This is a genomic window from Nonomuraea sp. PA05 (assembly GCF_008086045.1).
Taxonomy (GTDB): domain Bacteria; phylum Actinomycetota; class Actinomycetes; order Streptosporangiales; family Streptosporangiaceae; genus Nonomuraea; species Nonomuraea monospora.
Window position 1 is genome coordinate 1 of the sequence record NZ_VSEY01000070.1, and the last position, 49,291, is coordinate 49,291.

Consider the following 49,291-nt stretch of genomic DNA (forward strand, 5'->3'; position numbering starts at 1 on the left):
GGCCGGGTCCCCGCTGCGGGGCACGTTGTTGGTGGCCCTCTGCCTGCCCGGGGGCTTGGTCGCTTTGGGGGCGCCCGGGCCCCCCGGCGGGGGGGGGGGGGGCGGGGGGGGGGGGGTGGGGGGGGGGGGGGGGCGGGGCCCCCCCCGCCGCTCCGCCGTGGCGCTGGGCCTGGCCGCCGTGTCGTTCGCGAGCACGACGCTGGCCGGGGCGTCGGCGTGGGAGCTGCTGCTCGTGTCGGCGATCCTGCTGCCCTGCTGGTCGGTGGGCGTGCTGGCGCGGCGCAGCGGCGAGCTGGCGGCGCGGCACGCTGAGCTGACGGCGCGGCACGCCGAGCTGACGGCGCACTTCGCGGAGCTCGCGGCGGCGCTCGACGCCGAACGTGAGGTCAACGCCCAGGCGGCGGTCGCGCGGGAGCGCACCCGCATCGCCGGGGAGGTGCACGACGCGGTCGCGCACTCGGTGAGCGTGATGACCCTGCAACTGGGTGCGCTGCGCCGGCTGCTCGGCGACCGGCCGGCGGAGCAGGAGGTCGTGGCGGGGCTGGAGCGGCTGGGACGGGAGACCGTGGAGGAGATGCGCGGCCTCGTCGGGCTGCTGCGCGAGCGCGGTGGCGACGGGGATCAGGTGGCGCCGATGCCGTCGCTGGTGCGGCTGGACGAGCTGATCGCGGACGTGCGGGCGGCCGGTCTGGCCGTGACGCTGGACGCGCCCGCCGACCTGCCCCGGCTGCCTCCGGTGCTGGACGTCACGGCGTACCGGGTGTTGCAGGAGGCGCTGACGAACGTGCTCCGGCACGCCGGCGCCGCCCCGACGGCGGTCGCCATCGGCTACAACGAGCAGGCGCTCACCCTGGAGGTACGCAACGCGCCGTCACCTGCGCACACCGCCGCGAGCGCGGGCGAGGGCGCGGCTGGGGGCACGGGCGGAGGCCCGGCGGGAGGCGTGCGTGCGGGCGCGGGCGGAGGCCCGGCGGGAGGTTCGGCGGGAGGCGTGTGTGCGGGCGCGGGCGGAGGTTCGGCGGGAGGTTCGGCGGGAGGCGTGCGTGCGGGCGTGGCCGGGACGAGGGGCGGGCGGGTCGGTCAGGGGCTGGTGGGCATGCGGGAGCGGCTGACCATGGTGCAGGGCAGCCTGCACACCGGCCCCGAGCCGGACGGCGGCTACGCGGTACGCGCCCGTTTCCCCCTCCCGCGCACCTGGTGAGCACGACCGTCCTGCCGCGACCTCCGTTGCCCTCGTGGACGACGAGACCACGGCCCGCGCAGGGCGGCCGGGCGGCCGCGCTGACCGGACGCGAGACGGGTGCGGGCTAGAGCCACCCGCTCCTGCGCAGCAGCCGGAAGACGACGACCACCGCGACCCCCATCATCCCCAGCGCGAGAGGGTAGCCGAACACCCAGTGCAACTCGGGCATGTAGTCGAAGTTCATGCCGTACACGCCGGCGATCATCGTGGGCACGGCGATGAGGGCCGCCCACGAGGAGATCTTGCGCATGTCGGCGTTCTGCTGCATGGCGACCTTGTTCTGCTCACGCCCCGTCAGGGCCAGGTGGGCGGTCAGGGCGCTGGTCAGCAGCTCGTTGTGCTCGTCCACCTGGGCGTCCACCCGCAGCAGGTGGTCGAGCACGTCGCGGTACTGCTCCCGGGTGTCCGAGCACAGCTCCACCCGGCCCTTGACGATCTCCTCCAGCACGGGGATCAGCGGGTCCTGGGCGGTGCGGAACTCCAGGACCTCGCGCTTGAGCGAGTAGATGTCCTCGGTGGCGTCGGCGTACTCGCCGCTGAACACCCGGCGCTCCAGCGCGATGAGGTCGCCCTCGATCTCGTGCGTGATGCGCGAGTAGTCGTCGACGACCTGGTCGCAGATCGCGTACAGCACCCCGGAGGGACCCGAGGCGAGCAGCCCCGGGTCGGCCTCGATGCGGCGGCGCACCGCCTTGAGCGGCGCCGCCTGCCCGTGCCGGACGCTGATGACGAAGTCCTTGCTCAGGAACAGGTTGATCTCGCCGACCTCGATGTCGGAGGTCTCGTCCGTGTACAGCAGCGGCTTCAGCACCACGAACAGGGTGTCGTCGTAGCGTTCGAGCTTGGCCCGCTGGTGGGCGTGGATGGCGTCCTCGACCGCCAGCGGATGCAGCTTCACCTCGTGGGTGATCAGGTCGAACTCCTCCTGCGAGGGGTCGTGCAGCCCGATCCACAGGAAGGAGTCGCCCCTGGCCCGCGCGGCGTTGAAAGCGTCGCTGATGTCCCCGGTGATGGTCTCACGCACACCGCCGCAGTAGATCGCCTGGTCCACAATCACAACCGGTATTCTCGCGTACCCGGACAAGCCCCCCGTCCCGCCTCTGCACAATGAGGGGAGGAGGTACACGATGGCCGACGGAGTGTTGTTCGAGCGGGTGGCGCCGGTGGTGCCGGTGCGGGACCTGGACGCGGCGATGGAGCGGTACCGGCGGCTCGGCTTCGCCGTCCGCGCCTATGAAGGCGGCGCGCGGTACGCCTTCGTCGAGCGCGGCGAGGTGTCGCTGCACCTGAACGAATGGGCCGAGCACGACCCCGGCGTCACCGGCGCGGTCGTTTACCTGTACGTCTCCGATGCCGACGCGCTGCACGGCGAGTGGGCGGCGGCCGGTGTCCCCGGGCGGCTCGTGCCTCCCCGGGACACCGAGTACGGGCTACGCGAGTTCGCCTACGTGGACCTCGACGGGACCCTGCATCGCGTCGGATCACGGCTCGGCTGAGCCCGGCCCCGGTCGGCGGCCGGGCACCCCGGTGGCGGGGCGCCCGTCCGTCAGAGGTCGGCCAGCAGGGTCGCCGGGCGTTCCACGCAGTCGGCGACGTACCGCAGGAAGCCTCCGGCGACGCCGCCGTCGCACACCCGGTGGTCGAACGTGAACGAAAGCTGGGTGATCTTGCGGATGGCCAGCGTGCCGTCCACCGCCCACGGCCTGTCGATGACGCGGCCGACGCCGAGCAGCGCGGCCTCCGGGTGGTTGATGATCGGGGTGGAGCCGTCCACGCCGAACACGCCGTAGTTGTTGAGCGTGAACGTGCCTCCCGTCAGGGACTGCGGGGGAAGGGTGCCCTCGCGGGCCAGGGCCGTCAGGCGGGCCAGCTCCGCCGCCAGCTCCGACAGCGTCAGGAGGTGGGCGTCGCGGACCACCGGGACGACCAGGCCGCGGCCCGTCTGGGCGGCGAAGCCCAGGTGGATCTGCGGGTAGCGGACGATCTCCGCGTGGTCGAGGTCCACCGTCGAGTTCAGCTCCGGGTAGCGGCGCAGGCCCGCCACGCAGATGCGGGCCAGGAGGGCGAGCAGGCCGATGCGTCTGTCGGGGACGGCCGCGCGCAGGGCGTCCCTGGTCTCCAGGAGGGCGGTGGCGTCGGCGTCCACCCAGGTGGTGGCGTCGGGGATCTCGCTCCTGCTCCGGGACAGCTTCTCGGCCACGGCGCGGCGCAGGCCGCGCAGGGGGATGCGCTCCGCCTCCTGCGGTGCGGAGGGTGCGGCCTGCTGCGGGGCCGATGCGGCGGGCTGCTGTGGTGCGGACGCGGCGGTCTGCCGTGGGGCCGATGCGGCGGGCTGCTGTGGTGCGGACGCGGTGGTTTGCCGTGGGGCCGATGCGGCGGGCTGCTGTGGTGCGGACGCGGCGGTCTGCCGCGGGGCCGACGCGGCGGGGACGTTCTGGTGCTCGGCGATGGCGCGTTCGACGTCCCTGCGCAGGATGACGCGGTTGGGGCCGCTGGGGGTGACGCCCGCCAGGTCGACGCCGTTCTCCTGCGCCAGCCTGCGCACCAGCGGGGAGATCACCCGCGGCGCCTCCTCGCGCGGCGCGACCGCGGCCAGGCCGGCCGACGGGCTGGCCGACGGGCCCGAGCCGGTGCGATCCCGGCGCCGCCGCCGCTGCCCGGAAAGGTGCCCGGTGCCGTAGCCGATCAGCACGTTGCCGGACCCGGCCCGCTCCTCCTCCCGGTAACGCTCCGCCGCCCCATCCGGCGCGCCGCCCGTCCTGACGCCAGACGCACCGCCCGTCCTGACGCCAGACGCGCCGCCCGTCCTGACGCCAGACGCGCCGCCCGTCCTGACGCCAGACGCGCCGCCCGTCCTGACGCCAGACGCGCCGCCCGGACCGCCGGAGCCGCCCGCCCCACCGACCGAGATGAGCGGATCCCCCACCGAAAGCGTCGTCCCCGCCGCCGCATGCAGCCCCACGACCACCCCCGCGAAGGGAACAGGCACCTCCACGGCAGCCTTGGCGGTCTCCACCTCCACCACGATCTGATCGACCTCGACCCGATCCCCGACGGCGACCTTCCAGACCACCACCTCGGCCTCCGCCAGCCCTTCGCCCAGGTCAGGCAGCCGGAACAGCTGCGCCTCGAGCGTGTTCACGCCGCCCCCCGGGTCAGGTGCCGCACGTCCACCCGGTCACCGAACTGCAGCCGGTCAACGGCATCCAGCACCCGGTCCACCCCGGGCAGGTGCGCGTGCTCCAGCTTCGGCGGCGGGTAGGGGATGTCGAACCCGGCCACCCGCAGCACGGGCGCGGCCAGCGAGTGGAAGCACCGCTCCTGCACCCGCGCCGCGATCTCGGCCCCCACCCCCGCGAACCCCTGCGCCTCCTGCACCACCACGCACCGCCCGGTCCGCCGCACCGACGCGACGACCGTCTCGTCGTCGAACGGCACGATGCTGCGCAGGTCCACGACCTCCAGGTCGAGCCCGTCCTCGGCGGCGGCGGAGGCGGCCTCCATGGCGACGGGCACGGAGGGCCCGTAGGCGACGAGGGTGGCGTCCCGGCCGGGCCGCCGGACGGCCGCGCGCCCGAACGGCGCGGCTGCCCGCTGTTCCAGCGCGGCCTCGGCCTTGGACCAGTAGAGCTTCTTCGGCTCCAGGAACACGACCGGGTCGGGGTCGGCGATGGCGTCGCGCAGCAGCCAGTAGGCGTCCTCGACGGTGGCCGGGGTGACGACCTTCAGCCCGGGGGTGTGGGCGTAGTACGCCTCGCTGGAGTCGCAGTGGTGCTCGACCCCGCCGATGCCGCCCGCGTACGGGACGCGGATCACCATCGGCAGCGTCAGCTTGCCCCGGGTGCGGTTGCGTAGTTTGGCCACGTGTGAGGCGATCTGCTCGAACGCCGGGTAGGCGAAGGCGTCGAACTGCATCTCGACGACGGGCCGGTAGCCGCCCATGGCCATGCCGACGGCGAGGCCGACGATGCCGGATTCGGCCAGCGGCGTGTCGAAGCACCGGTCCTCGCCGAAGTCCCTGGTCAGCCCGTCGGTGATGCGGAAGACGCCACCGAGCGGCCCGACGTCCTCGCCGAAGACCAGCACGCGCTCGTCGTCGCGCAGCGCGTCGCGCAGGGCCGTGTTCAGGGCCTGCGCCATCGAGACGGTGGGCATGTCAGCTCTCCTGTGCGTTCAGCTCGGCCCGCAGTTGCTCGCGCTGTTCGAGGAGCTGCGGGGTGGGCTCGGCGTAGACGTGGTCGAAGATCTCGAGGAGGTCGGGTTCGGCGTCGGCGTTCATGCGCGCCCGCAGGTCAGCGGCGAGCGACTCGCCGTCCGTCCGCGCGGACTCGGCGTCCTGGTCGGTGAGCAGGCCGCGCCCGCGCAGGTACGTCTCCAGCCGGGGCAGCGGGTCGGCGGCGCTCCAGCGCCGCACCTCGTCGTCGTCGCGGTAGCGGGTGGCGTCGTCGGCGTTGGTGTGCGCGTCCATCCGGTACGTGTGCGCCTCGACGAGGAACGGCCCCCGCCCGTCGCGCGCGTGCCCGACGGCCGCGGACAGCACGGACAGCACGGCCACGAGGTCGTTGCCGTCGACCTGCTCGGCGGGCACGCCGTAACCGACGCCCTTGTAGGCCAGCGCGGGCGCGGCGCTCTGCTTGGCCAGCGGCACGGAGATGGCGTACTTGTTGTTCTGCACGAAGAACACCACGGGCGCCTTGAGCACGGCGGCGAAGTTGAGCGCCTCGTGGAAGTCGCCCTCGCTGGTCCCGCCGTCGCCGATGAAGGCCATCACGACGCCGTCCTCGCCCTTGCGGCGCAGCGCCTCGGCCATGCCGGTGGCATGCAGCACCTGGGTGGCCAGCGGCGTGCACTGGGGTGCGACGCGGGTGGCGACGGGATCGTAGCCGCAGTGCCAGTCGCCGCGCAGCAGCGTCAGCACCTCGACGGGGTCGAGCCCGCGCGCCACCAGCGCCACCGAGTCGCGGTAGGTGGGGAACAGCCAGTCGTGCTCGCGCAGCGCGAGCACGCCCGCGACCTGGCAGGCCTCCTGCCCGCGGCTGGAGGGGTAGACGGCGAGCCGCCCCTGCTTGGTCAGCGCCGTCGCCTGGGTGTCGAAGCGCCGCCCCACGACCATCCAGCGGTACGCCGCGCGCAGCAGCTCGTCCGGCGGCACTGCGTACCCGGCGGGCTCCTTCACGGGGGAGCCGCCCTCATCGACGAACCGGATGGGCGCCTGCGAGGGCAGCAGCTCCCGCACGGCTTTCGCCGACGTCTTCGTGGACATGACGGCACTCACTTTCTGCTGATCAGAGCGCTCGCCCAGGCGCCGGCCAGGGCGGACATTTGTCACAGAAAGCGTCCGTCCACCTGGCCATCCGTTCAAGAGACGATGGATAATGAGCGACAAATGGTTCAAGGTGGGCTTATGGAGGGCCAATTGTCGTCAGAAGGGACACCTGGGAACGGCTGGCCGGGACGTTCGGCCACTGGGCTGGACGCGGTGGACCGGGCGATCATCGCCGAACTCCTGCGTGACGGCCGCATTTCGGTCCGCACACTGGCGGAACGCGTGCACATCTCGCGCGCCAACGCCTACGCCCGCCTCACCCGTCTCGTGGACGACGGCGTGATCACGGGCTTCACCGTCGAGCTGGCCCCGCACAAGGCGGGCCTGGGCACCAGCGCGTACGTGTCGGTGACCATCGAGCAGAACTCCTGGCGCGCGGTGCTGGCCCAGCTCAAGGAGATCCCCTTCGTCGAGCACTTCGCCATGGTCGGCGGCGACTACGACATTCTCGTCCTGGTCAGGACCCCGGACAACGAGACGCTGCGGCACGTGGTGCTGGAGCGAATCCAGGACGTGCAGGGGGTGCTGTCCACGCGGACGTGGCTGGTGTTCGACGAGGCGCGGGGGAGCGGCGCGCACTGGCGGGCGGCGGACTAGGACTTCAAGGCGGACTAGGACTTCAAGCCGGACTAGGACTTCAAGGTCCTGTACTCCTGGAGGATCTCCTCCATCTGCCGCACCATGAACGTGTAGTACTCGTGCATCTCGCGCAGCCGCCCGCGCTGCGGCTCCGGCAGTTCGTCGCCGCGGGCCCGCGCGTGCTCGGCCAGGGTCAGCAGTTCCCGCGTCTGCCCCAGCATGTGCTGCAGGCAGCCGATCCAGGCGTCGTGGCGCCACTCGTAGACGTACTGGCGGGAGCCGGGCTCCTTGAAGCGCCGCACGGTGCCGCTGTCGACCAGCAGCCGGGTCATCTCCGAGACCGAGCCCTTGCTCGCCTCCAGCGTGCTCTGCAGCTCCGCCGTGGACAGGGGCGCGGAGCTGAGCATCAGCACTCCCGCGGCGCGTCCCGCCATCGGAGGCCAGCCCATGGCCCGGCCGATGCGCAGGCCGAAGTCGTCGAGCAGGGGGCTCAGGTCGCCGGCCAGGCTGGACACCACCCGTCTCCCAACGGTCAGAAAAAAAATGAACTTTCACCCTTGACTGAACTTTTCGCTGACGGCAGTCTACCGGCTAGCCGCGGTCCGGTTTTTCCGGCCGCTTTGAGCAGGAGGTTCGCCGTGACAGACACGGGCTGGGACATCATCGTCGTGGGCGCGGGCTCCGCCGGCGCGGCGCTCGCCGCCCGCTCCGCCGAGCGAGGCGGACGCGTCCTCCTCCTGGAGGCGGGCCCCGACTACCGGTCGGCGCAGATGCACGAGGCGTGGCGGTCGCCGAACCCGGTCCGCGCCCTGCTCGACCCCACCGCCGTCGAGGGCCTGGTCTGGCCGGGGGTCGACTCCTCCCGCACCGACGCGCAGCCGCCGGCGCCGTACTGGCGCGGCAGGGGCGTCGGCGGCAGCTCCGCCATCAACGGGCAGATCGCGATCCGCCCGCCCGCCGAGGACTTCGACGACTGGGCCGCCGCGGGCTGCGCGGGCTGGTCGTGGCGGGACGTGCTGCCCTACTTCAGCAAGCTGGAGGACGACGAGGAATTCGGCGACGAGCCCTACCACGGCCGCGGCGGCCCCACCCCGATCTTCCGCATGCCCCGCGAGCAGTGGGGATCGGTGGACACCGCCCTGTGCGACGCCGCGCTGGCCGCCGGGCACCCGTGGGCGCCCGACGTCAACGCGCCCGGCGCGGCCGGCGTCTCGCCGTACCCGATCAACTCCCGCGACGGGCGCAGGGTGACGGTCAACGACGGCTACCTGGAGCCGGCCCGGTCCCTGCCCGGCCTCACCGTACGCGGCGGCGCCCTGGTCGACCGGGTGCTGTTCGCCGGGAACCGGGCCGTCGGCGTCCAGATCGTCCAGGACGGCACGGTCACCACCGAGTACGCCGGCGAGATCGTGATCAGCGCGGGCGTCGTCCACTCCCCGGCCATCCTGCTGCGCTCCGGCGTCGGCCCCGCGGCCGACCTCGGCCGGCTCGGCATCGAGGTCAGGCAGGACCTGCCCGTCGGCCTCGGCATACAGGACCACCCGATGATCGTCGTCAACCTGCTCCTGGCGGAGCGGGCCGCCATCCAGAGCGCCGACGACCGCCACACCAACGTCTGCGTCCGCTACACCAGCGGGCCCGCCGGCCTGCCGCTCGACATGATGTTCGTCTCCCTGAACCAGAACGTGCTGTCCATGGAGGCCGCCGACAAGCGGCTGCCCGCCGGCGGCGTGGGCGTGTGGCTCAACCAGAACCACTCGCGCGGCGTCCTGACCCTGAAGTCCGCCGACCCCGGCGCGCAGCCCGAGGTGCGCGAGCGCATGCTCTCGGACGCGCGCGACCTGGAACGCCTGCGCCACGGCGTGCGCGCGCTGGTCGAGCTGGCCAGGGGGCCCGAGGTCGCCGGCATCCTGGCCGGCTCCGTCGAGTCCGCCAACGCCCGCCTGTTCGAGGTGCTGGACGACGACGCCGCGCTCGGCGAGCACCTCCTGGCCACCGCCATGGACGCCCAGCACGGCACCAGCACCTGCCGCATGGGCGACCCCGCCGACGCCGCCACCGTGGTCGACCCGTCGTGCCGCGTGCTGGGCCTCGACGGGCTGCGCGTGGTGGACGCCTCGATCTTCCCGTCCGTGCCGCGCGCCAACACCAACCTGACAGCGATCATGGCCGGCGAGCTCATGGCCGACCGCCTCTAGGAGCACCCACATGAAGACCCTGCGGAACCTGATCGGCGGCGTGTGGCAGGACGCGCGCGGCCACGACTTCCACGACGTGATCGACCCGGCGACGGAGGAGGCCGTCGCCCGCTGCCCCAGCGGCTCGCCCGAGGACGTGCGCCTCGCCGTGGACGCCGCCGTCGCGGCACAACCGGCCTGGGCCGCGACGCCCGTGGCCGACCGCGTCGCCCTCCTGACCCGCTGGGCCGACACGGTCGCCGCGCACGCCGCCGAACTGGCCGAGGCCGAACGCCGCGAGATGGGCAAACCGGTCGCCCTCGGCACCGCCTTCATCGGCGGCGCCGCCCAGGCGTTCAAGGTCGCCGTCACCGAGGCGCTGGACTACGCGTTCGAGGAGACGGTCGCGGGCCCCGGCGGCGGCAGCACCACGATCGTGCGCCACCCGCTCGGCGCCACCGCCGTCATCGTGCCGTGGAACTTCCCGGTGCCCATGGCCCTCGGCGCGCTCGGCCCGCTGCTCGCCGCCGGGAACACCGTGGTGCTCAAGCCGTCCGAGCGCTCGCCGCTGTCGGCGGTGCGGCTGCTGGAGCTGATGGACCTGCCGGACGGCGTGGTCAACCTGGTGCTCGGCGACGCGCGGGCCGGCGCGCCGCTGACCGCCGACGAGCGCCTCGGCCTCGTGCACTTCACCGGCTCCGTCGAGGCGGGCCGCCAGGTCGGCGCGCGCAGCGGCGAGCTGCTGCGCCGGTCGGTCCTGGAGCTCGGCGGCAAGGACCCGGTGATCGTGGACGCGGGCGTGGACCCCGTGGCGACGGCCGCCGCGGTCGCGTTCGGCGCCTTCGCCAACACCGGGCAGATCTGCACCTCCATGGAACGCGTCTACGTGCACCAGGACGTGGCGGAGCCGTTCGTCGAGGCGCTCGTCGAGGCCGCAGGCGCCTATCCGGCCGGCGACGTGCTCGGGCCGCTGGTGGACCGGCGGCAGCGCGACATCGTCGCCCGGCACGTCGCCGACGCCGTCGAACGCGGCGCCACCGTCCGCACCGGCGGGGCGGCGCCCGAAGGTAAGGGCTTCTACTACCCCGCCACCGTGCTCACCGGCGTGGACGAGAGCATGCTGATCATGACAGAGGAGACGTTCGGGCCGGTCGCCCCCGTCACCGTCGTCTCCTCCTTCGAGGAGGGCGTGCGCAGGGCGAGCGCCTCCCGCTACGGCCTGGCCGCCACCGTCTACACCACCGACCCGGCGCACGTCGCCGCCGCGCGCCGCATCCCCGCCGGGGTCGTGTGGGTGAACGAGTGGCAGGGCGGCGGGCCCGAGCGGCTCTACGAACCGGCGGGCGACAGCGGCATGGGCGCCACGGGATCCCGCGCCGCCTACGACGCCGCCACCCGGCCCACCTCCGTCCACGTCGCGGGGCAGGCCGTCGGAACGGGATCGGCAGGCGCGTCCTAGGCGCCCTTGGCGAGCACCTCCGCGCGAGCCAGCACGTCACCGACGAGGGCGGCGACCTCCTCGGGGGTGAAGTCCATCGCGTTCTCGCCCACGGTGACCTCGAAGCTGCACCGTGAGGGGTCGGGGCTGCTGCGCACCCGTCCCCAGAGCTGCACGCCCCGCTCCTCCAGGAGCGCCTGACCGGCCTGCTCCACGGCCCGCCTGGACGCCGGCAGGTGCACGTGGAACAGCGGCGTCTGCGGCGGATCGGGCCGGGTGCGGGCCAGGCCGCCGGTGTTGATCGCGGCGGCGATGGCGATCGCGTGGTCGCGGTAGGCGGGCATGCGCTCCGCGACGGTGTCGAGGCCCGTCATGGCCGCCAGGGCGAGCGGCCACGCGTCGGGGATGCCGCCGCCGAGCCGCTGCCGCCACACCTCGGTGGCGGCCATCGTGCGGGCGTCCCCGGCGAGCACGGCGCCCCGCACCCCCTGGAGGCTCTTGTAGAGCGAGACGTACACCGAGTCGAACAGGCCCGCGATCTCGTGGAGGGGCCGCCGGTAGTACGTCTGCGCCTCCCACAGCCGCGCCCCGTCCAGGTGCGCGGCGGCGCCGGTCGCCCGGACCAGCCCGGCCTGCTCGCCCAGCTCGTCCCACTCGGGCAGCAGGCCGCCGAGGTCGCGCTGCGGCAGCTCCCACACCACCGCCGCGAGCGGCTCGCCGATCGCCGTCAGGTCCTGCGCCGTCATGAGCTCGTACGGGTCGCCGGTGCGGCGGAAGCGCAGCCCGTGAACCGCGTTGTAGCCCTGCTCCTCCCACACGTCCAGGTGCGTGAACGGATGCCCGGCGAAGGTGCGGTGCCCGCTGCGGTCGGCGTACACGCGCAGCACCGCCTGCTGCGCCATCGTCCCGCTCGGGAAGAACAGCGCGCGCTCCTTGCCGAGCAGCGCTGCCAGCCGCCGCTCCAGCACGGCGACCGGGCCGTCGGGGCCGTCCGGCGGCGTGTCGTCGTCCACCAGCGCCAGCATCCGCTCCAGCACCGCCCGCGGCCTGCGCCGGTGCGGCGCGTGCAGGAACAGGGCCCGTCGTACGGGCGGGGTGGCCTCGGCCATGGTCGCTCTCCCAACACGTGTCGCCAGTACGTTGCAGTATCCCTCCGGCAAGGGCGGGCGGCTTGTCAAGGGCTGTCCTGTCCTGCCGTGGCTTGTCACACTCAGGCCGTAGCCGGACACCGTCAGCTCCGGCCGCCCCCTACGAGGAGACGCCTGTGACCGTGATCCACGATCTTGCCGCCCCCCGGGCAGGCAGCCCGCGCATGACCGTACGGGAGAGGCTGCCGCTGCTGCTCGGCGCCCTGCTGACGAGCGCACCCATCGCGCTGGGCTGCGAGGCGGTGCTGCCCGCGGAGGAGGTCATGATGATGGGTGGCGTACCCGTGCGACTACGCTCGCTGCGCCGCAAACTCGCCAGGCTGCTCTACGACCAGCGGTACGGCGTGAGCACCGCCGACTTCGCCGATCTCGCCGACTTCGGCCTCGACCATCCAGAACGCGTCTACTACTCGCCCGCCCACTGGGGCACCCTGCGCCGGGCGCTGCCCGTCGGGGACGTCGGCCGCCAGGACGTCTTCCTCGACCTGGGCGCGGGCAAGGGCCGCATGGTGCTGGAGGCGGCGGGCAACTACCCGTTCAAGCAGGTCATCGGGGTCGAGCTGTCGTCGGAGCTGACCGAGGTGGCCAGGGCCAACCTGGCGGGGACCAGGATCAGGCTGCGGGCGCGGGAGGTGGAGTTCGTCCGCTCGGACGTGCTCGACTACGACATCCCGGACGACGTCAGCGTGGTGTTCCTGAACAACCCGTTCAGGGGACGGACGTTCGCCGCCGCCATGGAGCGCCTGCTCGCCTCGGCCGACAGGAACCCGCGCCCCATCACGCTGATCTACTTCAACCCGGTCGAGGAGGAGCACCTCCTGAGCACCGGCCGCTTCCGCCACCTGCGCACGGTGCGGCCGTGGCGGCGCAAGGACACGGGGGTGTTCGGCACCACGCGCGTGTACGCCGTGACGGCGTAACCGGCTCAGCCGGAGGGGGAGAAGCGTACGGGCAACGCCACAGGGCCGCGCGTGAACACACCCTGTTCGACCGGCACGAACCCGGGCTCCAGCGCCATGTCCCGCATGGCGTCGAGGAGCTGCCCGGCCGCCACCTCGACCTCCGTCCTGGCCAGCAGCGCCCCCACGCAGAAGTGCCGCCCGAGTGCGAAGGCGAGGTGACCGGCCGCGGCGGTGAACGCGGTCGTCTCGTCCAGCTCGGCGCGGAAGAGGTCGAAGGCGTCGGGGTCGGCGTAGTGGCGCTCGTCCCTGTTCGCGGCCCCGATCAGGCAGACCACGGTGGCGCCCGCGGGCACGACCCCGCCGGCGATCTCCACCTTGGCCGCGGTCTGCCGCATGATCATGTGCACGGGCGGCGTGTACCGCAGCGTCTCGGCCAGCGCCCGCCCGACGAGCGCGCGGTCCCGGCGCACCGCGTCGAGCTGGTCGGGATGGCGCAGCAGGTTGGCGAACATCGCGCCCACCGCCTTGTCGGTGGTCTCGCCGCCCGCCGCGAGCAGCAGGCTGCAGAACGCCTTGATCTCCTCGTCGCTCATGCCGGTGCCGTCGATCTCGGCCCGGCACAGCGTGGACAGCAGGTCGTCGCCCGGCCGCTCGCGCCGCTCCCTGATGATCGGGATCAGGTACGCCGCGAACTCCTCCCGCGTCCGCAGCCCGGCCGCCGTCACCTCGGGGTCGCCGCTCAGGTTGCCGAGGAAGTCGATGACCGAGACGTACCAGCGCTGGAACCGGTCGTGATCGCTCTTGTCGAGCCCCAGCATGTCCACGATCACGTTGATCGGGAACCGTCGCGCGAACGCGGCGACCAGATCGACGGACCCGGTGTGGCGGAACCCGTCGATCAGCTCGCGGGCGTTGCGCTCGATCACCGGCAGGAACGTGCGCCGCAGCTCGTCGCCGCGGAAGGCCGGCGCCACCAGCGCCCGCCGCACGGCGTGCTCCCGCCCGCTCAGCTGCAGGAACGTGCGCCCGTGCACGGGCTCGACCTGCCACTCGTAGTTCTCGGTGGTGAACGTGTCGTCCTTGAACGCCCGCGATACGTCCTCGTGGCGTGAGATCACGTAGCTCGCCATGCCCTCGTGCCAGAGCAGCGGGGCCTCGTCGCGCAGCACCTTGTAGGCGGAGTAGGGGTCGGCGGCGAACTCGGCCGACAGAATGTCCGGGACGTCACGTGCCGCATCCATGACCATGATCCGACCGTAACCCGCACGGGGCCCGCCGTCACGGCCCACGCCGCCGCCCCGCGCGGCCTGCCCGGGCCGGGCGCGCGTCCTCAGGCCGCGCTCCCCGGCACCCAGTTCCGCACCGCCGGGACGTACCCGTCCGGCTTGTCGCCGACCTGAACCCCAGGGCTCACCAGCCAGCTCTGATACCCGGGCGTGAACATCTGGTACACCGACGCGGCCGGCACCGCGCTCGCCTCGTCGAGCCGCCCGCGCAGCTCGCCGGGCAGTTCGAAGCCGAGCGCGGCCAGGTTGCCGTCGAGCTGCTCGACACTGCTCGCGCCGACGATCGCCGACGCCACGCCCGGCCGGTTCGCCACCCAGTTCAGCGCGACCTGCGCCATGGGCCGGCCGACCTCGGCGGCGACCTCCTCCAGGGCGCCCAGGAGCCGCCACTCGCGCTCCGTCCACGAGCGCCCGGCGTACCCCTCGCCGCTCAGCCGCCCCTCGCCGGCCACGCCGCGGTCGGCCTGCCGGTACTTGCCGGTGAGGAAGCCGCTGCCGAGCGGGCTCCACGCGGTGATCCCGAGGCCCAGGGTCTGGCCCATGGGGACGTGCTCGTGCTCGATCGCCCGGTCCAGCAGGGAGTAGGGGAGTTGCAGGCTGACCAGGGGGGCGAGCGCGTGGGCGTCGGCCAGGGTCTGGGCGCGGGCCGCGTACCAGCTCGGCACGTCCGACAGGCCCGCGTACCGGATCTTGCCGGCCCTGGTGAGGTCGTCGAAGGTGCGCATGACCTCCTCGACCGGGGTGATCCGGTCCCAGGTGTGCAACAGGAACAAGTCGATGTAGTCGGTGCGCAGGCGGCGGAGCGACGCCTCGACCGCTCTGATCATGTGCTTGCGGCCGTTGCCCCCGGCGTTCGGGTCACCGTGATCGACGCTGTTGGTGAACTTGGTGGTGAGCACCACCCGGTCACGCACCCCGGCCTCGGCGACGAGGCCGCCGAGGATGGTCTCGCTCTCCCCGGCGGTGTAGAAGTCGGCGGTGTCGATGAAGTTGCCGCCGGCTTCGAGGTAACGGCGGAAAAGGGGGCGGGCCTCGTCCGCGGACTTGCCGTACGCGGCGTGGAAGCCGCCGGTGCCGAAGTTCATGGTGCCGAGGGCGAGCCGGCTGACGCGCAGGCCGGAGCGGCCGAGCAGGAAATACTGGTTCATGGACATGCGGTCAGCATGCGTCGCGCAAAATGGACTCGCAAGTCCAAAAGAGGGTAGGGTGGATCACCAGGGAGGTGGATCATGCCCACGCTGACCCGTAAGGGAGCCGCCACGCGGCAGCGCATCCTCGAAGGCGCGGCCGAGCTCATCCGCGAGTACGGCGTCGCCGCCACGACCCTCGACGACGTGCTGTCGGTCACCGCGACCAGCAAGAGCCAGCTCTTCCACTACTTCCCCGGCGGGCGGGAGGAGCTGCTGCTGGCCGTGGCCAGGTACGAGGCCGACCGCGTGCTGGCCGACCAGCGGCCCCAGCTCGACGAGCTGACCTCCTGGCCGGCCTGGGGGGCGTGGCGGGACAAGGTCGTCGACCGCTACCGCAGGCAGGGCCGCCTGTGCCCGCTCAACGCCGTCACCTCGCACCTGGGCGAGCGCACGCCCGGAGCGCAGGCCGTGGTGTCGGAGCTGATGGCCCGGTGGCAGAGCGAGATCGCCGCCGGCGTACGGCACATGCAGGGCACCGGCGAGGTCGATCCCGGCCTGGACCCGGAACGCGCCGCCGCCGCGCTCCTGGCGGGCATCCAGGGCGGCGTGCTCATCCAGATGTCCACCGGGCAGACCACCCACCTGGAGTCCGCCCTCGACCTGGGCATCGCCTACCTGAAGTCCACCCGCGACCAGCAGGCGCCGGGGAGCCGCACCGCGCCGTAGCCGCCCGCGCCTTATCGAGTGGCGCTCGACCTTCGCCCATGCCCACAGTGGCTTCATGCCACAGAACACCTTCGACACCCGCCTGGCCGAAACCTACGAGGCGAAGTGGCCAGAGCTGTTCGACCCCGCGGTCGTCGACCCGGCGGTCGACTTCCTCGCCGGACTGGCGGGCCCGGGCGCCGCACTGGAACTGGGCATCGGCACCGGCCGCCTCGCCCTGCCGCTCAGCCGCCGCGGCGTCCCCGTCCACGGCATCGACCTGTCCACCGCCATGATCGCGCAGCTTCGCGCCAAGCCCGGCGCCGAGCACGTCGGCGTGACCACCGGCGACTTCGCCACCACCCGCGTGGCCGGCACGTTCGCGGTCGTCTACCTGGTCCGCAACACGATCACCAACCTGACCACCCAGGACGAGCAGGTCGCCTGCTTCCGCAACGCGGCGGCGCACCTGGAGCCGGGCGGCGGCTTCGTCATCGAGGTGTACGTCCCCGAGCTGCGACGGCTCCCGCCCGGCCAGACCGTCCACCCGTTCGCCGTGACCCCGGAGCACCTGGGGTTCGAGGAGTACGACGTGGCCGCGCAGCTCGCCGTCTCCCACCACTACTGGACGGTGGACGGGCAGGTCGAGACCTACTCCTCGACCCACCGGTACGTGTGGCCGGCCGAGCTGGACCTCATGGCGCGGCTGGCGGGGATGACGCCGCACGAGCGCTGGGCCGGCTGGCGGCGCGAGCCGTTCACCGGCGACAGCAGGAGTCACGTCTCGGTCTGGCGGAAGCCGCGCGGCAACGGCTAGAACGGGTAGCGCGGCGGCTCGCCGCGCAGGGTGATCCAGCGCGTCTCGGTGAACGCCTCGACGTTGGCCGCCGCCCCGCCGAAGCGGGAGCCGGTGCCGGAGGCGCGGACGCCGCCGAACGGGGCGTTGGCCTCGTCGTTGACCGTCTGGTCGTTGATGTGCACGATCCCGGTCGGGATGCGCTCGGCCACGGCCAGGCCGCGCATCACGTCGCGGGTCACGATGCCCAGCGACAGGCCGTACTCGCCGGCGGCGGCCAGCTCGGCGGCCTCGTCGGCGGAGGAGACGCGGGTGACGGGGGCGACGGGGCCGAAGACCTCCTCGGCGAACGCGGGCGCGGTCAGCGGCACGTCGGCGAGCACCGTCGGCCGGTAGAAGAGCCCCTCGTACGTGCCGCCGGACGCGGGCCGGGCGCCCTGGCCGACGCTCGCCGTGACCAGGCGGTGGATCTTGTCGCGCTGGCCGGCGTCGATGACGGGCCCGAGCGCGACCTCGCCGGCGGCCGGGTCGCCGACCGGGAGCGCGCCGGCCTTGGCGGCCAGGCGTTCCACGAAGTCGTCGTAGAGCCGGTCGGCGACCAGATGGCGGCCGGTGGTCATGCAGATCTGGCCCTGGTGGAAGAACGACCCCCAGGCGGCCAGGTTGACCGCCTCGTCCACGTCGGCGTCGTCCAGCACCAGCAGCGCGGAGTTGCCGCCCAGCTCCAGGTGGGCGCGCTTGAGGTGCTTGCCAGCCAGCTCGCCGATGCGGCGGCCGACGGCGGTCGAGCCGGTGAAGGAGACGACCCGCACGTGCGGGTCGGTGATCAGCGCCTCGCCGACGTCAGGGCCGCCCGGCAGCATCTGCAGCACGCCCGGCGGCAGCCCGGCCTCCTCGAACACGCGGGCCAGCAGCGTGCCGCCGGTGACCGCCGTCCGGGGGTCGGGCTTGAGCAGGACGGCGTTGCCCAGCGCCAGCGCCGGGGCCACGGAACGGACGCCGAGGATGATCGGCACGTTGAACGGCGAGATCACCGCCACCACCCCGGCGGGGACGCGCCGCGCCAGCGACAGCCGCGGCTGCTCCGACGGCAGCAGCTCGCCGATCGCCCGGCCGGGCAGCGACGCCGCCTCGTAACACTCCTCGGCGGCCACGTGCAGCGCGAAGCCCGCCATGCCGGGGACCGCGCCGACCTCGCGCACGTTCCAGCCGCTGATCTCGTCGGCGTGCCGCTGCCACAGGTCGCCCGCCCTGCGCAGGACGGCGGCGCGCGCGGTGTGCGGCAGGGCGGCCCACTCGCGCTGCGCGGCGGCGGCGCTCGCGGCGGCCTCGGCGACGTCCTCGGGGGTCGCCAGGCCCATCCGGCCGAGCTCGCCGCCGGTGGCGGGCTCGACCACGGCGTAGTGGCCGCCGCGGGCGGGGGCCCACGTGCCGTTCTTGAAGATGTTCGCCTGCCAGGTGACGGTGTCGAGCAGTCCCACGGGCGGTTCCTCCTTGGGTGAATGGGTGTTCAGGGGCGGGGTGCGCTCGGTCACCTCGGCGGGCGGCTCACGCGGGCTCACGTGGCCCCCGTACGAGATAGCCGATCGGGAACAGGCTCAGCCCCCGCGCCAGCCCCCACAGCCCGCGCGGCAGCCAGAGCGCCGCGGCGATGCCGACGAGGCCCAGCAGCACCAGGTACCAGGACCCGAAGTCGGCCAGGAGCTGCTGCAACCCAAAGAAGATCACCGCGCCGATCAGCGGCCCCTCGATGGTGCCGATGCCGCCGATCACCACGATGAAGATCATGTAGGCCGACCACTGCACGCTGAAGACCGAGTCGGGGTTGACGCTGAGCGAGCTGACCGTGATCACCCCGCCGGCCGCGCCGCACCCGGCCGCCGAGACGAGGTAGACCAGCAGCTTGGCCCGCCGCACGTCGATGCCGGCGGAGGCCGCGGCGGTCTCCTCGTCGCGCACGGCCATCAGCGACAGGCCGAGCCGGCCACGCAGCAGCAGGTAGCAGCAGCCGATCGTGGCCAGCGCCAGCCCCAGCGCGACCCAGTACGTCAGCGCCCCGCGCAGCGTCTGGTCGATGCCGGACAGCCCGGTCAGCCCCTTGCCGCTGGCGCCGCCGAGGCTGTCCACCCGCACGACCAGCAGCCGGTAGACCTCCGCGATCACCCAGGTGCCGACGGCGAAGTAGTCGCCGCGCAGCCGGAAGGCCAGCCACGAGGTGGGCAGCGCGAACACCGCGCACGTCACCGCGGCCAGCGGCACCGCCAGGTACGGCTGCACGCCCAGGCCGGCCAGCGCGATCACGCTGTAGGCGCCGATGCCGAGGTAGGCCTGCTGCCCGACCGACACCAGGCCGCCGAACCCGGCCAGCAGGTTCCACATGCTCGCCAGCGCGATCAGCACGAACAGGTTGATCAGCGTGTCGGTCACGGTGCTGAACACCAGGAAGGGCAGCGCCGCCAGCAGCGCGGCCACGGCCACCAGGCCGCCCGCCGAGGCCTTGGAGGCCCGGCCGGCCCTGCTGACGTGCACGTTCTGCGCCGCGGCGGCGCCGATGAGGTGGGAGATCGTCATGCGGTACGTCCTGCGAGCAGACCCTGCGGCCGGAAGGCCAGCACGGCGAGGAAGATCAGATGGCCGGCGAGCAGGGTCAGCGCGGGATCGACCTGCGCGCTCACCGACTGCGTGACACCGAGCACCATGCCGCCGAGCAGGGTGCCCCACAGCGAGCCGAGCCCGCCGATGACGACCGCCTCGAAGGCGAAGATCAGCCGGGACGGCCCGATCGACGGGTCGAAGGAGGAGCGGATGGCGAACATCAGCCCGGCCAGCGCCACGGTCGCGAACGCGATGGCGGTGGCGACGCCGTAGACGTGCCTGCTGTCGGCGCCCATGAGGCTCGCGGTCTCCCGGTCGTCGGAGGAGGCGCGCAACATCCGGCCGAGCCCGGTCCGCGCCAGGAACAGCCCGATGCCGATCAGCGTGGCGCAGGCCAGCAGGAACGTGGTCATCGCCAGGTAGCCGATCGAGATCGCGCCGTTGACGGTGAACGAGCCTGTCGCGAAGGCGCCGCCGTCCAGGGTGCGGGTGTCGGCGGAGAACAGCTCCAGCAGCACGTTCTGCAGCACGATCGACAGCCCGAACGTGACCAGCAGCGTGGCCAGGGGCCCCGACGCCAGGCTGCGTTGCAGCAGCACCCGCTGCGTCAGGTAGCCCAGCACCGCGAACAGCGGCACCGTGATCACGATGATCGCCCACAGGGGCAGCCCGGTCCCGCTGACCAGGGCCAGGGCCAGGAACGACGCGACGACCGCGAGGTCGCCGTGGGCGAGGTTGACGATCCGCATGACGCCGAACATCAGCGACAGCCCGGTGGCGAACAGCGCGTACAGGCCGCCGAGCAGCAGCCCCTGGACGATGGCGTTGAGCCAGCCCATGTCAGTGGGATCCCTCCTGTGCTATGCCGAAGTAGGCGTGCTCGACCTGCTCCGCGGTCAGGTCGCCCGGCCGGCCGCGCAGCACGGAGTGGCCTTCGAGCAGGCAGTGCACGCGGTCGGCGACCCGCATGGCCTGGGTGACGTCCTGCTCGACGATCAGCGCGGTGGTGCCCGCGCCGACGATCCGCGGCAGCGTCTCGTAGATGCGGCGCACCACCACCGGCGCGAGCCCCAGCGACAGCTCGTCCACCAGCAGCAGTTCGGGGTTGGACAGCAGCGCCCTGCCGATGGCCACGGCCTGCTGCTCGCCGCCCGACAGTTGCGCCGCGTTCTGGTCGCGGCGCTCGGCCATCCACGGGAACAGCTCGTGCACGGCGGCGACCGTCCACGGGCCTGTCCGCTTGCGGTACGCGCCGGCCAGCAGGTTCTCCTCCACCGTCAGGGACGGGAACAGCCGCCGCCCCTCCGGCACCAGGGCGATGCCCGCGGGCACCCGCTGGTGGGCCGGCAGCCGGGTGACGTCACGGCCGCGCAGGCGCACGGTGCCGGACGTGGGCGGGTTCAGCCCGGCCAGGGCGCGCAGCAGGGTGGACTTGCCCGCCCCGTTGGCGCCGATGATGGCCAGCACCTCGCCCTCGTCCACGTCCAGGCTCAGCTCGTCCACCGCGCGGAGCTGCCCGTGGTGCACGGTGAGGTCGCGGATCGACAGCAGCGTCACGAGCCCTCCTCCTCGTCGCACGGCCCGGTCGCGAGCGCGTCCGGCGGCCCGCTCACGAGCCCTCCTCCTCGCCCGGCAGCCCGGTCTCCGGTCCCGCGCCCAGGTACAGCTCGCGCACCCGCCGGTCGGCGAGCACGCGCAGCGGCTCGCCGTCGGCGACCACGTCACCGCCGGCCAGGCAGATCATCCGGCCGACGGTCCTGATCAGCGCGTGCACGACGTGCTCGATCCAGACGACGCCCAGCCCCTCGGCGTGCAGGTCCCTGACGACGGCGACCAGCTCCAGCACCTCCGGCTCGGTCAGCCCGCCGGCCACCTCGTCCAGCAGCAGCAGCCGGGGCCCGGTGCCCAGTGCGCGGGCCACCTCCAGGCGCTTGCGCGGCAGCAGCGCGAGCCGTCCCGCCGGGGTGTTGGCCACGTCCGCCAGGCCGGTGCGTTCCAGCACGTTCATGGCGTGCGCCTGCGCCCGCCTGCCCTTCAGCGCGGCGCCCTGGTGGGCGCAGACGAGCACGTTCTCGAAGACGGTGAGGTGCTCGAACGGGCGCGGCACCTGGAAGGTGCGGCCGATCCCGGCCCGGGTGCGGGCGTGCGGCGGGACGCCGGTGACCTGCCGGCCCTCCAGCCACACGGCGCCGCTGTCGGGCCGCAGGTCGCCCGCGATCATCGCGAACAGGCTGGACTTGCCCGCGCCGTTCGGCCCCACGATGCCGAGCGCCTCGCCCGGCTGCACGGACAGGGTCAGGTCCCTGGCGACGGTCACCTTGCCGAAGCTCTTGCTGATGCCGTCGAGGCGCAGCAGCGGTGTGGTGGTCATCACGCGTTGGTGGGCCGCAGGTCGCCGCCGACGGGGACGTCCTTGTTGGCGCTGTTGTCGACGATGACCACGTCCCAGGGGAACTTCTCGCCCTTGCGCCACTGGCCGCCGACGGGGTGCATGAGCGCGATGCCGGGCTGCGGGCCGGTGGTGAAGTCGAGGTTCCCGCTCATGCAGCCGAGCTTCATGCCGCGCAGCTTGCCGGCGACCTCGTCGCGGTCCTTGGGGTCGCCCGCCTCCTTGAACGCCTGCACCGCGATCTCGAACAGGGAGTAGACCGAGCCGAGCGCCTGCGTCCACTGCTTGCCTGAGGAGGCGGCGAAGTCGTCGGCGAGCTGCTTGGCGCTCTTGCCGTCCAGCGTGGACTTGTAGGGGTGGGCGGGGCTCCACCAGATGTCGGTGGCGATGTTGTTCGTCAGCTCGCCGAGCGCCTCGGCCTCGGACGGGAACAGCATGACCTTCGCGACGGTGGCCAGCTTCGGCTTGAACCCCTGCTGCTGGGCCTGCTTCCAGAAGGTCTGGAAGTCCGGCGGGATCGGGGTGCAGGTGAACAGCTCGGCCTCCGACTCCTTGAAGGTCGCGATCTGCGCCGTGAAGTCGGTGGCCCCGTTCTGGTACGCGCCGCCGTCGATCGGCGTGTAACCGGCCTCCTTCATCATCGGGCTCAGCCCCTTGCGGAAGGCGTTGGCGTCGGTGTCGTTCGGCCACAGCGCCGCGACGTTCTTGTTCGACACGTCCATGCGCTGCCACATGGGCACGAAGCAGTCGGCGAACTCCTGCATGCCGAAGAAGAACAGCGTCGTGTACGTGAAGCCCTGCCCCTCCTTGCCGCCCCGGCCGTTCCACCACGCCTCCCAGGGGGCGATCGTGGTGACGTTCGGGATGCCGTTGGCCTCGCACTGGTCGGCGACCGGGTTGGTGGTGTCGGGCGTGGACGAGCCGACGATGAGGTCCACCTTGTCGCTGTTGATGAGCTGCCGGGTGACCTCGGTGGCGCGCTGCGGGTTCGACTGGGTGTCCTTGACGACGATCTCGATGCGGCGCTTCTTCCCGCCCGCGGTGAAGCCGTTGCGCAGCGCCTCCTGGACCTGCTTGACCACGAAGTTGTCGGCGGTGGCGAACCCGGCCAGCGCGCCCGTCTGCGGGCTGACGTAGCCGATCTTCAGCACGTCGGACGCCGAGTCGCCCGCGCCCCTGATCCCTCCGCAGGCGCCTGCCAGCGAGACGCCGCCGGCGGCGGCGGCCGTTCTGAGGAAGGAACGGCGGTTCATGCCGCCCGTCACGGTTTCGCTCACGACAACTCCTGTTCGCCGCGGCGTCCGGAGGGGGATGACCTGCCGCGGTGCTCTGGGGGGTGACCGCCGCGCGGCCGGAGCCTCACGGGCCGGGCGGCGGAAAGTTGAGGTGACGCTACGTTTGGCGCCACATCAGGGCAACAGGTGGTTCCGAGGGTTAGAACGCGACTTTTCTCAGCGGAACACTCATGTCTCAGGGGCGGTGGCCGAGGCGGCGGGAGATCTCGGCGGCGGTGCGCCGCAGCGGCGGCTCGATGCGGGCCGCCAGCGCCTCCACCGCCGTGGGCGCGACCGTCAGGTGCACGGCCACGTTGACCGCCGCGACCACCTCGCCCGAGCGGTCCCGCACCGGCGCCGCGAACGAGCGCAGCCCGGGCGCCAGCTCCTCGTCGTTGACCGCCACCCCGCTCTGGCGCACCTTGGCCAGCGCCGCCGTGAGCTGCTCCCTGTTCGTGATCGTCTTGGGGCCGCGCCGCGCCATGTCGGTGTGGTCGAGGATCTGCCGCAGCGCCGCCGCGTCCTTGAAGGCCAGCAGCGCCTTGCCCATCGACGTGCAGTACGCCGGCAGCCGCGAGCCCACGTGCAGGTTCAGGTCCATGGCCAGCGAGCTGCGCCGGCCGCTGCGGCGGCGGTCGACGTAGACGATGTCGGGCCCGTCGCACAGCCCCATGCTCACGGTGTAGCCGGTCTCGTCCGCCAGCGCCTGCAGCAGCGGCCCCGCGACCCGGCCCAGCTCCATGGAGTCGATCGCGGCGAAGCCCAGGTCGGCCGCGCGCGGCCCGAGGAAGTACTTCTTGGTCTCCGGGTCCTGCTGGATGTAGTCGAGCTTGGTCAGCGTGGCGACGTAGCGGTGGGTGGTGCTCTTGTTCAGGCCCACCGCCCTGGCCAGGTCGGCGATCCCGAGCACGGAGCGGCTGCCGGTGAAGGCGGACAGGATGCGCAGCCCGCGTTCCAGCGACACGGAGAACGAGGCGTCCGCGGCCGTGCGGCCGCGCGGGCGGGGGGAGTCGTCGTCGGTCACAACGGTCAGAATAAGGTCTGTCTGTTTGAGAGATTCGAACGTTGTTGGGAACGCCACCGCGGTGGTGGCACCCTTACGAGCCGGGCGTGACGACGACACGAGCGAGGAGAGACGAGCCTGATGGCCGGAGCGGAGCTCATCGGGGGCGGCTGGGACAGGCCGCGGATCGGCCACTTCATCGGCGGGCAGTGGTGCGAGGCCGTGTCAGGGCGCTCGTACCAGAACCGTTCCCCGTGGTCCGGCGCGACGCTCGGCGAGGTCGCCGCCGGTGACGGCGAGGACGCCGACAGGGCCGTCGCCGCCGCGCACGAGGCGTTCGGCGGGTGGGCGCGGGCGCTGCCGGGGCAGCGGCAGCAGGTGTTCCTGCGCGCCGCCGCCGTCCTGGAGCGGCGCGGCGCGGAGGTGCTCGGCGCGCTGGCCGCCGAGACCGGCTGTGGCCGCCACTTCGGCGAGATCCAGCTCGACTTCGCGGTCAAGCTGCTCCGCCAGGCCGCTCACCTGGCCTACCAGCCGGCGGGCGAGCTGCTGCCGTCCGACGTGGCGGGCACCCAGGCGATGGCCGTGCGCCGCCCGGTGGGCGTGGTGGCGGCCATCGCGCCGTGGAACGCCTCGCTCACCCTGTCGGGCAGGGCCGTGGTCGGGCCGCTCGCGCTCGGCAACACCGTGGTGCTGAAACCGTCCGAGGAGTCCCCGTACACCGGGGGAGCGCTGTGGGCGGAGATCCTCAAGGAGGCGGGCCTGCCCGCCGGCGCGCTCAACGTCGTCACCCACGCGCCCGGCGAGGCCGGCGCCGTCGCCGACGCGCTGCTGGCCGCGCCGCTCGTCAAACGCATCAACTTCACCGGCTCCACCCCGACCGGCAGGCGGCTCGCCGAGAAGGCCGGCCGGCATCTCAAACGCGTCGTGCTGCAGCTCAGCGGCCAGAACCCGCTCATCGTCGCGGGCGACGCCGACCTCGGCTACGCGGTCGACGCCGCGACGTTCGGCGCGTTCGTCCACCAGGGACAGGTGTGCATGTGCGCCCGCCGGATCTACGTCGAGCGCCCGCTGGCCGCCGAGTTCGCCGAGCGGTTCGCGGCCAGGGTGGCGGCGCTGCCCACCGGTGACCCCGCCGACCCCGCCACCGTCGTCGGCCCCGTGATCAACGAGTGGGCGCTGGCCCTGCTCGACCGCCGGGTCAAGGAGGCCGTCGGGCTCGGTGCCCGCGTCCTGGCCGGCGGGGTGCCGGCGCCGCCCTGCTACCCGGCCACCGTGCTCACCGACGTCCCGGACGAGGCGGAGATCGCGCAGGGCGAGACGTTCGGGCCGGTGGTGGTGCTGGAGGAGGTCGAGTCGGCCGAGCAGGCCGTCGCCCGCGCCAACGCCTCCGACTTCGGGCTCGTCGCCTCGGTCATCACCGGCGACAGCCGCCGCGGCCTGCGCCTGGCCGCCGCGCTGGACGTCGGCATCGTGCACGTCAACGACCAGCCCGTCAACGACGAGCCGCACATGCCGTTCGGCGGGGTCAAGGACAGCGGGTGGGGGCGGTTCGGGATGGGGTTCGCGGCGGATGAGTTCTGCGAGCTGCAGTGGGTGACCGTCCGCGACCAGGACCGGGCCTTCCCGTTCTGAGGACGCGAAGGTGGCGCGGCGGCCAGGAGGTCGCCGCCGCGCCACAGGCCGCCGGTGGGTCAGCTCGCGCTGCAGGAGACCGTCGGCCAGGTGTAGTTGCCGTTGTGCTGGATGGTGACGCCCCAGTTGTTGCCGCTGCCGTTCGGCCTGGCGGTGAGCACCTGGGCGCTCGGGTAGCTGGCGCTGATGTTCCAGGTGGACAGGACCTTCGTGGGGGAGGGCACGTTCATCGTGACGGTCCAGTTGCTGGAGCCGCTGACCGAGACGTTGAGGTTGTAGCGGTCGCTCCACTGCTGGCCCGCGGAGAGCGTGGCGGTGCAACCCCCGCCGCCGCCCCCGCCGCCACCGCCACCGCCGCCGCCTCCGCCTGAGGAGCCGCCGACCGTGATGTTGGAGCTGCCGCTGCTCTGGTAGCCCTCGGTGGCGAGGATCTGGTAGTCGTGGCTGCCCAGGCTCATGCCGTAGCGGGCCCACGCGTCGAAGTGGTTGCCGGCCGTGATGGTGCCGCCGGTCTTCTTCGACTGGCGCACGCTCCAGTACTGGTTGAAGGTGCGGGTGCCCTCGATGGACGGGGCGTTGTACCTGGTCGTCTGGTAGATGTCGTACGTGCCGCCGTCAGTGGTGACCGTGCCCTTGAACGTGCCGGTGGGCCGGTAGGTGCCCCAGTTGTCGACGATGTAGTACTCGATGAGCGGGTTCCTCGTCCACCCGTACAGGGTCAGGTAGGCGTTGCCCGACGGGTTGAAGCTGCCCGAGTAGCTCACCGTCCTGCGGCCGCCCGGGTTCCAGCCCTTGCCGGCCACGAAGTTGCCGGTGTTGCGCCACGAGGTGCTGTAGTTGCCGCCGGATCCCAGCTCCATGGAGACGGTGCCCTGGCTGTCGGTCCAGAACGAGTAGAAGTAGCCGTTGTTGGTGCCGGTCTGGTTGGTGGTGACGGCCGCGTACGCGACGCTGGGCAGCATCGCGACGGCCAGCGCGGCGGCCACGGCGCAGATCCGGGCTGCGAGCCGCCTGGTTCGGTGGTTCATCTGCGTCCTTCCTTCTGGTGAAGGCGGGCATCGACGAAACTATCGGAACAGTGGCGAAAGTATCAGGCGGATCGCGGACGGCTGTCAATGAATGGCGTCAAGCTATGTGGCCGCTGATCGGTCGCGTGGCTGCCTGGCGGGGCATGTGAGCCATGAAATTTTCAATGTTCTCCCGAAACTTGCTGTGGCGGTTGTGTTTCCTAGGAGTATTAGATAGAAACTAAGGATTCTAGGAAAGAGGTGACGTGCCTTGGCGCGCATGGGGCTGACGACCGAGCGGGTGACGCTCATCGGAGCCGAGCTGGCGGACGAGGTCGGGCTCGAACACGTGACCATGTCCGCGGTGGCCCGCCGGCTCGGGGTGAAGGACGCCAGTCTGTACGCGCACGTCCGCAGCCTCGACGACCTGCGAGGACGGATCGCGCTGCTGGCCGCCGACGAGAAGACCATCCGCATCGCGGAGGCCACCGCCGGGCGGGCGGGCAGGGACGCGCTCGTCGCGTACGCGAACGCGTGGCGCGGCTACGCCCACGACCACCCTGGCCGCTACACCGCGACGCAGATCCCGATGGAGATCGACCCCGAGCTCGTCGCCCGGGCGACGGGGCCGCGGCGCGCGATCGAGCTGACCTACAGCATGTTGCGCGCGTACGAGCTGGCCGAGCCCGACCTGACGGACGCGGTCCGGCTGATGCGCAGCACGCTGCACGGATTCGTCAGCCTCGAAGCGGCGGGCGGTTTCGCGCACGCGCGCCCGGCGGAGGCCACCTGGCTGCGCTGCCTCGACGCCCTGCACACCCTCCTGGAGCACTGGCCCGCAGACTCATCACAAGGAGATCCAGCATGACCAGCCCCACCGTCGGCCGCCTGCGCGTGGACGGCGCCGACCTGCGTTACGAGATGCGCGGCAGCGGCCCGCTCCTGCTGCTCATCCCCGGTGGCACGGGCGGCGCGTCCTCCTTCGACGGCGTCGCCGGCGACCTGGCCGCCGAGTACACCGTCGTCTCCTACGACCCGCGCGGCCTGACCCGCAGCCCGCTCGACGACCCCGAGGCGCGGCAGTCGGTGGAGCAGCACGCCGACGACGCGTTCCGGCTGCTGGAGCTGCTGTCGCCGGGCGCGCCCGCCCTGGTGGCCGGTTGCAGCTCCGGGGCGATCGTCGCGCTGCACCTGCTCGTCACCCATCCGGAGCGGGTCCGGCGCGTGGTGGCGCACGAGCCGCCGGTGGTGGAGGTGCTGCCGGACGCCGCCGATCATCGGGCGTTGCTCGCCCGGGTGGACGAGACGTTCCGGAAGGAGGGCCTGATGCCGGCGGCGGCCGTGTTCGCGGCGGGCCTGCGCCGCCCCGGCGACGAGCCCGCCACCCCAGCGCCCGCCACTGCTCAGCGGCCCGCCCCTGGTCAGGCCGCCCCTGAGCAGGCCGCCCCTGAGCAGGCCGCCTCCGGGCGAGCCGCTGAGCCCGCCGCCCGTCCGGACGCCGAGCTGCCTCCGGAGGCGGCGGATCGGGCCGCGCGCACGATGGCGGACATGCCCTACTTCCTCGGCCGGATCGTGCCGGGCTTCATGGCCCACACCCCCGACGTGGAACGCCTGCGCACCCTCTCCGACCGCCTGGTCCTGGCGGCGGGCGAGGAGTCGCGCGGCGAGCTGCCCTACCGCCCCGCCGCCTTCCTGGCCGACCGGTTCGGCACGGAGCTGGTGCACTTCCCGGGCGGCCACGTCGGCCTCACCACCCACCCCGCCGAGTTCGGCGCCCTCCTCCGCAAGGTGCTGACCGCGTAGCAGAATCTGCAAACGGTTGCACCCTCGATCCTGGGCCGATGTGCCGCACACCCCTGGATCAGTGCAAGGGGTTGACATAGCATCCGGGATGTCTCGAACCGGTGCCGGTCAGGGAGGCCGTCCGATGCAGAGCCGTTCATGGAGCCGCCGCGACGCCATGCGCGCCCTGGCCGTGTCCGCCGCCGCCGTCCCGCTGGCCCTGGACGCGGGAGCCGCGCAGGCGTTATCCGACCCGTGGGCGCGAGCCAACCGCATCGCGGCGAAGGTGCGCGGCCCGAAGTTCCCGCACCGCCGGTTCGACATCCGGAAGTACGGTGCCGTAGGGGACGGGACGACGGACTGCACGGCGGCCATCCGCACCGCGATCAAGGCCTGTAACGCGGCGGGCGGCGGCCATGTGGACGTGCCGGAGGGCAGGTTCCTGACCGGCGCCGTGCACCTGCTCAGCAACGTCGACCTGCACGTCGCCGAGGGCGGCACCCTGCTGTTCAGCACCGATCCGAAGGCGTACCTGCCGCTGGTGCTGACCAGGTTCGAGGGCGTCGAGCTGCTCAACTACTCGCCGCTGATCTACGCCCACGGGCAGCACGACATCGCGGTGACCGGGGCGGGCGTGCTCGACGGTCAGGCCGACGACGACCACTGGTGGCCGTGGAAGGGCTCGGGCGACCACGGCTGGGAGCCGGGGGAACCGCGCCAGGCCGAGGCCAGGGCCGCCCTGTTCGCGCAGGCCGAGCAGGGCGTGCCGGTCGAGCAGCGGGTGTACGGCGAGGGCGGCTACCTGCGCCCGTCCTTCATCCAGCCCTACCGCTGCGGCAACGTGCTGATCGAGGGCGTCACGATCGTCAACTCGCCCATGTGGGAGATCCACCCCACCCTGTCGGAGAACGTGCTGGTCCGCGGCGTCACCGTCCGCACGCACGGCCCGAACAACGACGGCTGCAATCCCGAGTCCAGCCGGCTGGTGGTCATCCGCGACTGCACGTTCGACACCGGCGACGACTGCATCGCGATCAAGTCGGGCCGCAACGCCGACGGCCGCCGCGTGAACGTGCCCAGCGAGCACATCCTGGTCGAGGGCTGCACGTTCCGCGAGGGGCACGGCGGCATGACGATCGGCAGCGAGATGTCCGGCGGCGTGCGGGAGGTGTTCATCAGGGACTGCACCATGTCCAGCCCGAACCTGGACATCGCGCTGCGCTTCAAGACCAACTCCGTGCGGGGCGGCTTCATCGAGGGCCTGTACGCCAGGGACCTGGAGATCGGCCAGGTCGGCGGCTCGGTCATCGACATCAACTTCAACTACGAGGAGGGTCCTGGGCACGGCTTCAACCCGGTCGTGGGCGGCATCGACGTGCGCGGCACGACCGTGCGGACCGCCAACCGGGCGCTCAATCTGCGCGGGTACGCCGACGCGCCGATCCGCGGCGTCACGCTGACCGACGTGGACTTCGGCGCCATCGCGACGCCGAGCGTGGTCGAGCACGTCGAGGACCTCGTCCTGCGGAACGTGCTCGCCAACGGCGCGCCGTTGATCATTCCCTGACGGATTGACAACTCCCTGGTAAAAGCCGACACTCGCGGCACACGCGTGAATGCCCGGTCAGCCTGCTGTGCGCCGATGTTAGCGCTAACAGCATTTCCCTCGGAAAAAAGGTGATCGACCATGGGAACGACATGCTTACGCGCCGCCGGTGCCGTCCTGCTCACCGTTCTCGCCTGGAGCCTGCACGGCACCACCCCGGCCCACGCCGCGACGACCGACTTCCGCGGCGTCAACTGGGCCGACGAACGCGACAACTTCGTGGACGGAGTGCTCGTCCTCGGCGGCCTGAGCACCTCCGACAGCTACGCGACGACGCAGGCCAAGGCCGACCGGATCCTGTCCGGCTTCCAGTCCAACCTCGGCGCCAACACCGTCCGCCTGCCCGTCAATTACGCCACCGTCTCCGGCTCGTACTGGAACTCCTACACCGGCGCCATCGACACCGCCGTGAGCAAAGGCATGAAAGTCATCCTGAGCTACTGGGAAAGCGCCGGTTCGCGTAACGGCACGGTGGACGACCTCAACCAGTTCTGGGCCATGTGGCAGACCATCGTCGCCAAATACGGCGGCACCTCGCTCGTGCATTTCGAGCCGATGAACGAGCCCTACGCCTACAGCGACGCCGACTGGAAGAACCTCGCCGCCCAATGGCTGAGCAACTACCCGAGTGTCCCGCGAGGCCGGGTCGTCATCAGCGGCGCCGGATACAACCAGCGGCTCATCACGATCGGCAGCGACAGCCGCTTCGACGGCACCCTCATCTCCCGCCACATCTACCAGTTCTTCGACACCGCCCGCACCACCGAGGACTCCTGGCGCGAAGCGCTGCGCACCAGCGTCGGCGGCTACGCCGGCCGCGTCCTCATCACCGAATGGGGCGCGCCCATGACCGACGGCCGCGACTACAACGCCCCCGGCGACGGCGACAGCTTCGTCGCGTTCGTGCGTGGCGTGGCGGCCGAGGCCCGCGCCCTGCAACTCGGCACCGTCTACTGGCCCGGCGTGCGCCCCAACGACTGGTACCGCCTGCAGACGATCAACGGCACGGGCACCGCCCTCTCCCTCACCACGACCAGCGCCTCGGGCCGCGACCAGCTACGCCAGTCCTGGGGCCTGGACGCCGCGACCCCGTACCACCGCGTCACCGCCCGCCACAGCGGCAAGGTGATGGACGTCGTCAGCGCGTCCACGGCGAACAACGCCGAGATCAAGCAGTACGCGTGGAACGGCGGCGGCAACCAGAAATGGCTCTTCCAGGACGCCGGTGGCGGCTACTACCGCCTGATCAGCCAGAACAGCGGCAAGTGCCTGGACGTGGCCGGCGCCTCCACCGCCGACGGCGCCAACGTCATCCAGTACACCTGCGGCACCGGCACGAACCAGCAGTGGCAGTGGGCCGCCACCGGCTCCTATTTCCAGCTCCGCGCCCGCCACAGCGGCAAGTGCCTGGACGTGGCCGGCGCCTCGACCGCCGACGGTGCCGACATCCACCAGTACACCTGCGGCACCGGTACCAACCAGCAGTGGTCCCGCGCCACGACGCCCTGATACCACCCCGGGCGTACGCTCCGACCTGGTGATCGTCCCCCCCTAGGGCGAACCCCCGAGGCTCCAGGCAGTACACGCGCACCCCGCCGTACGTGCGGCGAGGTACGCCAGATGCCTCCTCCAGCCCGACGCCGCCCGCCGCCGATTTCGCGAGTCTTGACCCAGACGGAACGAGATCGCCGACGAGGGAGCACGACATGAACACCGCCACCATCGAATCCATGATCACCAAACTGTCCGGCTGGCTGGCCCGGCACAGCATCGACGTCCTGCGGATCAGCCTCGGCCTGGTCTTCGTGGCGTTCGGCACGCTCAAGTTCTTCCCCGGGGTGAGCCCGGCGGAGGCGCTGTCGGTGGCCACGCTGGAGAAGCTGTCCCTGGGCCTGCTGTCGGGTTACGCGGCCCAGGCCGTGATCGCCGCCATGGAGGTCTTCATCGGCCTCACCCTGGTCACCGGCAAGCTGCTGAAGACCGGGCTGGTCGTGATGACGGGCGCGCTGGCGGGCTTCTTCGCGCCGTACGTGTTCTTCTTCACGAACCTGTTCCCCGGCGCGCCCACCCTTGAGGCCCAGTACATCTTCAAGGACATCGTGCTGGCGGCGGCGGCCATGGTGATCGGCGCCCGCGCCCTGGGCGCCCGCCTGGTTCCGGCGCGGGACCGGGTGGCGTGAACACGCACAGGACACGAACGGCCGCCGGGGCTTGAACCCCGGCGGCCGTCCCGGCGGTCATGCCCACCCCTCCGGCAGGTCCATCGACGCGAGCTTCTCCGGATCGGCCACCACCCCGATGTGCGCGACCCTGCCCTCGACCACGGTGAACGTCATGACCGACAGCGGGCTGCCGTCCTCCCGCCACGACGCGATCGCGGGCAGGCCGTCCACGAGCACCCACCCGCCCCGCGTGGCCGCGCCGGCGGCCAGCTTCGCGCTGGAGGCGACCTCGGTGGCGCCGAGCGTGACGACCACGCCGCCCGGGGTGTCCACGGTGAGGGTCACCTCGGGGTCGAGCACGCGCAGCAGCCCCTCGAAGTCGCCGAGCCGGGCCGCCGCCAGGAAGGCCTGCACCGCCACCCGGTGCTCCCGCCCCGTGGACGCCGGCCGGTCGGTCGCCCGCACCTTCCTGCGGGCGCGGCTGGCCAGCATCTTGGCGGCGTCGGTGGACCTGCCGAGAATCTGGCCGATCTCGTCGAACGGCACCGCGAACAGGTCGTGCAGCACGAAAGCCAGCCGCTCGCTCGGCCCCAGCGACTCCAGCACGACCAGCAGCGCCAGCCCGACCGAGTCGGCGAGCGCCACGTCGTCCTCGGGCGCGCGGCCGTCGTCGGCCGTCACCTCCAGCTCGGGCAGCCGGTCGTCGAAGGACGCCTCGGGGCGGGACTGGCGCGAGCGCAGCACGTCCAGGCTGATCCGGCCGACCACGGTGGTCAGCCAGCCGGCGAGGTTGCCGATGGCAGCCGCGTCCTGGCGGGAAAGCCGCAGCCAGGCCTCCTGCACCACGTCGTCGGCGTCGGCGTGCGAGCCGAGCATGCGGAAGGCGACCGCGCGCAGCCGGTCGCGCTGCGCCTCGAACGCCACGGCCACCAGATCCGCCGGGCTGCTGTCGGACATGTCGTTACCTTTCTACGAACTGCTCCGTCATGGGTGATGACGGACCCGGACGGGTTCACGTAACCGATGAAGGAGCACCAACGATGGAAGCACGTCTCAAGAGCCGCCCGAACGCCGACGTGACCACCGCGATCCAGCACCTGTACAAGGCGATCCACTCCGGCGGCGTCGAGCCGCTCCTGATCGACCTGGTGCACCTGCGGGTCAGCCAGATCAACGGCTGCAGCCCCTGCGTGTACGCCGCCGTCCACTCGGCCAGGAAGCGCGGGGAGAGCGACGAGCGGCTGCACAGCGTGGTCGCCTGGCGCGAGACGCCGTTCTTCACGGAGGCGGAGCGGGCGGCGCTCGCCCTGGCCGAGGCCGCCACCCGGATCCAGGACGGCGCGCCGGGCGTCACCGACGAGATCTGGGACGCCGCCGCCGCGCACTTCGACGAGCAGCAGCTCTCCTCGATCCTGCTGGAGGTGTCGCTGACGAACCTGTTCAACCGGATCAACCGGGCGACGGGGGAGCAGGCCGGCAAGACCTGGTGACTCGGCCGGGCCCCCGCCTTGCGTGCGGGGGCCCGCCGTTGGCACCTCGCCTCCGTCAGGCGGACCGCGCGGTCAGGCGGGTCGGCGCGCAGGGCCGGTCGACTCGCGCCAGATCACCCGCGTGATCGGCTCGTCGCCCTCCTCGGGCGCGGGCTCCCCCCGCAGCGCGGCCAGCAGCCGCGCCAGCACCCGCCGCCCCAGCTTCTCGTGATCGACATCGACGGTGGTGAGCGACGGCGGCACGAACGCGGTAACGGGGTTGTTGTCCCACCCCGTGATGCTCAGATCCGCCGGCACCCGCCACCCCCGCTCCCAGGCCCCCCGGATCGCCCCCGCGGCCACCAGGTCGTTGGCGCCGATGACCGCGGTCACCCCACTGCCGGAGGGCAGCTCCAGCATGGCCCGCCGCGCCGCCTGCGCCGACCACTCGCAGTCGACGACCCCGTAGGACTCCAGCCCCAGCCGATGCAGGGTGTCGAGGTAGACCTGCCTGCGCTCGCCCGCCGAGGCGTGCACGTAGGCGCCCGCCAGGTGCAGGAACCGCCGGTGCCCGTACTCCGCCAGCCGCTCGATGATCGCGGCCATGTGGGAGGCGTCGGCGAGCTCGCCCACCCCGCGCATGTGCTCGTCGTAGTCGGGGGACACGACGATGGGCACGCTCCCGGCGCGCTGGGCGGGCAGCGTCATCGACGTCAGCGACAGGATGCCCTCGAACAATCCGGAGTCCGACAGCTCCAGGGCCCGCTGCGACCACGTCTGCGGCGGGCCGCCGAGCGTGACGACCTCGACCACGTACCCCGCCTCGTGGGCCGACTCGGTCGCGCCGGCCAGCAGCTCCAGCGAGCTGACGGCGGTTCCGGTCGGCAGGAGGATCGCCAGCCGGCCGGTGCGGCGGTCGCGCATGGCGCGGGCGACGAGGTTGGGACGGTAGTCGAGCTGCTCGATGGCCGTCTTGATGCGCTCGCTGGTCGCCGGTTTCATGCCGTCGCCGTTGAACTTGAGGAAGCGCGACACCGTCTGGTGGGAGACGCCGGCGAGCCTGGCGACCTCCATGATGGTCGGCCGCTTCGTCGTCGCGCCGTGGCTCACGTGGTACTCCTGGCTCGTGCCGTCCTCTGGTAGGTACGGTACAGGCAATCCGCACCCTGCTGATGAACGTTCACACTCGCTGCCGCATGTCCGCCTTGACCCTGCGGGTGCACGTTCACTAGCGTCCTGAGATGAACGTTCACTTTTCACCTGAAGGACCTTCGTGACCCACCCCGTGGATCAGAACCCCACTGCCCCCGCCCCCGCGTCCCACACCAGCACCGAGCCGGGCGCCGGCGTGGTGCCGCAGTTCGCCGCCCCGTCCCCGTCCCGCGCCCGCCGCCGTTACGCGGTCGCGGGCACCGGGCACCGCGCCGGCATGTACATCGACGCGCTGACCGGCGACCACGCCGACGTGGGCGAGATCGTCGCCTGGCTGGACCCGAACCCGGCCCGCATCGACTACTACGACGCCCACGCGGGCGCCCGCCTGGGCCTCGGCGGCCCCGCGAAGCTGCCCCGCCACACCCCGGACGACCTGGAGCGGATGGTCGCCGAGCAGCGCGTGGACGTCGTGATCGTCACCAGCCTGGACCGCACCCACGCCGAACTGGTCGACCGGGCCCTGCGCGCCGGCGCGGACGTCGTCGTGGAGAAGCCCCTGACCATCGACGTGGACGGCTGCCGCCGCATCACCCGGGCCGTCGCCGACACCGGCCGCGACGTCGTCATGACGTTCAACTACCGCTACGCGCCCCGCAACTCCACCCTGCGGCAGGTCATCGCCTCCGGCGCGATCGGCGAGGTCACCAGCGTGCACTTCGAGTGGGCGCTCGACACCGTCCACGGAGCCGACTACTTCCGCCGCTGGCACCGCGACAAGGCCAACTCGGGCGGCCTCCTCATCCACAAGGCCAGCCACCACTTCGACCTGATCAACTGGTGGCTCGACGACACCCCCGCCAAGGTCTACGCCTCCGCCGCGCTGCGCTTCTACGGCGACGAGAACGCCGCCGCCCGCGGCATGGGGGAGCGGCCGGAGCGCGGCACCGGCACCCACGGCGACCCGTTCTCCCTCGACCTGCGCGCCGACCCGCGCCTCGACGCCCTCTACCTGCAAGCCGAGCGGCACGACGGCTACCGCCGCGACCAGGACCCCTTCGCGCCGGGCGTCACCATCGAGGACAACATCGCCGTCCTCGCCGACTACCGCAGGGGCGCGCGGCTCAGCTACTCGCTCAACGCGCACAGCCCCTGGGAGGGGTACCGGGTGACCGTCAACGGGACGGCCGGCCGCGCCGAGCTGGAGGTCGTCGAGCGCGGCTTCATCGAGCTGGACGCCGACGGCAACGCCGTGCTCGACCCGTCGGCCACGCCGCTCGGCGCGCACGACCCGCGGCGTCCCGAAGGCGAGCGTCTCGTCGTGCAGCGGCACTGGCAGCGGCCCGAGGAGGTGCCGATCCCGGCGGGCATCGGCGGTCACGGCGGCGGGGACGCCATCCTGCTCATGGACGTCTTCCGCCGCGACCTGCGCGTCGGCCCGGACCCGCTCGGGCGGGCCGCCGACTACCGCGACGGGCTGCGTGCGGTCGCCGTCGGCATCGCCGCCAACCAGGCCCTGCGCACCGGCCTGCCGGTCGTCGTGGACGAACTCGGCCTCGGCGCGGAGATCTGACGCCACCCGGTGCCGAGACCGGGGCGGGGCGGGCCGTGCGGCGCTGAGGCGTGCTCAGCGCGACCCGCCCCGCCCCGGCAGCTCGCGACGCCTACTGATCGAGCACCCGCGTGAACCTGACCGCCTCCTCCCGATACCCCACGGCGGCATAGAACCGCCGCGCGGTCGCGTTCCCCGCCGCCGTCTCCAACGTCAGGTGACGCACCCCCCGCCCCCGCGCCCACTCCTCCGCCGCGCCCAGCAACCGCCGCCCCAGCCCGCCCCGTACGGCGTGCGGGGCGACGACCAGCTCACCGACGTAAGCCTCGACGGGCCCGGTGAAGTGCCGGTGCGTGTTGACCGACACCAGGCCGACGACCTCACCCCCGGCCACGGCCACGAACACGGCCCCCCGCTGCTCAGGCGCGACGGGCGCGAAGAACCCGGCCAGCCACTGCCGGGCCGCCTCCACCACGGCGCCGGGGTCGCGCCATTCCGCCACCCCCTCGCAGAGCCGGGCGGCGAGCGCCATGACGGCGTGCCGGTCCTCTTCCCGAACAGGTCGGATCTGGACGCTCATGCGCCTCAGCATGTCACCCGGGTCAAAGGGGTTGTCGTGCCATGACCCGCCGCGGCGCGGTCAGCTTTTGAGGCGGGCCAGGGAGGCGTCCAGGTGGGTGCGCATCGCCGCCGCCGCGCCCAGCGCGTCCCCCGAAGCGATCGCGTCGCGGATCCGGCGGTGCTCCCCGAGCACCTGGTCGAGGTGCCCGGGGTCGGGCTCGGGCCCGGCGTACGGACGGGTGATCGCACCGGCCCCGAGCGTGCCGAGCAGGTCGAGGTAGAAGCGGTTGCCGGTGGCGGCGGCCACGGCACGGTGGAAGGCGAAGTCGGCCTCGACCGCGTCGCTGGCCCCGCCCAGGACCGCCGCCGTCCTGCGCAGGGCGGCGTCGACGGCGGCGAGCGCGGCGGGCGTGCGGCGGCCGGCGGCGAGCGCGGCGGCCTCCACCTCGATGCCGCGCCGCAGCTCCAGGAGGTGCACCCGGTCCTGAGGGGTGCGCACGGTGCCGAGCGCGTGCGTGAGATCCTGCGCGGCGGGTCTGGCCAGCACGGACGAGCCGCGCCCCCGCCGCGTCTCGACCAGCCCGGCCGCGCGCAGCCGGGAGATGGCCTCGCGGACGACGGTGCGGCTGACGTCGAACCGCACGGCCAGCTCTCCTTCGGACGGCAGCAGCGCGCCGGGCTGCCACTCCCCGCTCCCGATGCCGCGCCGCAGCTCGCCCTCCACCCGGTCGGCGAGGCTCGCCCCGTGATCGTCAGCCACGGTCAGGCCCCAGAATCCCGGAGGAGGAAGCCAGCAGGTCACACAGCGCGGGCCACCAGTCCCTTACGTGCTCGGGAAAGGCCCGTTCGAGCACGTCCAGCATGATCGCCACGGACGCGGAGGCGCCGGGAGAGGCGCCGAGCAGGGCGGCGAGGCCGCCGTGGGACGACGTGACCACCTCGGTGCCGAAGCCGGCGATCGAGCCCCGGCCGTTCACCCGCTTGACGACCTGCACCCGCTGACCGGCGGTGACGAGCTCCCAGTCCCGCGCCCGCGCGTCCGGGACGAACCGGCGCAGCGCCCGCATCCGTCCTGCGTGGGTCTGGGTGAGCTGGCCGACGAGGTAACGCACCAGGTCGTGGTGGTGGCGGGCGGCGCCCAGAAGGGTGCCGAGGTTGCGCGGGTTCACCGACCGGGGCAGGTCGGACAGGCGGCCGCGTTTCAGGAAGCGGGGGGAGAACGCGGCGAAGGGGCCGAACATCAGGTACGTGCGCCCGTCCACGACGCGGGTGTCGAGATGCGGCACCGACAGCGACGGCGCGCCCGGCTCGGCGTGGCTGTAGACCTTGGCGTGGTGGCGGGCCACCAGATGAGGATCGGCCGTGCGCAGGAACCGGCCGCTGATGGGGAAACCGCCGTAGCCGCGCGTCTCGGGCACGCCGGCGCTCTGGAGCAGCGGCAACGTCCCGCCGCCCGCGCCGAGGAACACGAACGGGGCGCGGACGACGTGGTCGCGGGCGCCGTGCAGGTCACGTACGCGCAGCAGCCAGGACCGCCCGTCGCGCCGCAGCGCCCGCACCTCGTGGCCGGTGCGCACGTCACCGCCCAGGGCGGCGAACAGCCGCCGGGTGAGCACCCCGTAGTCGACGTCCGTGCCGCCACGGGTGCGGCAGACGGCGACCGGCTCGCCCTCGGGCCGCCCGTCGAACATCAGCGGGAGCCACCGCGCCATGACATCCCTGTCGGTGGTGAACTCCATCCCCTCGAACAGCGGATGCCCGCGCAGCGCCGCGTGCCGCAGCCGCAGGTGCTCCACCCCGGCGGCGCCATGGGCGAACCCGTAGTGCGGGACCGGCCGGATGAAGCCGGCGGGGTCGCCGAGCGCGCCCTCCTCGACCAGGCGCGCCCAGAGCTGCCGGGACAGCCGGAACTGCTCGCCCACCGCGACGGCGCCGCTCACGTCGATCGACCCGGCGCCGGTCAGCGGCGTGTAGTTGAACTCGCAGAGCCCGGCGTGGCCGGTGCCCGCGTTGTTCCACGCCGAGGAGCTCTCCAGGCCGAGGCCGTCCAGCCGTTCGAGGACGAGGATCGACCAGTCGGGCCGCACCCGGCGCAGCAGCACGCCGAGGGTGGCGCTCATGATGCCGCCACCCACCAGCACCACGTCGTACTTCACTGGACGTTCTCCTCCACGGTGGTGCACAACCTGTCATACAGGACACTAGCCTGTATGACAGGTCGCCGCGTCACCCCGTGCGGCAGGTGACCGAGGGCCAGGTCCAGGTGCCGTTGTGCTGGACGGTGAAGCCGAAGGTGTTGCCACTGCCGTTCGGCCGCATCGTCATGACGTAGCCGGTGGAGTCCCACGACGGGGTGCCGTTCCAGGTCGCGATGATCTTCTGCGGTGCCCTCAGGGTGACCGTGACGATCCACGAGCTGGAGCCCGAGACCGTCACCGACAGGTTGAAGCGGTCGCTCCACTGCTGGCCCTGCGTGATCGTGACGGTGCAGCTCCCGCCGCCGGGCGGCGGGGACGACGGCGGGTTCGAGCCGCCGTCGGGGGCGACGGCCCGGCCGGTGGCGGGGGAGATCATCCCGGCGCACAGGTTGCGGCCGCGCAGGTTCGCGGCGATCTGCGGGACGGCCGCCAGCGTCGTGGCGTACTGGTCGTGCATGAGGATGACCTGGCCGTTCTGCAGCCGGCCCGCGGCCTGGACGATCTGCGCCGTGCTCGCGCCGTTCCAGTCCTGCGAGTCGACGTCCCAGAGCACCTCGGTGAGGCCGAGCTGCTGCTCCACCGAGCGCAGGGTGGCGTTGGTCTCCCCGTACGGCGGGCGGAACAGCCGCGGCGCCGTGCCCGTGGCCTGCTGGATGACCTGCTGGGTGCGCTGCAGCTCCGACGTCATCTGCGAGCTGCTGAGCTGGGTCAGGTGCGGATGCGACCAGCTGTGGTTGCCGATCCACATGCCCGCGTCCCGCTGCGCCCTGACCAGGCCCTGGTTGTTCTGGGCGTTCTGCCCGGTGTTGAACATCGTGGCGCGCAGGCCGTTCGAGGTGAGCGCGTTGAGCAGGTTGGCGGTGTTCCCGGCATTGGGGCCGTCGTCGTAGGTCAGGCCGACGTAGCCGCCGCTGCAGTCGGCGGCGGCCTGGGTGCGGTCGGCGGCCAGGGCCGAGGTGGCGGTGACGGCCAGGCAGACGGCGAGGAGGGTGCCCAGGAGCCCGGCGGCGAAGGTGGAACCGCGCTTGCGATCGATCATCGCTGATCCCTTGATCGTTGGGGGTGGCCTGCGGTCATTGTGAAGACGGCTCCGAAATGTGTCAACGACGACTAGAAATATTTCGACAGAAATTGATTTTCGCGACGCATATGTGCTGGTTAGCAAGGCCGAAATATTTCATAGCCACCGTGAAAGATCCATCCCAGCGCCTACCATGAGGCTGCGTGAGTGCAAGACTGCGCCAGATCGCCGCCGACAACGAGCGGATCGCCGCCGAAGGCCGCTACCAGGCCGCCGACGGCACGACCGTGGAGGTGGGCCCCGCGCTGGACGCCGCGGTCGCCGAGACCGTGAGCCACCCGCCGGACGACCCGATCACCTGGAAGGGCACGGGCGCGTACCGAACGGACTTCGAGGTCACCGCGGAGGGCAGCCTGGGAGCGGCGCGGCGGCTGCACCTCGACGGCGCGGCAGGGATCGCGGTGCTGAACTTCGCCTCCGCCCGCAACCCGGGAGGCGGCTACCTCGGCGGCGCGAAGGCGCAGGAGGAGGACCTGTGCAGGCACGCGCTGCTGTACCCGTGCCTGCTGCGGGCGCCCGACTACTACGCCGCCCACCGCGCCTCGGCCGACCTGCTCTACAGCCACCGCGTCATCTGGTCGCCGGGCGTGCCGGTGCACCGGGCCGGGGACGGCAGGCTGCTGGCCGACCCGTACCTCGTCTCGTTCCTCACCTCGCCTGCGCCCAACGCCGGGCAGGCGCTGCGCCGCGACCCGGACGCGGGCGCGCGGATCCGGCAGGCGCTGGACGAGCGGGCGGGACGCGTCCTCGCGGTGGCCGCGCACCACGGCGCCCGCGCGCTGGTGCTGGGCGCGTGGGGGTGCGGCGTGTTCCGCAACGACCCGCGCCAGGTCGCCGATGCCTTCCACACCCACCTGGCCGGGGACTTCGCGGGGGTGTTCGAGCGGGTGACGTTCGCCGTGTGGGACAGGAACCCGGAGTCGGCGAACCGGGCCGCCTTCGAGGAGCGGTTCCAGCGGCCCTGATCGTCACAGCCGGTCGTACGGCACCGCGTGGCTCGTGTGCCCCTCGACCCCAATCGTGGTCGTCGCCATGAACAGGGAGTTGAGCAGCGCCTCCTCCACCGCGTCGAGCACCGCCGCGAACACCGGGCTCAGCACGGCGTCGGGCAGCACAGGAGCGGAGTCCGCCGTGCTGAACGCGATCCACACGGCCCGCCTCCGGCACCAGCCCCTCCACCGGCATCGGGACGCCGCGAACCGTCAGCACCCCGCCGAAGCTGGCCTGCAAGCCAGCGCCCCGACCGTCACCGGGCCGCCGCCCACGTCCAGCCGCCTGGACAGCGCGTCCAGGACGTGGCGCTCGGTGATCGGGCGGCGCCGGATGTCGGACAGGAAACCGTCGTTGGTCTTTCCGATGAGCGGGTTGAAGGAGAGCCCGCCGGGGTGCAGCCCCATCAGGTACGTGAGCACCGCGTCGGCCGCCCTGAACACCGACAGCGTGCCGGTCAGCACGATGGGGGACTCCAGCACGCCCAGCTCGTCCACCTGCGTCGAGCCGACCAGCTTGCCGTAGCCGTTGCCGGTGTAGACGGCGGCGGGCAGCGCCCGCGCGGTTCCCGGGACGATCGCGGTGACCCCGGTGTGCAGGTCGGCGCCGTCGTCGACGGTGGTGTGCCCCACCAGGACGCCCGCCACGTCGGTGATCGCGTTCAGCGGCCCGGTGGGCAGCGGGCCGGGGATCACGCCGAGTGCGCGCGCCCGCGAGCGCCCGTTCACGACCCTTCCAGGTACGGCAGGAAGTGGCCGGCGACGAGGTCCGCGACGGCGTCGGCGTCGAGCGTGCCGTCCACCTCGATCACCCGGATGCCGAGGCGGCGCGCGGAGCGCACGGCGTCGTCGGCGACGAGGCGGTCGCGTTCGAGCCGGTTGCGCTGGGCCAGGTCCGGGTCGCTCACGGCGGCCCCCACGGCGGTGGCCCGGGGCAGCTCGCGCGCCTGCCGGTCGCGGAACTCCGCGGTGGGCACCATGACGACCATCCGCCGGGGCGAGTCCACGATCGGCGCGACCAGCTCGGGCCGCAGCCCCCAGCCCTCGGCGACGATGGGCCGTCCGGAGACCAGGCCGCGCAGGTCGTCCAGCGCCCACTCGAACCGGACGGGGAAACCGGCCAGCGTCTCGGCGGCCATGTCCGCCGGTGTGCCGCGCACCCACATGGTGTCGGGGTCGGGGCCGTCAAGCGGCTCGCCCAGCCTGAGGCGGCGGGCGACGCGCCGGTCGTCGTGGCCGCGGGCGTCGTGGTAGTCGTAGTGGTAGGCGGTCAGCCCGTGCCGCAGGGCCAGCAGCCGGGCCACGGTCGACTTGCCGGCCCACTGCCCGCCGCCGATCCACAGCGCGCCGCGCAGCGTGCCGAAGGGGTCCCAGGTCACGAAGGTTCGCTCTCCTCGTCTGTACGTGAGTGGACGATCTTCACACCGTAGCGGCGTTCACGAGGATGTCACCCGGAGCCGGTGTGGCCGCCGCCCGATCTCTTCTACGTTGGTCGGGGCCGTCGTGGCGGCGGCCGCGAAGGCGAGGGTCGTCCATGCCGATCTCCCGGCGCACCATGCTCACCGGCCTCGCGGCGGCCGGCACGTTCGCGGCCACGGCTCCAGCGGGCCCGGCCTCCGCTAGCGCGGCCTCCGCAAGCCCGGCCTCCGCAAGCCCGGCCTCCGTGGGTACGGCCTCCGTGGGTACGGCCCCAGCGGGTGCGGCCTCCGCCGGCGGGCGGCGCCGCGCGGCGCACGTCGTCCTGGTCGACTGGGACGGCTTCGACCCCGGCTACCTGGGCCGCGTGCCCACTCCCAACCTCGACCGGCTGGCGGCCAGGGGCGTCCTCACGGTCGCCGACGCCACCTACCACACGGTCTCGAACCCGTGCCGCGCGTCCATGAGCACGGGCGCGTACCCGGAGGTGCACGGCAACGTCGCGTACGTGTTCGACGCGGTGAGCGGCAGGGCGCAGGGCCAGAGCAGGTTCCTCGCGGCCGAGACCATCGCCGAGTCCCTGGCGGCCGAGGGCCGCACGGTCGCCTCCGTGCAGTGGTACATGGTGCAGGACCACGGCGTGCGTTACGGCGACCCCGAGCACCTGTACGTGCAGCCGGGCGGCGGGTTCGGGCAGCGTGTGGACGTCGCGATCGAGATCCTGAACCTGCGGCCGGTGGACTCGGGCGGGCAGCCGGTGACCGTCCCGAGGATCCCCGACCTGCTCGCCGTCTACAGCTCCGACCTCGACGGGCTCGGCCACCAGGAGGGCCCCGGCAGCTCGGGCATCGGCCCGCTGCTCGCCGAGCACGACCGCCAGCTCGGCCGCCTCATCCAAGCCACCCAAGATGTCGGCATTTTTCAGGACACGGCGTTTCTGCTGACCAGCGACCACGGCATGACCGCCTGGAACCGCACCCTGCTGCCGCAGGTCGTCGAGGCCGTTCAGGCGCTCGGCCACAGCGTCGAGATCGTGCCCTCCGGCTCCGCCCCGGCCGCCGGCACGGAGGTCGTCATCGTGCCCAACGCCGTCCGCCTGGGCGACATCACGCTGCGCGGCACCGCGGCCGGCCCGGCCGCCCGCCGCAGGATCAAGGCCGCGCTGCGCGGGCTCCCGGAGATCAGCCGGGTGCTCGACGAGCCCGCGCTGCGCGCCCTGCACGCCGGCGACAAGCTCGGCGACCTGGTGGCCGAGGCGCGGCCCCCGTACGGCTTCGCCCTCGACCCCCCGGACGGTCAGTGGCGCGGGGCGCACGGCAGCCTCGCCGAGGCCGGGGTGCCCCTGCTGCTGTCGGGCGCCGGGATCCGCCCCGGCCTGCGACCGCGCGGCGCCGGCCTGATCGACGTCGCACCGACAATCGCGGCGCTGCTCGGCACCCGTCCCCCCGCGCACGCCCAGGGACGGGACCTTACCGCCCGTCCGTGAGCTGCCCGTCCGTGAGCTGCCCGTCCGCGTGCGGGTCGTCCGCGTGCGGGTCGTCCGTGAGTCGCTCGAAGACGAGCTGGGTGCGCCGCACGGCGCGCACCCCGTACACCTGCGAGATCAACTCAGGCGTGAGCACCTGACCGGGCGGCCCACCGGCGACGATGCGGCCGGCGTCCATGACGTAGAGGCGGTCGCAGAAGGCGGCGGCCTGGTTGAGGTCGTGCAGGACGGCCAGGGTGGCGACGCCCAGCTCACGCACCAGGTGCAGCAGTTCGAGCTGGTGGCGGATGTCCAGGTGCGACGTGGGCTCGTCCAGCAGCAGCAGCCGGGTCTCCTGCGCCAGGGCACGCGCCAGCAGGACGCGTTGTTTCTCGCCGCCGGACAGGGTGGCGAAGACCCGGTCGGTGTGGCCGGCCAGGCCGACGCGGTCGAGTGCCCCGGCACACAGCTTCTCGTCCGCGGAAGCGTCGGGCTTGTACGGCGTGCGCCCCATGGCGACGATCTCGGCCACGGTGAAGTCCAGGTCGGCCGGGGTCTCCTGGGCGACGACGGCGGTGCGCCTGGCGGCCTGGCGGGCGGGCAGCCGGTGCACGTCGTCGCCGTCCACGGCGATGAGCCCGGCGGTGGGCCGCAGCGCCCGGTAGATCGTGCGCAGCAGGGTGGACTTGCCGCAGCCGTTCGGCCCGACGAGGGCCACGAACTCGCCGTCGTCCACCACCAGGTCGGCCCCGTGCACGATGGGATGGCCGTCCACGCCGACGGACACCCCGCGCAGGTCGAGCTTCACTGGACGCTCACCGCCCGCTCCACCGAGCGGCGGCGCAGCAGCCACAGGAAGAACGGCACGCCGAACAGGGCGGTGACGATGCTGAGCGCCAGTTCCTGCGGGGCGTTGACGGTGCGGGCGGCGATGTCCACCAGTTGCAGGAAGACGGCGCCGAGCAGCGCGGTGACGGGCAGCAGCCGGCGGTGGTCGGCGCCGACGAGCAGGCGGGCGGCGTGCGGCACGATCAGCCCCACGAACGCGATGGCGCCGCTGGTGGCCACGAGCACGCCGACCAGCAGCGAGGTCAGCACGAACAGGGTCAGCCGGAAGCGGTTGACGTTGACGCCGAGCGAGACGGCGGTCTCCTCGCCGGCGGCGATGGCGTTCAGCGGGCGGTGCTGCAGCAGCAGGTACGTCACCCCGGCGAACAGCACGACGGCCGGCAGCGGCAGCATGTGCCAGCGGGCCCCGCCGAGGCTGCCCATCAGCCAGAACAGCACCTGCTGGGCGGCCCGCCCGCTCTGCGCGAGTTGCAGCACGAAGCTGTAGCCGGCCTGGAACAGGTAGGCCAGCGCCACTCCGGCCAGCACGAGCCGCGACGGGGTGATCCGCCCGGACCGCTGCGCCAGCACGTACACCAGGCCGAGGGCGAGCAGCGAGCCGGCGAAGGCGGCGGCCGACAGCGACAGCCCGCCCAGCGCCGAGGCGCCCAGGATGAACACGCACACCGCGCCGAACGAGGCGCCGGAGGAGATCCCGAGCAGGAACGGGTCCGCGAGGGGGTTGCGCACCAGCGCCTGCAGCACCGCTCCGACGACCGCCAGCCCTGCTCCCACCAGCAGCGCCAGCAGGGCGCGTGGCAGCCGGAACTCCCACACGATCTGCTCCTGCACCGGCGACCAGGTGCGCGGCACCAGGCCGGGGACGACCCGGTCGGCGACGATGCCCCACGCCTGCGGCAGGGCGACGTGCACCGCGCCGATGCTCACCGCCAGCCAGGTCGAGGCGACGGCGGCGACGGCGAGAGCGACGACCAGCGGCACGAATCGGCCGCCGCGTCGTCGAGCGGGTGCGGCGCGCACCGGCGCCACGTCCTGGGCGGTCATTGGGCGAAGGCGTCCGGGTGCAGGAACTTGGCGATGTCGGTGATGGCCAGGATGTTGCGGTAGCCGGGGTGCTGGGCGGCCACGGGCAGGGCGAGGTAGCGCTTGTCCTTGGCGGCGGGGCTGTTCCTGGCGATGGCGAACGCCTCTTCGGCCTTGGCCGGGGAGCTGGGCATGTCCTCGCCGCGCAGTGTGGCGTAGTCGCTGACCAGGACGGCCTCGGGCTGGGCGGCGCTGACCTGCTCGACGCTGACCTCGGTGTAGTCGCCCTTGACGTCCTTGAGGACGTTCACGCCACCGGCCGCGGTGATCATCTGGTTGGTGATGCCGGAGCCGCCGTAGGCGTTGACCGGGCCCTTGCCGCCGTCGGTGGCCAGCACCTTGACCGGGGTGCGGCCCTCGACGCGCTTCTTGACGTCGGCCAATTGCGCCTGCAGCTCGGTGACCAGTTTGTCGGCGCGGTCGGAGACGCCGAAGATCTTGCCGAGGTTCTGGAGGTCGGTGAAGGTCTTGTCCAGGGTGTACTGGAGGGTCTCCTCGGGGCTGCACCAGCCGCCGAGGATGTAGACCGGGCTGCCGGCCGCGTCCAGCTCCTCCACGCTGGCGTAGCCGCCGGCGGCGTCGAAGCTGGCCATCGCGTTGTCCAGGACGAAGTCCGCGCCCTGGGCCAGCATGACCTCCTTCTGCGGCAGCATGATCGTCTCGGAGATCTGCGGGATCTTGTCGTAGGTCTCCTTCTGGCCGGGCAGGAAGGCGCTCTCGCCGAAGAAGGTGCGCCCCGCGATCCGGTCGCCCAGCCCGAGCGCGAGCAGCGTCTCCAGGGACGGGTGGTAGCCGGTCACCACCTTGGACGGTGGCTGGTCGAAGGTGAGCTCGCGCCCGCAGTTCTCGATCGTGACGGGGAAACCGGTTCGCGGGGCCGCCGCTTGTGGCTGCGGGGCGGGGGCCTGACCGCACGCGGCCAGGGTGAGGGCCGCCGTCACGAGGGCTAGCAGCCTGAGCGGGACGGGGCGGAGCGGGCGGCTCATGGGTCTCCGTTGGTGAGGGCGGTTGATCGTGACCATTGTGCACATAACCCGCAATTGCCATCAAATCGCATCTGGGGGTTGAGTGGGCGGTGGTTTGACGAGAGGCCGGGGGGTGTGGGATATTGATGGCGGCAGATGGGGTTGACACCTTAAATAGGTGTGGACTTCCGTTTGCCTATTGCGTTATGCTGCCGTCCTTCGCCTTCGTATCCTCCGGAAGGACATCTGTTGGCAGCCTCGCGCAACGCCTCTCCCATACCCGCCGGTCCTCGCCGTGTCTCCTTCGCGCGCATCCAGGAGCCCCTCGAAGTTCCCGACCTTCTCGCCCTGCAGACCGAGTCGTTCGACTGGCTGCTCGGCAACGAGAGGTGGAAGGCGCGGGTGGAGGCGGCTCGCCAGGCCGGGCGCAGGGACGTGCCGGCCCAGTCGGGCCTTCAGGAGATCCTTGAGGAGATCAGCCCGATCGAGGACTTCTCCGGATCCATGTCACTGTCGTTCCGCGACCACCGCTTCGAGCCGCCGAAGTACTCCGTGGACGAGTGCAAGGAGAAGGACATGACCTTCTCCGCCCCGATGTTCGTCACGGCGGAGTTCATCAACAACACCACCGGCGAAATCAAGAGCCAGACGGTGTTCATGGGCGACTTCCCGCTCATGACCCCGAAGGGCAGCTTCATCGTCAACGGCACGGAACGCGTCGTGACGTCGCAGCTCATCCGCTCGCCCGGCGTCTACTACGAGCGCAACGTCGACAAGACCTCCGACAAGGACCTCTACGGCTGCAAGGTCATCCCGTCCAGGGGCGCCTGGCTGGAGTTCGAGATCGACAAGCGCGACAACGTCGGCGTGCGCATCGACCGCAAGCGCAAGCAGCCCGTCACCGTCCTGCTCAAGGCGCTGGGCTGGACCACCGACCAGATATTGGAACGCTTCGGCCGCTACGAGTCGATGCGGGCCACCCTGGAGAAGGACCACACCGCCGGTCAGGACGACGCCCTGCTCGACATCTACCGCAAGCTGCGGCCTGGCGAGCCGCCGACCAAGGAGTCGGCGCAGACCCTGCTGGAGAACCTCTACTTCAACCCCAAGCGCTACGACCTCGCCAAGGTGGGCCGCTACAAGGTCAACAAGAAGCTCGGGCTCGGCCTCGACATCGACGTCACCGTCCTGACCGAGGACGACATCGTCGCGATCATCGACTACCTGGTGCGGCTGCACGCCGGCGAGGAGTCCACCGGCCTGCCCCTGGAGACCGACGACATCGACCACTTCGGCAACCGGCGGGTGCGCAGCGTCGGCGAGCTCATCCAGAACCAGATCCGGCTGGGCCTGGCCCGCATGGAGCGCGTCGTGCGCGAGCGCATGACCACCCAGGACGTCGAGGCGATCACCCCGCAGACCCTGATCAACATCCGCCCGGTCGTGGCGTCGATCAAGGAGTTCTACGGCACCTCCCAGCTCTCGCAGTTCATGGACCAGACCAACCCCCTGGCCGGTCTGACGAACAAGCGGCGGCTGAACGCGCTCGGCCCCGGCGGCCTGTCCCGCGAGCGCGCCGGCATGGAGGTGCGCGACGTGCACCCGTCCCACTACGGCCGGATGTGCCCGATCGAGACCCCGGAAGGCCCCAACATCGGCCTCATCGGCTACCTCGCGTGCTTCGGCCGCCTCAACGCCTTCGGCTTCATCGAGACGCCCTACCGCAAGGTCGCCGACGGCAAGGTCACCGAGCAGATCGACTACCTGACCGCCGACGAGGAGGACCAGTTCGTCATCGCGCAGGCCAACTCGCCGCTCAACGCCGACGGCGGCTTCGCCGACCACCGCGTCCTGGTCCGCACCAAGGGCGGCGAGACCGAGTACGTGCGCTCCGGCGAGGTCGACTACATGGACGTGTCGCCGCGCCAGATGGTGTCGGTCGCCACCGCGATGATCCCCTTCCTGGAGCACGACGACGCCAACCGGGCCCTGATGGGCGCGAACATGCAGCGGCAGTCGGTGCCGCTGCTGAAGAGCGAGGCGCCGCTGGTCGGCACCGGCATGGAGTACCGTGCGGCGGCCGACACCGGCGACGTCATCAGCGCGGAGAAGGCCGGGGTGGTGGAGGAGGTCTCCGCCGACTACATCACCGTCATGAACGACGACGGCAGCCGGACCACCTACCGGGTCGCCAAGTTCAGACGCTCCAACCAGGGCACGTCGTACAACCAGAAGCCGATCGTGGCCGAGGGCGACCGCGTCGAGGTCAACCAGGTCATCGCCGACGGTCCCTGCACGGACCAGGGCGAGATGGCGCTGGGCAAGAACCTC

General features: G+C 72.3%; 47 protein-coding genes. 19 read left to right on the forward strand and 28 right to left on the reverse strand.

The window, feature by feature from the left end:
- Positions 1–157 precede the first annotated feature (157 nt).
- On the forward strand, positions 158–1,201 hold the full coding sequence (locus FXF51_RS56440; RefSeq protein WP_187415131.1) for a sensor histidine kinase: 1,044 nt from the start codon (positions 158–160) through the stop codon (positions 1,199–1,201).
- 106 nt (positions 1,202–1,307) lie between these two features.
- Here the strand turns inward: FXF51_RS56440 and corA are convergent, their stop codons facing one another.
- Positions 1,308–2,300 carry a magnesium/cobalt transporter CorA gene (gene corA / locus FXF51_RS56445; RefSeq protein WP_148443139.1) on the reverse strand — a complete coding sequence of 331 codons (993 nt, stop codon included), beginning with the start codon at positions 2,298–2,300 and terminating at the stop codon, positions 1,308–1,310.
- A gap of 70 nt (positions 2,301–2,370) precedes the next feature.
- Here corA and FXF51_RS56450 point away from each other — a divergent pair, with 70 nt between their 5' ends.
- The gene (locus FXF51_RS56450; protein ID WP_148443140.1) at positions 2,371–2,739 is read left to right on the forward strand and encodes a bleomycin resistance protein; all 369 of its coding nucleotides are present in this window, start codon (positions 2,371–2,373) and stop codon (positions 2,737–2,739) included.
- A gap of 50 nt (positions 2,740–2,789) precedes the next feature.
- Here the strand turns inward: FXF51_RS56450 and FXF51_RS56455 are convergent, their stop codons facing one another.
- The 3 genes from FXF51_RS56455 to pdhA are packed head-to-tail and all read right to left on the reverse strand — an operon-like array spanning position 2,790 to position 6,506.
- Positions 2,790–4,385, reverse strand: coding sequence for a dihydrolipoamide acetyltransferase family protein (locus FXF51_RS56455; RefSeq protein ID WP_148443141.1), 1,596 nt, complete (start codon positions 4,383–4,385; stop codon positions 2,790–2,792).
- Entirely contained in the window at positions 4,382–5,398 is a 1,017-nt protein-coding gene (locus tag FXF51_RS56460) for an alpha-ketoacid dehydrogenase subunit beta (protein ID WP_148443142.1), read from the reverse strand. Before FXF51_RS56460 ends, FXF51_RS56455 begins: the two co-directional genes overlap by 4 nt.
- A gap of 1 nt (position 5,399) precedes the next feature.
- Positions 5,400–6,506 carry a pyruvate dehydrogenase (acetyl-transferring) E1 component subunit alpha gene (gene pdhA / locus FXF51_RS56465; protein ID WP_148443143.1) on the reverse strand — a complete coding sequence of 369 codons (1,107 nt, stop codon included), beginning with the start codon at positions 6,504–6,506 and terminating at the stop codon, positions 5,400–5,402.
- 141 nt (positions 6,507–6,647) lie between these two features.
- Here pdhA and FXF51_RS56470 point away from each other — a divergent pair, with 141 nt between their 5' ends.
- Positions 6,648–7,166 carry an Lrp/AsnC family transcriptional regulator gene (locus FXF51_RS56470; RefSeq protein WP_148443144.1) on the forward strand — a complete coding sequence of 173 codons (519 nt, stop codon included), beginning with the start codon at positions 6,648–6,650 and terminating at the stop codon, positions 7,164–7,166.
- Positions 7,167–7,198: 32 nt separating this feature from the next.
- Here FXF51_RS56470 and FXF51_RS56475 read toward each other — a convergent pair whose 3' ends face one another.
- A complete protein-coding gene (locus FXF51_RS56475) occupies positions 7,199–7,663 on the reverse strand; it encodes a GbsR/MarR family transcriptional regulator (protein WP_262380558.1) in 465 nt (154 codons plus the stop codon).
- 123 nt (positions 7,664–7,786) lie between these two features.
- Between FXF51_RS56475 and FXF51_RS56480 the strand changes: the two genes are divergently transcribed.
- Complete coding sequence (locus tag FXF51_RS56480) at positions 7,787–9,346, forward strand: GMC family oxidoreductase (RefSeq protein WP_148443146.1); 1,560 nt, start codon at positions 7,787–7,789, stop codon at positions 9,344–9,346.
- Positions 9,347–9,356: 10 nt separating this feature from the next.
- Entirely contained in the window at positions 9,357–10,784 is a 1,428-nt protein-coding gene (locus tag FXF51_RS56485; RefSeq protein WP_148443147.1) for an aldehyde dehydrogenase family protein, read from the forward strand.
- On the opposite strand, the gene FXF51_RS56490 is transcribed toward FXF51_RS56485, so the two are convergent.
- On the reverse strand, positions 10,781–11,872 hold the full coding sequence (locus FXF51_RS56490) for a threonine aldolase family protein (protein WP_148443148.1): 1,092 nt from the start codon (positions 11,870–11,872) through the stop codon (positions 10,781–10,783). The genes FXF51_RS56485 and FXF51_RS56490 overlap by 4 nt on opposite strands.
- Before the next feature lie 155 nt (positions 11,873–12,027).
- Here FXF51_RS56490 and FXF51_RS56495 point away from each other — a divergent pair, with 155 nt between their 5' ends.
- Complete coding sequence (locus tag FXF51_RS56495) at positions 12,028–12,831, forward strand: class I SAM-dependent methyltransferase (protein WP_262380559.1); 804 nt, start codon at positions 12,028–12,030, stop codon at positions 12,829–12,831.
- A gap of 5 nt (positions 12,832–12,836) precedes the next feature.
- Here the strand turns inward: FXF51_RS56495 and FXF51_RS56500 are convergent, their stop codons facing one another.
- Positions 12,837–14,054: a cytochrome P450 gene (locus FXF51_RS56500; protein ID WP_148443149.1), complete on the reverse strand. Its 1,218-nt coding sequence runs from the start codon at positions 14,052–14,054 to the stop codon at positions 12,837–12,839.
- An 89-nt stretch (positions 14,055–14,143) separates the two neighbouring features.
- Complete coding sequence (locus FXF51_RS56505; protein ID WP_148443150.1) at positions 14,144–15,253, reverse strand: aldo/keto reductase; 1,110 nt, start codon at positions 15,251–15,253, stop codon at positions 14,144–14,146.
- Between the two features lie 75 nt (positions 15,254–15,328).
- On the opposite strand from FXF51_RS56505, the gene FXF51_RS56510 reads away from it, so the two are divergent.
- Both FXF51_RS56510 and FXF51_RS56515 read left to right on the forward strand, forming a co-directional pair.
- Positions 15,329–15,955 carry a TetR/AcrR family transcriptional regulator gene (locus tag FXF51_RS56510; protein WP_148443151.1) on the forward strand — a complete coding sequence of 209 codons (627 nt, stop codon included), beginning with the start codon at positions 15,329–15,331 and terminating at the stop codon, positions 15,953–15,955.
- A 55-nt stretch (positions 15,956–16,010) separates the two neighbouring features.
- Entirely contained in the window at positions 16,011–16,751 is a 741-nt protein-coding gene (locus tag FXF51_RS56515) for a class I SAM-dependent DNA methyltransferase (RefSeq protein WP_148443152.1), read from the forward strand.
- Here the strand turns inward: FXF51_RS56515 and FXF51_RS56520 are convergent.
- From FXF51_RS56520 to FXF51_RS56550, 7 genes are all read right to left on the reverse strand, one after another.
- A complete protein-coding gene (locus FXF51_RS56520; protein WP_148443177.1) occupies positions 16,748–18,211 on the reverse strand; it encodes an aldehyde dehydrogenase family protein in 1,464 nt (487 codons plus the stop codon). The two genes, FXF51_RS56515 and FXF51_RS56520, sit on opposite strands and share 4 nt — an antisense overlap.
- A 67-nt stretch (positions 18,212–18,278) precedes the next feature.
- Positions 18,279–19,301, reverse strand: coding sequence for a branched-chain amino acid ABC transporter permease (locus FXF51_RS56525; RefSeq protein WP_148443153.1), 1,023 nt, complete (start codon positions 19,299–19,301; stop codon positions 18,279–18,281).
- Positions 19,298–20,164 carry a branched-chain amino acid ABC transporter permease gene (locus FXF51_RS56530; protein ID WP_148443154.1) on the reverse strand — a complete coding sequence of 289 codons (867 nt, stop codon included), beginning with the start codon at positions 20,162–20,164 and terminating at the stop codon, positions 19,298–19,300. The genes FXF51_RS56525 and FXF51_RS56530 overlap by 4 nt, the downstream gene beginning before the upstream one ends.
- 1 nt (position 20,165) lies before the next feature.
- Positions 20,166–20,882 (reverse strand): ABC transporter ATP-binding protein, encoded by a 717-nt coding sequence (locus tag FXF51_RS56535; protein ID WP_148443155.1) that lies wholly within the window; start codon positions 20,880–20,882, stop codon positions 20,166–20,168.
- Between the two features lie 52 nt (positions 20,883–20,934).
- Entirely contained in the window at positions 20,935–21,696 is a 762-nt protein-coding gene (locus FXF51_RS56540) for an ABC transporter ATP-binding protein (protein WP_148443156.1), read from the reverse strand.
- Positions 21,696–22,991: an ABC transporter substrate-binding protein gene (locus FXF51_RS56545; protein WP_148443157.1), complete on the reverse strand. Its 1,296-nt coding sequence runs from the start codon at positions 22,989–22,991 to the stop codon at positions 21,696–21,698. The genes FXF51_RS56540 and FXF51_RS56545 overlap by 1 nt, the downstream gene beginning before the upstream one ends.
- A 193-nt stretch (positions 22,992–23,184) precedes the next feature.
- On the reverse strand, positions 23,185–24,012 hold the full coding sequence (locus FXF51_RS56550; protein WP_262380560.1) for an IclR family transcriptional regulator: 828 nt from the start codon (positions 24,010–24,012) through the stop codon (positions 23,185–23,187).
- A 120-nt stretch (positions 24,013–24,132) separates the two neighbouring features.
- On the opposite strand from FXF51_RS56550, the gene FXF51_RS56555 reads away from it, so the two are divergent.
- Complete coding sequence (locus FXF51_RS56555) at positions 24,133–25,623, forward strand: aldehyde dehydrogenase family protein (RefSeq protein WP_148443158.1); 1,491 nt, start codon at positions 24,133–24,135, stop codon at positions 25,621–25,623.
- 59 nt (positions 25,624–25,682) lie between these two features.
- On the opposite strand, the gene FXF51_RS56560 is transcribed toward FXF51_RS56555, so the two are convergent.
- Positions 25,683–26,651 carry a glycoside hydrolase family 11 protein gene (locus FXF51_RS56560; protein ID WP_148443159.1) on the reverse strand — a complete coding sequence of 323 codons (969 nt, stop codon included), beginning with the start codon at positions 26,649–26,651 and terminating at the stop codon, positions 25,683–25,685.
- 250 nt (positions 26,652–26,901) lie between these two features.
- On the opposite strand from FXF51_RS56560, the gene FXF51_RS56565 reads away from it, so the two are divergent.
- From FXF51_RS56565 to FXF51_RS56585, 5 genes are all read left to right on the forward strand, one after another.
- Entirely contained in the window at positions 26,902–27,498 is a 597-nt protein-coding gene (locus FXF51_RS56565) for a TetR/AcrR family transcriptional regulator (protein ID WP_187415132.1), read from the forward strand.
- Positions 27,495–28,433: an alpha/beta fold hydrolase gene (locus tag FXF51_RS56570; RefSeq protein WP_148443161.1), complete on the forward strand. Its 939-nt coding sequence runs from the start codon at positions 27,495–27,497 to the stop codon at positions 28,431–28,433. The genes FXF51_RS56565 and FXF51_RS56570 overlap by 4 nt, the downstream gene beginning before the upstream one ends.
- A gap of 124 nt (positions 28,434–28,557) precedes the next feature.
- Complete coding sequence (locus tag FXF51_RS56575) at positions 28,558–29,979, forward strand: glycoside hydrolase family 28 protein (protein WP_222871937.1); 1,422 nt, start codon at positions 28,558–28,560, stop codon at positions 29,977–29,979.
- Between the two features lie 120 nt (positions 29,980–30,099).
- The gene (locus FXF51_RS56580) at positions 30,100–31,527 is read left to right on the forward strand and encodes an RICIN domain-containing protein (protein ID WP_148443162.1); all 1,428 of its coding nucleotides are present in this window, start codon (positions 30,100–30,102) and stop codon (positions 31,525–31,527) included.
- Positions 31,528–31,724: 197 nt separating this feature from the next.
- Positions 31,725–32,198: a DoxX family protein gene (locus FXF51_RS56585; RefSeq protein ID WP_148443163.1), complete on the forward strand. Its 474-nt coding sequence runs from the start codon at positions 31,725–31,727 to the stop codon at positions 32,196–32,198.
- A gap of 57 nt (positions 32,199–32,255) precedes the next feature.
- On the opposite strand, the gene FXF51_RS56590 is transcribed toward FXF51_RS56585, so the two are convergent.
- A complete protein-coding gene (locus FXF51_RS56590; protein WP_148443164.1) occupies positions 32,256–33,137 on the reverse strand; it encodes a sigma-70 family RNA polymerase sigma factor in 882 nt (293 codons plus the stop codon).
- A gap of 83 nt (positions 33,138–33,220) precedes the next feature.
- Here FXF51_RS56590 and FXF51_RS56595 point away from each other — a divergent pair, with 83 nt between their 5' ends.
- On the forward strand, positions 33,221–33,670 hold the full coding sequence (locus FXF51_RS56595; protein WP_148443165.1) for a carboxymuconolactone decarboxylase family protein: 450 nt from the start codon (positions 33,221–33,223) through the stop codon (positions 33,668–33,670).
- 72 nt (positions 33,671–33,742) lie between these two features.
- Here FXF51_RS56595 and FXF51_RS56600 read toward each other — a convergent pair whose 3' ends face one another.
- On the reverse strand, positions 33,743–34,759 hold the full coding sequence (locus FXF51_RS56600; protein WP_262380561.1) for a LacI family DNA-binding transcriptional regulator: 1,017 nt from the start codon (positions 34,757–34,759) through the stop codon (positions 33,743–33,745).
- 163 nt (positions 34,760–34,922) lie between these two features.
- Here FXF51_RS56600 and FXF51_RS56605 point away from each other — a divergent pair, with 163 nt between their 5' ends.
- Positions 34,923–36,374 carry a Gfo/Idh/MocA family protein gene (locus FXF51_RS56605; protein WP_262380562.1) on the forward strand — a complete coding sequence of 484 codons (1,452 nt, stop codon included), beginning with the start codon at positions 34,923–34,925 and terminating at the stop codon, positions 36,372–36,374.
- 91 nt (positions 36,375–36,465) lie between these two features.
- On the opposite strand, the gene FXF51_RS56610 is transcribed toward FXF51_RS56605, so the two are convergent.
- The 4 genes from FXF51_RS56610 to FXF51_RS56625 form a co-directional block, all read right to left on the reverse strand.
- Positions 36,466–36,933, reverse strand: coding sequence for a GNAT family N-acetyltransferase (locus FXF51_RS56610; RefSeq protein ID WP_222871938.1), 468 nt, complete (start codon positions 36,931–36,933; stop codon positions 36,466–36,468).
- A gap of 60 nt (positions 36,934–36,993) precedes the next feature.
- Complete coding sequence (locus tag FXF51_RS56615) at positions 36,994–37,674, reverse strand: FadR/GntR family transcriptional regulator (RefSeq protein ID WP_148443167.1); 681 nt, start codon at positions 37,672–37,674, stop codon at positions 36,994–36,996.
- Positions 37,667–39,070, reverse strand: coding sequence for a malate dehydrogenase (quinone) (gene mqo, locus FXF51_RS56620; RefSeq protein ID WP_222871939.1), 1,404 nt, complete (start codon positions 39,068–39,070; stop codon positions 37,667–37,669). The genes FXF51_RS56615 and mqo overlap by 8 nt, the downstream gene beginning before the upstream one ends.
- A gap of 70 nt (positions 39,071–39,140) precedes the next feature.
- Positions 39,141–40,151: a polysaccharide deacetylase family protein gene (locus FXF51_RS56625; RefSeq protein WP_148443168.1), complete on the reverse strand. Its 1,011-nt coding sequence runs from the start codon at positions 40,149–40,151 to the stop codon at positions 39,141–39,143.
- 185 nt (positions 40,152–40,336) lie between these two features.
- Between FXF51_RS56625 and FXF51_RS56630 the strand changes: the two genes are divergently transcribed.
- Entirely contained in the window at positions 40,337–41,158 is an 822-nt protein-coding gene (locus FXF51_RS56630) for a TIGR02452 family protein (protein ID WP_148443169.1), read from the forward strand.
- Between the two features lie 3 nt (positions 41,159–41,161).
- Here the strand turns inward: FXF51_RS56630 and FXF51_RS62300 are convergent, their stop codons facing one another.
- From FXF51_RS62300 to FXF51_RS56640, 3 genes are read right to left on the reverse strand one after another with little or no spacing between them, the layout of a single operon-like run.
- The gene (locus tag FXF51_RS62300; RefSeq protein WP_222871940.1) at positions 41,162–41,344 is read right to left on the reverse strand and encodes a P1 family peptidase; all 183 of its coding nucleotides are present in this window, start codon (positions 41,342–41,344) and stop codon (positions 41,162–41,164) included.
- Between the two features lie 51 nt (positions 41,345–41,395).
- Entirely contained in the window at positions 41,396–41,911 is a 516-nt protein-coding gene (locus tag FXF51_RS56635) for a P1 family peptidase (RefSeq protein ID WP_222871941.1), read from the reverse strand.
- Positions 41,908–42,561, reverse strand: a complete 654-nt coding sequence (locus FXF51_RS56640; RefSeq protein ID WP_148443170.1) for a hypothetical protein — start codon at positions 42,559–42,561, stop codon at positions 41,908–41,910. Before FXF51_RS56640 ends, FXF51_RS56635 begins: the two co-directional genes overlap by 4 nt.
- A gap of 299 nt (positions 42,562–42,860) precedes the next feature.
- On the opposite strand from FXF51_RS56640, the gene FXF51_RS56645 reads away from it, so the two are divergent.
- Positions 42,861–44,084, forward strand: coding sequence for an alkaline phosphatase family protein (locus FXF51_RS56645; protein ID WP_187415133.1), 1,224 nt, complete (start codon positions 42,861–42,863; stop codon positions 44,082–44,084).
- Here FXF51_RS56645 and FXF51_RS56650 read toward each other — a convergent pair.
- The 3 genes from FXF51_RS56650 to FXF51_RS56660 are packed head-to-tail and all read right to left on the reverse strand — an operon-like array spanning position 44,068 to position 46,981.
- Positions 44,068–44,871 carry an ABC transporter ATP-binding protein gene (locus tag FXF51_RS56650; protein ID WP_148443172.1) on the reverse strand — a complete coding sequence of 268 codons (804 nt, stop codon included), beginning with the start codon at positions 44,869–44,871 and terminating at the stop codon, positions 44,068–44,070. The genes FXF51_RS56645 and FXF51_RS56650 overlap by 17 nt on opposite strands.
- Positions 44,868–45,956 carry a FecCD family ABC transporter permease gene (locus FXF51_RS56655; RefSeq protein WP_148443173.1) on the reverse strand — a complete coding sequence of 363 codons (1,089 nt, stop codon included), beginning with the start codon at positions 45,954–45,956 and terminating at the stop codon, positions 44,868–44,870. Before FXF51_RS56655 ends, FXF51_RS56650 begins: the two co-directional genes overlap by 4 nt.
- Positions 45,953–46,981, reverse strand: a complete 1,029-nt coding sequence (locus FXF51_RS56660) for an ABC transporter substrate-binding protein (protein ID WP_187415134.1) — start codon at positions 46,979–46,981, stop codon at positions 45,953–45,955. The genes FXF51_RS56655 and FXF51_RS56660 overlap by 4 nt, the downstream gene beginning before the upstream one ends.
- 228 nt (positions 46,982–47,209) lie before the next feature.
- On the opposite strand from FXF51_RS56660, the gene FXF51_RS56665 reads away from it, so the two are divergent.
- Positions 47,210–49,291, forward strand: a 2,082-nt coding sequence (locus FXF51_RS56665) for a DNA-directed RNA polymerase subunit beta (RefSeq protein WP_148443175.1), incomplete at its 3' end; no start/stop codon positions are given.

Excerpts from the sequence above, each read along its gene's own strand:
- FXF51_RS56450 (WP_148443140.1), top strand. The coding sequence starts at position 2,371 with ATGGCCGACGGAGTGTTGTTCGAGCGGGTGGCGCCGGTGGTGCCGGTG.
- FXF51_RS56460 (WP_148443142.1), bottom strand. The coding sequence starts at position 5,398 with ATGCCCACCGTCTCGATGGCGCAGGCCCTGAACACGGCCCTGCGCGAC.
- pdhA (WP_148443143.1), bottom strand. The coding sequence starts at position 6,506 with ATGTCCACGAAGACGTCGGCGAAAGCCGTGCGGGAGCTGCTGCCCTCG.
- FXF51_RS56470 (WP_148443144.1), top strand. The coding sequence starts at position 6,648 with ATGGAGGGCCAATTGTCGTCAGAAGGGACACCTGGGAACGGCTGGCCG.
- FXF51_RS56485 (WP_148443147.1), top strand. The coding sequence starts at position 9,357 with ATGAAGACCCTGCGGAACCTGATCGGCGGCGTGTGGCAGGACGCGCGC.
- FXF51_RS56490 (WP_148443148.1), bottom strand. The coding sequence starts at position 11,872 with ATGGCCGAGGCCACCCCGCCCGTACGACGGGCCCTGTTCCTGCACGCG.
- FXF51_RS56500 (WP_148443149.1), bottom strand. The coding sequence starts at position 14,054 with ATGGATGCGGCACGTGACGTCCCGGACATTCTGTCGGCCGAGTTCGCC.
- FXF51_RS56505 (WP_148443150.1), bottom strand. The coding sequence starts at position 15,253 with ATGTCCATGAACCAGTATTTCCTGCTCGGCCGCTCCGGCCTGCGCGTC.
- FXF51_RS56510 (WP_148443151.1), top strand. The coding sequence starts at position 15,329 with ATGCCCACGCTGACCCGTAAGGGAGCCGCCACGCGGCAGCGCATCCTC.
- FXF51_RS56515 (WP_148443152.1), top strand. The coding sequence starts at position 16,011 with ATGCCACAGAACACCTTCGACACCCGCCTGGCCGAAACCTACGAGGCG.
- FXF51_RS56525 (WP_148443153.1), bottom strand. The coding sequence starts at position 19,301 with ATGACGATCTCCCACCTCATCGGCGCCGCCGCGGCGCAGAACGTGCAC.
- FXF51_RS56530 (WP_148443154.1), bottom strand. The coding sequence starts at position 20,164 with ATGGGCTGGCTCAACGCCATCGTCCAGGGGCTGCTGCTCGGCGGCCTG.
- FXF51_RS56540 (WP_148443156.1), bottom strand. The coding sequence starts at position 21,696 with ATGACCACCACACCGCTGCTGCGCCTCGACGGCATCAGCAAGAGCTTC.
- FXF51_RS56555 (WP_148443158.1), top strand. The coding sequence starts at position 24,133 with ATGGCCGGAGCGGAGCTCATCGGGGGCGGCTGGGACAGGCCGCGGATC.
- FXF51_RS56560 (WP_148443159.1), bottom strand. The coding sequence starts at position 26,651 with ATGAACCACCGAACCAGGCGGCTCGCAGCCCGGATCTGCGCCGTGGCC.
- FXF51_RS56570 (WP_148443161.1), top strand. The coding sequence starts at position 27,495 with ATGACCAGCCCCACCGTCGGCCGCCTGCGCGTGGACGGCGCCGACCTG.
- FXF51_RS56575 (WP_222871937.1), top strand. The coding sequence starts at position 28,558 with ATGCAGAGCCGTTCATGGAGCCGCCGCGACGCCATGCGCGCCCTGGCC.
- FXF51_RS56580 (WP_148443162.1), top strand. The coding sequence starts at position 30,100 with ATGGGAACGACATGCTTACGCGCCGCCGGTGCCGTCCTGCTCACCGTT.
- FXF51_RS56585 (WP_148443163.1), top strand. The coding sequence starts at position 31,725 with ATGAACACCGCCACCATCGAATCCATGATCACCAAACTGTCCGGCTGG.
- FXF51_RS56590 (WP_148443164.1), bottom strand. The coding sequence starts at position 33,137 with ATGTCCGACAGCAGCCCGGCGGATCTGGTGGCCGTGGCGTTCGAGGCG.
- FXF51_RS56595 (WP_148443165.1), top strand. The coding sequence starts at position 33,221 with ATGGAAGCACGTCTCAAGAGCCGCCCGAACGCCGACGTGACCACCGCG.
- FXF51_RS56610 (WP_222871938.1), bottom strand. The coding sequence starts at position 36,933 with ATGAGCGTCCAGATCCGACCTGTTCGGGAAGAGGACCGGCACGCCGTC.
- FXF51_RS56625 (WP_148443168.1), bottom strand. The coding sequence starts at position 40,151 with ATGATCGATCGCAAGCGCGGTTCCACCTTCGCCGCCGGGCTCCTGGGC.
- FXF51_RS56655 (WP_148443173.1), bottom strand. The coding sequence starts at position 45,956 with ATGACCGCCCAGGACGTGGCGCCGGTGCGCGCCGCACCCGCTCGACGA.
- FXF51_RS56660 (WP_187415134.1), bottom strand. The coding sequence starts at position 46,981 with ATGAGCCGCCCGCTCCGCCCCGTCCCGCTCAGGCTGCTAGCCCTCGTG.